Origin of the sequence: Vibrio sp. 05-20-BW147 (genome assembly GCF_013369385.1) — a bacterium.
Classification (GTDB): Bacteria; Pseudomonadota; Gammaproteobacteria; order Enterobacterales; family Vibrionaceae; genus Vibrio; species Vibrio floridensis.
On record NZ_SZTO01000002.1, the window covers coordinates 57,672 to 115,342 of the forward strand.

At 45.7% G+C, this 57,671-nt stretch carries 53 protein-coding genes (1 of these 53 only partly in view); 38 read left to right on the forward strand and 15 right to left on the reverse strand.

What is annotated here, in order from left to right; all coding sequences use genetic code 11:
* Both pta and FC652_RS01595 read right to left on the reverse strand, forming a co-directional pair.
* Positions 1-333, reverse strand: partial view of a phosphate acetyltransferase gene (gene pta, locus FC652_RS01590; RefSeq protein WP_176297234.1) — the 5' end (the start) only. 1,812 nt of this gene lie to the left of the window's left edge; the window shows 333 of its 2,145 coding nt (coding positions 1-333); the start codon lies at positions 331-333; the stop codon falls past the left edge of the window.
* A 138-nt stretch (positions 334-471) separates the two neighbouring features.
* Positions 472-1,668, reverse strand: coding sequence for an acetate kinase (locus FC652_RS01595; protein ID WP_176297235.1), 1,197 nt, complete (start codon positions 1,666-1,668; stop codon positions 472-474).
* A 343-nt stretch (positions 1,669-2,011) separates the two neighbouring features.
* Between FC652_RS01595 and yfbV the strand changes: the two genes are divergently transcribed.
* The 6 genes from yfbV to FC652_RS01625 all read left to right on the forward strand — a co-directional run bounded on the left by yfbV (position 2,012) and on the right by FC652_RS01625 (position 9,063).
* Positions 2,012-2,464: a terminus macrodomain insulation protein YfbV gene (yfbV, locus tag FC652_RS01600; protein ID WP_176297236.1), complete on the forward strand. Its 453-nt coding sequence runs from the start codon at positions 2,012-2,014 to the stop codon at positions 2,462-2,464.
* Between the two features lie 263 nt (positions 2,465-2,727).
* Positions 2,728-3,693, forward strand: coding sequence for an ABC transporter substrate-binding protein (locus tag FC652_RS01605; protein ID WP_176297237.1), 966 nt, complete (start codon positions 2,728-2,730; stop codon positions 3,691-3,693).
* Positions 3,694-3,753: 60 nt separating this feature from the next.
* Complete coding sequence (locus FC652_RS01610) at positions 3,754-4,686, forward strand: ABC transporter permease (RefSeq protein ID WP_176297238.1); 933 nt, start codon at positions 3,754-3,756, stop codon at positions 4,684-4,686.
* A complete protein-coding gene (locus FC652_RS01615; protein WP_176297239.1) occupies positions 4,683-5,477 on the forward strand; it encodes an ABC transporter ATP-binding protein in 795 nt (264 codons plus the stop codon). Before FC652_RS01610 ends, FC652_RS01615 begins: the two co-directional genes overlap by 4 nt.
* 142 nt (positions 5,478-5,619) lie before the next feature.
* Complete coding sequence (gene malZ / locus FC652_RS01620; RefSeq protein ID WP_176297240.1) at positions 5,620-7,458, forward strand: maltodextrin glucosidase; 1,839 nt, start codon at positions 5,620-5,622, stop codon at positions 7,456-7,458.
* 111 nt (positions 7,459-7,569) lie between these two features.
* Positions 7,570-9,063 carry a diguanylate cyclase gene (locus tag FC652_RS01625; RefSeq protein ID WP_176297241.1) on the forward strand — a complete coding sequence of 498 codons (1,494 nt, stop codon included), beginning with the start codon at positions 7,570-7,572 and terminating at the stop codon, positions 9,061-9,063.
* On the opposite strand, the gene dusC is transcribed toward FC652_RS01625, so the two are convergent.
* Positions 9,033-9,989: a tRNA dihydrouridine(16) synthase DusC gene (gene dusC, locus FC652_RS01630; RefSeq protein ID WP_176297242.1), complete on the reverse strand. Its 957-nt coding sequence runs from the start codon at positions 9,987-9,989 to the stop codon at positions 9,033-9,035. The genes FC652_RS01625 and dusC overlap by 31 nt on opposite strands.
* Positions 9,990-10,148: 159 nt before the next feature.
* Here dusC and FC652_RS01635 point away from each other — a divergent pair, with 159 nt between their 5' ends.
* The gene (locus FC652_RS01635) at positions 10,149-10,757 is read left to right on the forward strand and encodes an SEC-C metal-binding domain-containing protein (RefSeq protein ID WP_176297243.1); all 609 of its coding nucleotides are present in this window, start codon (positions 10,149-10,151) and stop codon (positions 10,755-10,757) included.
* Positions 10,758-10,835: 78 nt separating this feature from the next.
* Here FC652_RS01635 and dsbB read toward each other — a convergent pair whose 3' ends face one another.
* Positions 10,836-11,354 (reverse strand): disulfide bond formation protein DsbB, encoded by a 519-nt coding sequence (gene dsbB / locus FC652_RS01640; protein ID WP_072616033.1) that lies wholly within the window; start codon positions 11,352-11,354, stop codon positions 10,836-10,838.
* Positions 11,355-11,441: 87 nt separating this feature from the next.
* The gene (nhaB, locus tag FC652_RS01645) at positions 11,442-13,031 is read right to left on the reverse strand and encodes a Na(+)/H(+) antiporter NhaB (RefSeq protein ID WP_176297244.1); all 1,590 of its coding nucleotides are present in this window, start codon (positions 13,029-13,031) and stop codon (positions 11,442-11,444) included.
* Positions 13,032-13,669: 638 nt separating this feature from the next.
* Between nhaB and fadR the strand changes: the two genes are divergently transcribed.
* Positions 13,670-14,509 (forward strand): fatty acid metabolism transcriptional regulator FadR, encoded by an 840-nt coding sequence (gene fadR / locus FC652_RS01650; protein WP_176297245.1) that lies wholly within the window; start codon positions 13,670-13,672, stop codon positions 14,507-14,509.
* Positions 14,510-14,579: 70 nt separating this feature from the next.
* Here the strand turns inward: fadR and FC652_RS01655 are convergent, their stop codons facing one another.
* Positions 14,580-15,386, reverse strand: a complete 807-nt coding sequence (locus FC652_RS01655; protein WP_176297246.1) for a hypothetical protein — start codon at positions 15,384-15,386, stop codon at positions 14,580-14,582.
* 198 nt (positions 15,387-15,584) lie between these two features.
* Positions 15,585-17,657, reverse strand: a complete 2,073-nt coding sequence (metG, locus tag FC652_RS01660) for a methionine--tRNA ligase (protein WP_011149956.1) — start codon at positions 17,655-17,657, stop codon at positions 15,585-15,587.
* A 156-nt stretch (positions 17,658-17,813) separates the two neighbouring features.
* Here metG and apbC point away from each other — a divergent pair, with 156 nt between their 5' ends.
* The 3 genes from apbC (at position 17,814) to FC652_RS01675 (ending at position 21,968) form a co-directional block, all read left to right on the forward strand.
* Positions 17,814-18,893 carry an iron-sulfur cluster carrier protein ApbC gene (gene apbC / locus FC652_RS01665; RefSeq protein WP_176297247.1) on the forward strand — a complete coding sequence of 360 codons (1,080 nt, stop codon included), beginning with the start codon at positions 17,814-17,816 and terminating at the stop codon, positions 18,891-18,893.
* 182 nt (positions 18,894-19,075) lie between these two features.
* The gene (gene udk / locus FC652_RS01670) at positions 19,076-19,717 is read left to right on the forward strand and encodes a uridine kinase (protein WP_011080832.1); all 642 of its coding nucleotides are present in this window, start codon (positions 19,076-19,078) and stop codon (positions 19,715-19,717) included.
* A gap of 142 nt (positions 19,718-19,859) precedes the next feature.
* On the forward strand, positions 19,860-21,968 hold the full coding sequence (locus FC652_RS01675) for an AsmA family protein (RefSeq protein WP_176297248.1): 2,109 nt from the start codon (positions 19,860-19,862) through the stop codon (positions 21,966-21,968).
* Between the two features lie 84 nt (positions 21,969-22,052).
* Here the strand turns inward: FC652_RS01675 and FC652_RS01680 are convergent, their stop codons facing one another.
* Both FC652_RS01680 and cobO read right to left on the reverse strand, forming a co-directional pair.
* Positions 22,053-22,796, reverse strand: a complete 744-nt coding sequence (locus FC652_RS01680; RefSeq protein WP_176297249.1) for an ABC transporter substrate-binding protein — start codon at positions 22,794-22,796, stop codon at positions 22,053-22,055.
* Positions 22,797-22,960: 164 nt separating this feature from the next.
* Complete coding sequence (cobO, locus tag FC652_RS01685; protein ID WP_176297250.1) at positions 22,961-23,602, reverse strand: cob(I)yrinic acid a,c-diamide adenosyltransferase; 642 nt, start codon at positions 23,600-23,602, stop codon at positions 22,961-22,963.
* A gap of 80 nt (positions 23,603-23,682) precedes the next feature.
* Here cobO and FC652_RS01690 point away from each other — a divergent pair, with 80 nt between their 5' ends.
* Positions 23,683-24,159 (forward strand): low molecular weight protein-tyrosine-phosphatase, encoded by a 477-nt coding sequence (locus FC652_RS01690; protein WP_176297251.1) that lies wholly within the window; start codon positions 23,683-23,685, stop codon positions 24,157-24,159.
* A 39-nt stretch (positions 24,160-24,198) separates the two neighbouring features.
* On the opposite strand, the gene FC652_RS01695 is transcribed toward FC652_RS01690, so the two are convergent.
* Both FC652_RS01695 and rne read right to left on the reverse strand, forming a co-directional pair.
* Entirely contained in the window at positions 24,199-25,758 is a 1,560-nt protein-coding gene (locus tag FC652_RS01695) for a SulP family inorganic anion transporter (RefSeq protein WP_176297252.1), read from the reverse strand.
* 271 nt (positions 25,759-26,029) lie between these two features.
* On the reverse strand, positions 26,030-29,179 hold the full coding sequence (gene rne, locus FC652_RS01700) for a ribonuclease E (protein ID WP_176297253.1): 3,150 nt from the start codon (positions 29,177-29,179) through the stop codon (positions 26,030-26,032).
* 638 nt (positions 29,180-29,817) lie between these two features.
* On the opposite strand from rne, the gene rluC reads away from it, so the two are divergent.
* The gene (gene rluC, locus FC652_RS01705; RefSeq protein ID WP_176297254.1) at positions 29,818-30,765 is read left to right on the forward strand and encodes a 23S rRNA pseudouridine(955/2504/2580) synthase RluC; all 948 of its coding nucleotides are present in this window, start codon (positions 29,818-29,820) and stop codon (positions 30,763-30,765) included.
* 35 nt (positions 30,766-30,800) lie between these two features.
* Here the strand turns inward: rluC and FC652_RS01710 are convergent, their stop codons facing one another.
* The gene (locus FC652_RS01710; RefSeq protein ID WP_176297255.1) at positions 30,801-31,385 is read right to left on the reverse strand and encodes a nucleoside triphosphate pyrophosphatase; all 585 of its coding nucleotides are present in this window, start codon (positions 31,383-31,385) and stop codon (positions 30,801-30,803) included.
* 149 nt (positions 31,386-31,534) lie between these two features.
* Here FC652_RS01710 and yceD point away from each other — a divergent pair, with 149 nt between their 5' ends.
* From yceD to FC652_RS01785, 15 genes are all read left to right on the forward strand, one after another.
* Positions 31,535-32,059 carry a 23S rRNA accumulation protein YceD gene (yceD, locus tag FC652_RS01715; protein WP_039447703.1) on the forward strand — a complete coding sequence of 175 codons (525 nt, stop codon included), beginning with the start codon at positions 31,535-31,537 and terminating at the stop codon, positions 32,057-32,059.
* 36 nt (positions 32,060-32,095) lie between these two features.
* Positions 32,096-32,266: a 50S ribosomal protein L32 gene (gene rpmF, locus FC652_RS01720; RefSeq protein WP_039429829.1), complete on the forward strand. Its 171-nt coding sequence runs from the start codon at positions 32,096-32,098 to the stop codon at positions 32,264-32,266.
* A 10-nt stretch (positions 32,267-32,276) separates the two neighbouring features.
* Complete coding sequence (plsX, locus tag FC652_RS01725) at positions 32,277-33,302, forward strand: phosphate acyltransferase PlsX (protein ID WP_176297256.1); 1,026 nt, start codon at positions 32,277-32,279, stop codon at positions 33,300-33,302.
* A 5-nt stretch (positions 33,303-33,307) separates the two neighbouring features.
* Complete coding sequence (locus tag FC652_RS01730; RefSeq protein ID WP_011149967.1) at positions 33,308-34,258, forward strand: beta-ketoacyl-ACP synthase III; 951 nt, start codon at positions 33,308-33,310, stop codon at positions 34,256-34,258.
* 74 nt (positions 34,259-34,332) lie between these two features.
* Positions 34,333-35,256, forward strand: a complete 924-nt coding sequence (gene fabD / locus FC652_RS01735; protein ID WP_176297257.1) for an ACP S-malonyltransferase — start codon at positions 34,333-34,335, stop codon at positions 35,254-35,256.
* Positions 35,257-35,268: 12 nt separating this feature from the next.
* Positions 35,269-36,015: a 3-oxoacyl-ACP reductase FabG gene (fabG, locus tag FC652_RS01740; RefSeq protein WP_176297258.1), complete on the forward strand. Its 747-nt coding sequence runs from the start codon at positions 35,269-35,271 to the stop codon at positions 36,013-36,015.
* 165 nt (positions 36,016-36,180) lie between these two features.
* Positions 36,181-36,417, forward strand: a complete 237-nt coding sequence (gene acpP, locus FC652_RS01745; protein ID WP_011080818.1) for an acyl carrier protein — start codon at positions 36,181-36,183, stop codon at positions 36,415-36,417.
* Between the two features lie 91 nt (positions 36,418-36,508).
* A complete protein-coding gene (gene fabF, locus FC652_RS01750; RefSeq protein ID WP_011149969.1) occupies positions 36,509-37,750 on the forward strand; it encodes a beta-ketoacyl-ACP synthase II in 1,242 nt (413 codons plus the stop codon).
* A gap of 85 nt (positions 37,751-37,835) precedes the next feature.
* Positions 37,836-38,639, forward strand: coding sequence for an aminodeoxychorismate lyase (gene pabC, locus FC652_RS01755; RefSeq protein WP_176297259.1), 804 nt, complete (start codon positions 37,836-37,838; stop codon positions 38,637-38,639).
* Positions 38,636-39,652 carry an endolytic transglycosylase MltG gene (gene mltG / locus FC652_RS01760; RefSeq protein ID WP_176297260.1) on the forward strand — a complete coding sequence of 339 codons (1,017 nt, stop codon included), beginning with the start codon at positions 38,636-38,638 and terminating at the stop codon, positions 39,650-39,652. The genes pabC and mltG overlap by 4 nt, the downstream gene beginning before the upstream one ends.
* Positions 39,649-40,287 (forward strand): dTMP kinase, encoded by a 639-nt coding sequence (gene tmk, locus FC652_RS01765; RefSeq protein ID WP_176297261.1) that lies wholly within the window; start codon positions 39,649-39,651, stop codon positions 40,285-40,287. Before mltG ends, tmk begins: the two co-directional genes overlap by 4 nt.
* A 4-nt stretch (positions 40,288-40,291) precedes the next feature.
* On the forward strand, positions 40,292-41,248 hold the full coding sequence (locus FC652_RS01770; protein ID WP_176297262.1) for a DNA polymerase III subunit delta': 957 nt from the start codon (positions 40,292-40,294) through the stop codon (positions 41,246-41,248).
* Positions 41,239-42,006, forward strand: a complete 768-nt coding sequence (locus FC652_RS01775) for a TatD family hydrolase (protein ID WP_176297263.1) — start codon at positions 41,239-41,241, stop codon at positions 42,004-42,006. The genes FC652_RS01770 and FC652_RS01775 overlap by 10 nt, the downstream gene beginning before the upstream one ends.
* A gap of 443 nt (positions 42,007-42,449) precedes the next feature.
* Positions 42,450-43,880 carry a PTS glucose transporter subunit IIBC gene (ptsG, locus tag FC652_RS01780; protein ID WP_176297264.1) on the forward strand — a complete coding sequence of 477 codons (1,431 nt, stop codon included), beginning with the start codon at positions 42,450-42,452 and terminating at the stop codon, positions 43,878-43,880.
* Between the two features lie 225 nt (positions 43,881-44,105).
* On the forward strand, positions 44,106-44,507 hold the full coding sequence (locus tag FC652_RS01785; RefSeq protein WP_176297265.1) for a hypothetical protein: 402 nt from the start codon (positions 44,106-44,108) through the stop codon (positions 44,505-44,507).
* Positions 44,508-44,574: 67 nt separating this feature from the next.
* Here the strand turns inward: FC652_RS01785 and FC652_RS01790 are convergent, their stop codons facing one another.
* The 3 genes from FC652_RS01790 to FC652_RS01800 form a co-directional block, all read right to left on the reverse strand.
* On the reverse strand, positions 44,575-44,670 hold the full coding sequence (locus tag FC652_RS01790) for a MetS family NSS transporter small subunit (protein ID WP_017422301.1): 96 nt from the start codon (positions 44,668-44,670) through the stop codon (positions 44,575-44,577).
* A 2-nt stretch (positions 44,671-44,672) separates the two neighbouring features.
* A complete protein-coding gene (locus tag FC652_RS01795; RefSeq protein ID WP_176297266.1) occupies positions 44,673-46,133 on the reverse strand; it encodes a sodium-dependent transporter in 1,461 nt (486 codons plus the stop codon).
* A gap of 454 nt (positions 46,134-46,587) precedes the next feature.
* Positions 46,588-47,181 carry a porin family protein gene (locus tag FC652_RS01800; RefSeq protein ID WP_176297267.1) on the reverse strand — a complete coding sequence of 198 codons (594 nt, stop codon included), beginning with the start codon at positions 47,179-47,181 and terminating at the stop codon, positions 46,588-46,590.
* 125 nt (positions 47,182-47,306) lie between these two features.
* On the opposite strand from FC652_RS01800, the gene FC652_RS01805 reads away from it, so the two are divergent.
* The 10 genes from FC652_RS01805 to FC652_RS01850 all read left to right on the forward strand — a co-directional run bounded on the left by FC652_RS01805 (position 47,307) and on the right by FC652_RS01850 (position 57,644).
* On the forward strand, positions 47,307-47,399 hold the full coding sequence (locus FC652_RS01805; protein WP_176297268.1) for a YnhF family membrane protein: 93 nt from the start codon (positions 47,307-47,309) through the stop codon (positions 47,397-47,399).
* Positions 47,400-47,414: 15 nt separating this feature from the next.
* Positions 47,415-48,575: a patatin-like phospholipase family protein gene (locus FC652_RS01810; protein WP_176297269.1), complete on the forward strand. Its 1,161-nt coding sequence runs from the start codon at positions 47,415-47,417 to the stop codon at positions 48,573-48,575.
* A gap of 401 nt (positions 48,576-48,976) precedes the next feature.
* Complete coding sequence (ribA, locus tag FC652_RS01815; RefSeq protein WP_176297396.1) at positions 48,977-49,573, forward strand: GTP cyclohydrolase II; 597 nt, start codon at positions 48,977-48,979, stop codon at positions 49,571-49,573.
* 170 nt (positions 49,574-49,743) lie between these two features.
* A complete protein-coding gene (locus FC652_RS01820; protein WP_176297270.1) occupies positions 49,744-51,006 on the forward strand; it encodes an imelysin family protein in 1,263 nt (420 codons plus the stop codon).
* Positions 51,007-51,078: 72 nt separating this feature from the next.
* Positions 51,079-52,458, forward strand: coding sequence for a di-heme oxidoredictase family protein (locus FC652_RS01825; RefSeq protein WP_011080783.1), 1,380 nt, complete (start codon positions 51,079-51,081; stop codon positions 52,456-52,458).
* Positions 52,459-52,467: 9 nt separating this feature from the next.
* A complete protein-coding gene (locus FC652_RS01830; protein ID WP_176297271.1) occupies positions 52,468-53,493 on the forward strand; it encodes an imelysin family protein in 1,026 nt (341 codons plus the stop codon).
* A complete protein-coding gene (locus FC652_RS01835) occupies positions 53,474-54,568 on the forward strand; it encodes a DUF1513 domain-containing protein (RefSeq protein WP_176297272.1) in 1,095 nt (364 codons plus the stop codon). Before FC652_RS01830 ends, FC652_RS01835 begins: the two co-directional genes overlap by 20 nt.
* 83 nt (positions 54,569-54,651) lie before the next feature.
* A complete protein-coding gene (locus tag FC652_RS01840) occupies positions 54,652-56,208 on the forward strand; it encodes a murein L,D-transpeptidase (RefSeq protein ID WP_176297273.1) in 1,557 nt (518 codons plus the stop codon).
* A 163-nt stretch (positions 56,209-56,371) separates the two neighbouring features.
* Entirely contained in the window at positions 56,372-56,917 is a 546-nt protein-coding gene (locus tag FC652_RS01845; protein ID WP_176297274.1) for a DUF882 domain-containing protein, read from the forward strand.
* 70 nt (positions 56,918-56,987) lie between these two features.
* Positions 56,988-57,644, forward strand: coding sequence for an MBL fold metallo-hydrolase (locus FC652_RS01850; RefSeq protein ID WP_176297275.1), 657 nt, complete (start codon positions 56,988-56,990; stop codon positions 57,642-57,644).
* Positions 57,645-57,671 lie beyond the last annotated feature (27 nt).

Here is a 57,671-nt window from a genome sequence, read left to right on the forward strand (position 1 = left end):
AGGAACAAGACCTTCGATTAGCGTAACGTCTGCATCTTTGTTAATTTGGTTGTAACGTTCTACAACCGTTTCTAGCAGTTCGTCCATGTTGTCGTTACCGATGAGGCTTTCAGCAACAGACATTAACAATGGCTCGCCAATCTTCATACCTACGTTGGTACGAACGATGGTAGTGGTAAGATCTGGCAGATCACCGCCACTACGTGGTTGTGCGATAGGCTTGTAGAAAGAAACTTTAACACCTTTGCGCTCCATGGCGCGAAGGATACCCATGCTTACGCTAGTAAGACCAACACCAGCACTCGCAGGGATAAGCATAATAGTACGGGACATCAGAGAAAGTACCTTTAACTATTGGGGGATTTAAAGCTTTACTGCTTATGGTTTGGCGGACCAAACAATAGGAGTGAAGCCCCAGATTCTTTATCAAAAAGAAATCTGGCTAGCCCGAAGGCTAGCCAGAGAAGTCAATTAAAGACCTGCTAGGCGAGCAGTGTCTTCTGCAATAACAAGCTCTTCGTTAGTCGAGATAACCATTGCTGGGATACGGCTGTTTGCTGTTGTGATAACGCCTTCGCCGCCGAAACGTGCTTTTAGGTTTGCTTCGCTGTCCACTTCGATACCGAAGATGCCTAGGCGGTTAAGAACCATTTCACGGATTGGTGCAGAGTTTTCACCGATACCACCAGTGAAAGTGATTGCGTCTAGACGACCTTCTAGAGTGGCAGTGTAACCAGCAACGTATTTCGCTAGGCGGTGGCAGAATACGTCCATCGCACGAGTTGCTTCTTCTTTTTGACCGTAGTTGTCTTCAACGAAACGGCAGTCAGAAGTCACTTCAGTTAGACCAGCAAGACCAGACTCTTTGGTTAGCATCGTGTTGATTTTCTCAACAGAGTAGCCAAGCGCATCGTGTAGGTGGAAGATGATCGCAGGATCGATGTCACCACAACGAGTACCCATTACTAGACCTTCAAGTGGGGTTAGACCCATTGAAGTATCAACAGATTTGCCGTTTTTCACTGCACAAACAGATGCACCGTTACCTAGGTGACAGTTGATGATGTTTACTTCTTCAACTGGCTTGTTTAGTAGGTTTGCAACTTCACGCGTGATGAATAGGTGCGAAGTGCCGTGCATGCCGTAACGACGGATGCCGTGCTCTTTGTATAGGTTGTATGGAAGTGCGTATAGGTACGCTTCTTCTGGCATTGTTTGGTGGAAAGCGGTGTCAAACACAGCAACGTTTTTCAGTGCAGGGAAAGACTTTTGAGCGGCTTTGATACCAATGATGTGCGCAGGGTTGTGAAGAGGAGCAAGCGTTGCACAATCTTCAATACCTTTAAGAACTTCGTCAGTGATTAGAGCTGATTGAGTGAACTGCTCACCACCGTGTACGACGCGGTGACCGATTGCAGCTAGGTTTTCAGAAAGCTCTGGCTTAGAAGCAAGAATAGTTTCTACCATGAACGCTAGTGCTTCTTCGTGTGCTGCACCGTTACCTAGTTGAGCTTCGTGCTTACCATCAAGTTTCCACTTGATGCGAGCTTCAGGAAGGTGAAGACATTCAGCAAGACCTGAAAGATGCTCTGCACCATTCTCGGCATCAACAACAGCAAATTTAAGAGAAGAACTACCGCAGTTTAAAACTAAAACTAGCTTAGACATGTGTGACTACCTGTTATTCGTCTGATATAAGATCAGTTAAGGATGAAAAATCATTCACAAGAATAGACGATGCAACCAAAGCTGCGCACTAATCTTGGTCAAAAAACTTTCAATTTCCGTATTTTTGAGAAAGTGGTGATTCGTATCACCACTAGCGCTATCCATTGCAGAGGCTCTTCAAAGTTGCTTAATTTGTAAATAACGGCAACAATGAGATTGAGGGTTCGCGAAGGATAGCGATAATGGGCAATGATAACAAAAAAAATTTGAAAGAATATTAACTTTCATCAATTTTTTGCGTTTTCAGTTGAAGTCTTCAACTAATTTTTAGTGAGAGAGCAGTATGAACAATAAAGTCGGACTTGCCCACAGTCTGAGAGATGGGCAAAAGTACATGGATACTTGGCCGATGCGCAAAGAGCTGAGCGCCATCTTTCCTGAGCAACGCATTATCAAAGCAACGCGTTTTGGCATTAAAGTGATGCCAGCGATAGCAGCCATCAGCGTCCTGACTCAAATGGCGTTCAACAATTATCAAGCACTGCCTCAAGCGATTGTCATGGCTTTATTTGCACTGAGTTTGCCTTTGCAAGGAATGTGGTGGTTAGGCCATCGCTCCAACACTCTATTGCCGCCCGCGCTGGCCACTTGGTATCGAGAGTTGCATCAGAAAATCGTCGAAAGTGGTTTGGCACTAGAACCGCTTAAATCCCGCCCTCGTTACAAAGAGTTGGCGCATACCTTAAACCGCGCTTTCCGTCACTTAGATAAATCTGCACTCGAGCGTTGGTTCTAAGTTTCCACTGGTTCAAAAAGATCGTTAACGGGCAGCCAATCGGGTTGCCCGTTTTGTTTTTATCTGCTGAGTGACCGTCATTTATCTCTCACTTTGTTGTGTTTCTGTTAAATCCTGCTTTCCTAATCGAGAAGTTGCTGGTAATAATGTCACTCAGATGTACAAAAAGTGCACAAAAATAATTGCTTAACCTTGCTCGTCTAGAGTGGAGGTTTCGTGATACCACACAACATCCCAACCTATGCTGAATTCAAGGAGTCAAGATGAAAGCAGGAAAACTGATCGCCACGGCTGTTCTTGCCGGTGCTGCTTTAATTTCTTCCCATTCTGTGATGGCAAAAACTGCCAAAGTTGCCGTTTCACAAATCGTTGAACACCCGGCACTTGATGCCACACGACAAGGCCTTTTAGATGGACTAAAAGCAAAAGGGTATGTCGAAGGCAAAAACCTCGAGTTTGATTACAAAACAGCGCAAGGCAATCCAGCGATTGCGGTGCAAATTGCTCGTCAGTTTGTGGGGGAAAACCCGGATGTCTTAGTTGGCATCGCAACCCCGACGGCTCAAGCATTGGTCTCGGCCACGCGCTCTATTCCAGTTGTATTTACTGCCGTTACTGACCCGGTTGGCGCAAAACTGGTGAAATCCATGGAGCAACCGGGGAAAAACGTCACTGGTCTTTCCGATCTTTCACCGGTATCTCAGCACGTCGACCTTATTAAAGAACTATTGCCTAATGCCAAAGCGATTGGTGTGGTGTACAACCCAGGCGAAGCAAATGCGGTTACCTTGGTTGAGCTATTGAAAAAAAGCGCCGCTGAAAAAGGCCTAAAAGTGGTGGAATCGACAGCGCTAAAAAGTGCTGATGTGCAATCTGCGACTCAAGCGATCGCTGCAAAATCTGACGTGATTTACGCCCCAACGGATAACACCGTTGCCAGTGCGATTGAAGGGATGATTGTCGCGGCGAATCAAGCGAAAAAACCGGTATTTGGTGGTGCGACTTCTTATGTTGAGAAAGGGGCGATAGCAGGCTTAGGCTTCGATTACTATCAAGTTGGCGTGCAAACGGCGGATTACGTTGCTGCGATCTTGGAAGGTCAAGAACCAGGTAAGCTCGACGTGAAAGTGGCTACGGGATCCGATCTTGTAGTGAATCAGGGCACGGCAGAAAAACTAGGCATTACTATTCCAGCCTCTGTGCTTTCTCGAGCCACAGACGTCAAATAAAATCCTATCTAGGGCCGACGGAGATTCGGCCTTTTGTTAGAGCAGAATAAAGGAGTTGCTATGTCTGCTTTTGCGTTTTTCGGTGCGCTAGAAATTGGCTTACTTTACGGCTTAGTCGCCTTGGGGGTGTACTTAACCTTTAGGGTTCTCGACTTTCCGGATTTGAGTGTCGATGGCAGTTTCCCGATGGGTGCTGCAGTTGCGGCCACCGCCATCGTTGCGGGTGTGAATCCATGGTTAGCCACCGGGATGGCCATTCTTGCTGGTGCTATGACTGGTTGGGTGACCGCTTTTTTGGCGGTGCGTTGCGGTATTCTTCATCTTTTGGCTTCCATCCTAACCATGATTGCGGCGTTCTCGATCAACATTCGTATTATGGGGCGACCAAACTTAGCGTTATTGGGGGAAGAGACCATTTTGACCCCATTTGAAAGCTTGGGTGACCCCATGTTCATCCGTCCACTGGTGGTCGGTATTCTCGTTTTGGTCTCCTCTTGGCTGGTGGTGCGACTGCTCAACAGTGATTTTGGTTTAGGCTTACGTGCTACAGGCGTTAACGCGCGTATGGTGCGCGCACAAGGTGGTAGTACCTCTTTTTACACCTATTTTGGCCTTGCACTGTCGAATGGCTTTGTTGGTTTCGCGGGTGCGTTATTTGCGCAAACCAACAGTTTTGCCGATGTGACGTCGGGTGTTGGGACCATAGTAGTGGGTTTGGCTGCAGTGATTCTGGGGCAAACGTTGATTCCGGGACGAAAAATTTGGGTTGCCGTTGTCGCGGTCATCGTCGGCTCAGTGCTCTACCGTTTGGCGGTGGCCTTTGCGCTAAGTTCTGGCATGTTTGGTTTGCAAGCGTCGGATCTCAATTTAGTCACCGCAGTGCTGGTTGCCATCGCGTTGATTGCGCCCAAACTAAAAGGCAACATGGTGATAAAAAAGCCCGTTAACTCAGGGGCGAGTGGTGGCAAACAGAAGTCAGGAGGTGCGCTATGATTCGTTTGGAAGATATTCAGGTCACCTTTAATCGAGGCACCATTTTAGAAAATCGTGCGCTACGTGGTGTCATGCTCGAAGTACCCGAGCATCAGTTTTTGACGGTGATAGGTTCTAACGGGGCGGGTAAATCGACCTTACTTGGCGCAGTGACAGGTGAAACGCCTATGGTGGGCGGCAAAGTATTGATCGATGACGTCGATGTGACATCACAAACGGTTGACCAACGAGCCTCTCTTTGTGCACGGGTGTTCCAAGACCCGCTTGCAGGCACCTGTGGCGCGTTAACCATTGAAGAAAACATGGCGCTCGCGTACATGCGTGGAAAAAAGCGAGGTTGGCACTTATCGCTCTCAGCAAAGCGTCGCAAACTGTTCCAAGAGCGGATCAGTATTTTGGGGCTAGGGTTAGAAGATCGTTTGGGTGACAGTATTGGTCTTCTTTCTGGCGGACAACGTCAGGCAGTAAGCCTTGTGATGGCCACATTGTCAGACAGCAAACTGTTACTGCTTGATGAGCATACAGCAGCACTTGATCCCCGCATGGCGGCATTCATCATTGATCTCACCAAACGGATCGTCAGAGAGTTTAACCTGACCGTTATGATGGTGACGCACTCGATGAAAGACGCGTTGGCGTGTGGCGATCGCACGGTCATGCTGCACCAAGGTGAAATTGTGCTGGATGTCGCTGGTGAGCAGCGAGAGGGGATGCAGGTGAAAGATCTCCTCGAGATGTTCTCTAAAGTGCGTGGCGAAGAGTTGGCCGACGATAGCTTGTTGCTCAATTAGTTTTTATCTACGCCCTACGCGTCCTCCTACCGATAGTGATCTCCCCTTGAAAAATAACGTGATTTTTATTTCTCAAGGGGGGATGTTGCCCAGCGCTGTGCTTTTAGAATGGTATGAAATACCGATTAAAAGAGTACTCCCAATGACCCTACCTTTTCTTTTTCATGCGCAAACGCCGGATTATTTCCGCGTTGAGAATCAAATCGCTCACGTTACCTTGAGAACTAAGCCTGAAGGAATTCAAGCCATCTACCTGCGGCACGAGCCTGACAATGAAGAGTACTTAGTAGAAATGCAGCGAGTCTCTAAGTTAGGGGAACTCGATGGCTGGCAAGCGTCATTCCCTTTGAATAAAGACCGAGAGATCACCCAGTATGTTTTCAAAGTGATCACAGAAGGTGCCACCGTCTGGTTAGACGCTCGTGGCGTACAGAAACGGATGCCAGGCAGCGAGTACCATTTCAAATACAACCAATCTCATCAGCCGCCAGAGTGGGTGAGTGAGCAGATTTTCTACCAAATTTTCCCTGATCGCTTCTGTAATGGTAACCCAGAGATCAGCGTTAGAAGTGGCGAATATTCGGTAAAAAATGGCACACGTCCTGTGGTCGCAAAAGAGTGGGGAGTAGCCGTTGATAAACACAATGGCTATGGGGGTTGTGAGTTTTATGGCGGGGATTTGGCTGGCATTCGCAGCAAACTGGATTACCTGCAAACCTTAGGCGTGACAGCGCTCTATCTCAATCCAATTTTTTCGGCGCCAAGCAATCACAAATACGACACCACCGATTACTTAACCATTGATCCGCATTTGGGAAGCAACCAAGAGTTTGCAGAGTTGAGCGAAGCGCTTCATCAACGCGGTATGAAAATTGTGCTTGATGCTGTTTTCAATCACACCTCATGTGAGCACCCTTGGTTTGACAAAAATGGGGTAGGTGAGATGGGGGCCTATCACCACATCGAATCGCCGTATCGCCACTATTATTTTTTCGAAGACGGTAGCCAAAATTATATTGGCTGGAAGGGCGTTGACAGCTTACCAGTACTGAATTTTGAAAATGCGGAGGTACGTAATTACATTTATGCCAGCGAACACGCGGCCATTCGCCACTGGTTGAAAGCACCTTATCGAATCGATGGTTGGCGTTTTGACGTGATCCACATGCTTGGAGAAGGTGAAGGGGCGCGCAACAATGCCTACTATGTTAAGCAGTTCCGCAATGCGACTAAACAAGAAAACCCTCAAGCTTATGTATTGGGGGAGCATTTCTTTGAGGCGAGCAAGTGGCTCCAAGGCGATCAAGAAGACGGCTCGATGAATTACTACGGCTTTGCGCATCCAGTGAGAGCATTATTGGCCAAAAAAGACATTGCCTACCATCCTATTGAGATCGACTGCATCGACTTTGTTGATTGGCTAAATGAATCACGCGCTAAAGTACCTTGGCTTAACCAGCTCAGCCAGTTCAATCAACTCGACAGCCACGACACCGCACGTTTTATTACCTTGTTGGAAAATGACCAAGCGCGCATGAACATTGCTCTCGGCTTGCTGTTCACTTATGTCGGAACCCCTTGTATCTATTATGGTAGTGAAGTTGGACAGGAAGGTGAGAATGACCCAGATAACCGCCGCTGTTTCCCGTGGGAGCGTGTTGGTCATGTGGAGACATTCCAATATCACCAACGTCTAATTGAACTTCGCAAAACGTCTAAGGCGCTGCAGCAAGGATCGATCCAATTTTTGCATGTTGAGCCAACGTCGTTCAGTTTTGCTCGTCAGTATGGTGACGACACTCTGCTTGTGATGGTCAACTTAGATACGAAGGCATGTTGTATGACGCTGCCAATTTGGCAACTTGGAAAGTCGCAAGGACGTCTGATTTCCCTATTGGGTAATGAAAGTGCTTTGCAAGTAAATGGTAAAGTTGTGGTTAATATCTCTTCTGAATCCATTCAAATTTGGCAACTTGAGTGACACTTAGCGCTCAATCCATTAATATTCGTTTAATTCCTAAATAAATGACACCAGCCCTTTGACGTTCAGAGTCGTCAAAGGGCTTCGTTTATCGGCAATCATGGTTATCGAATGAGTATTAAAAGACAATTTAGCCGACGCTTTGTGGTTTTGTTTCCTGCGTTGATTTTTTTTACTGTGATGTGTATCACGGTAAAAAGCTATTACGATTCGGTAAACCGAAACATTGCTGAAGAGTATGATCGTATCAATAGAACGCTGAATCGAAGTGTAAAAATGTTAGCGGCCTTGGAGTACAGTTTTAGCAACTATACCAATGGTGGCTATTCCATCTTAAGTCATCACAACTCAAAAATAGAAAATGGACTTTGCTTCATTTGGCCAATAGATCCACTACTAAGAGCAGAAGGCATGGTTGAAGATCAACCTGATGTGGATATTAACTACATGTTGGTTGGCGATACCTCATTGTGTGAGTTAAATAGCGAGCTCAGTTTGCATGCCAGCAATAAGATGAGTTTTGCACCGTCGCTTTCTTTTCTTCATGACATAGAACCTTTTGTCGTCGGCATTCTTTATGTCGATGAGCAGGGGTATCTCATGACTTCTCCAGACAGCTATGCTAACACTTTCACTACTGAACTGTTAAATACACTCAAAGCAAGACCATTTTGGCAAAAAACCGCCAACTCTGCGGGGAAGGTAACGTTCTCCGGACCGGGTTATGAAATCAATGTAGGTGCCGTTGATAGCGAAAGCCGTTACTCACTAACGATCCCTGTTTTTGATCATGGCAAGCACAAAGGCATGTTGATGATGACGCTCGATACTACGTCATTATTGCAAAGTAACAAGCGGTTGGGTGGAAGCATTCATTTTGCGAATCTAAGCAGACCGTTGCCAAAGAACGCATTGCTTGTCAAAGACGTGGAACAGCCAAGGGTAGTGGATAATCACGCGCTATACTATGGGTTTTCGTGGCAGCAAGAACTACAAAACTTTTTTGTTTATGAACGATACAGTGTGATTGCCGCGGTATTTATTTACTTACTTTCCACGTTTACTCTGTTTTTGGTGAATACGCGCACCGAGCGTCAGTATTTTAAAGAGCTCGCCACCAAAGATCCGATGACAGGGTTGTTAAATCGGCGCGGGATGCAAGCGGTATGGCGTAATAAAATTTCTAAGAAAAAGATTGCGCTTGCAGTGTTCGACATTGACGACTTTAAATCGATCAATGATAGCCATGGCCATGATGTGGGCGATGAAGCGATCAAATTAGTGGCCAATTGCATTAAAGACAATATTCGCCAATGCGATGTTGCATCTCGATTTGGCGGTGAAGAGTTTGTCATTACCCTTTATGGCGATGAGTGCGATGGCATGGAGAAAGTACTAGCGAGAGTTCGTGAAGCCGTTAATGAACGGTCACCTCAAGTGGTGAGACACGGTTTTACCATTTCAGCAGGCGTGGTGATACGTGAAATGGGCGCAGGTGACAGCTTTGACGCTTTATTCAAAGCTGCCGATGACAGTCTTTACCAAGCGAAAAATAGTGGTAAAGACAAAATTGTTTACTGTGCCACCTCGAGCTGTTCGCGATAGCGATGCAGATGCTCAACGATGCTTTCCACTTGCGTCAAGGTGCGAATGTCGCGGAATAGGTCAGCCGCTTGTGGGTACGCTTGGCGCAAATAAGCAAACCACTGCTTGATACGATTTGGGTAATATTTCCCTTTGTCGCCACGCACTTCGTATTGGGTGTATTTGAGCAATAAATCCACCACTTCGTGCCACGGCATTGCTCGGTGATTGTGCTTAACGATATTACCTAGATTCGGCACGTTTAATGCGCCACGGCACACCATCAAAGAATCGATGCCAGTGGTTTCAATGCAGGCTTGACCGTCGGCATAGTTCCAGATTTCGCCATTTGCAATCAAAGGAATCGTGGAACGTTGGCGGATTTGGTCAATGTAATCCCATTTGATTTCACTCGCTTTATAGCCGCCAGCTTTGGTTCTTGCATGGACGGTTAATTCATCCGCTTTGCCTTGCTCTACCGCGTCCACAATTTCGAAACAATCTTCCGGGTTTTCCCAACCCAAACGAATTTTGGCGGAAACTGGAATGTGCGAGGGCACTGCATCACGACACGCTTTGACCACTTGATAGATCAGTTCCGGGTGTTGCAGCAGCGCTGCGCCCCCTTTGCTCTGATTGACCATTTTTGCCGGACAACCAAAGTTGAGATCGATACCATGCGCACCGAGCTGCGCGGCGCGGATAGCATTTTCGGCCATCCAATGGGGATCTTGGCCTAACAGCTGCACTTTGACAGGCACACCATTTTTTGTTTTTGACCCTTGTTTCAGTTCAGGGCAGAGGCGATAAAACACATGGTCTGGGAGTGGTTGGCTGACAACGCGAACAAACTCAGTGACACAAAAATCGTAATCATTGATTTCGGTAAGCATCTCTCGCATCAGGTGGTCGAGCACACCTTCCATCGGTCCCAATATCACGCGCATCTTTATTCTGGCCTCTCAAAAAATGAGGCGCGATTGTAGCGATTCACCGAGAGCTTGTCACGAGAAGAGGCAAGGAGAGAGGCTTTTCATGATTTAATCCCCCCATTTACTTTGCTTAGGTATATAATCCGGCCAAATTGAACAACAAGTGTTTCAACGATGCAATATCAATTAATTGAACTCAATGACGCTTCCAGCCAAGCTTCTGCTTGGTTTATTGAAGGCGCGGTTTTAGCGGCGAACTTAACGATTCAACCGACCGATCCTGATACTTGGTTAACCGAGTTGCTGGGGGATGTGTCTGCCGAGCTTCGCGCGGCTGTGACGGAGCAAATTCATAAGCAGCATAATCGGATTTTACGCAATGAATATTCATTGCTCGAACTCGTAAGCGATAAAAGAGATAACTTGGCCGACTTTTCTGAAGGTTTTATGTCTTTGTGGCCAAAAGTTGAAGAGCAATGGCAATCCGCCATCGTCAATGACGGCACTCAACGCATGATGCAGGCGCTCTTTACCAGCTTTATGTTGGCTATTGATGAAGAGGGTACTCAACAGCAAATGCGCGCTGCAGGAATTGAAGCGCCCCCCGCTTTGAGCGATTTCATTGGCCAAATGGATTTGATGATCAACGAAGTGGCGCTTGCCGCCGATGAACTGATGGTTGGCAACAAATCACAAAGTTTGAATCCTTTCAAAGGAGTAGGGCGAAACGACCCTTGTCCTTGTCAAAGTGGCAAAAAATTCAAACAGTGTTGTGGCCAATAATCAACAAGCGACAAAAAAACAGCCGACTCTGAATGAGTCGGCTGTTTTTTCTAACTGCAATCCGAGTCAGCGTCGGAACTATTTTGATTTGAAAAACTGAGCAATAACGATAAATGCGAGCGCCACTAGGTTGCCAGCAAAAATAATCACCAACCATTGTGGCATCGAAAGTGTCATGAACTGCCATACGATTTTGCTACAGTCGCCATAGGCTTCAAACATCCAAGGCGCCCATTGATTCAGTGGAGCCCAATCTGGGAAGGTGACGAACAGATCACAAGTAGCAAAAGGCGATGGATTAAACTGGTAATCAACGTGTTGTAATGACAACGCCAACCCTTTGTAAGCACTGGCTCCCCAAGCCGCCAAACCTAACCAACGAACAAGTGGGTTATTGGGTGCAATCAGGCCAAAGAGTGCCGCGCCACCCACGCCAAGCATCGCCACGCGCTCATAAATACACATCACACAGGGTGACAGCATCATCACATGCTGAAAGAACAGCGCCGCTCCCTCAAAAAAGACCACGAAGAATAGCAATAGCAGCCATGAGATTCTGTTTTTTGAAAACTGATTGAGTGATGCAAATAAATTCACTTCTAAAATCCTTTGTATGTTCAATAAAAAAGCTCTGAATACTCAGAGCTTTTTATCTCGGATAAGTTTCTTTAGCAAACTAAAAATTTAATGTCCGCCAGAAACTGCGTGAGTTGCCTCACCCACATGGTGAGCAATCCAACCTGCGTCGTAAAACCAAGCTGTCATAGGCTCAAGTAAGAAGACGATGCCGAACAAGCCAACCAGAGCCAGTACAATCGTGTATGGCAGAGCCATGATAACCATCTTGCCGTAAGACAGACGAATCAATGGTGCGAGTGCTGAAGTCAACAAGAATAGGAACGCCGCTTGGCCGTTTGGTGTGGCCACTGAAGGTAAGTTAGTACCTGTGTTAATCGCGACCGCAAGCAAATCAAACTGATCGCGAGTCACTAAACCTTCCACCAAGGCGCTTTTCACTTCATTGATGTAGACCGTGCCAACAAAGACGTTGTCTGACACCATCGAAAGCAAACCGTTTGCTACGTAGAACATCGCCAACTGTGTGCCTTTGTCTTCCACTGCAAGCACTGCGTCGATAACTGGCTTAAACAACTCTTGGTCGATGATTACCGCCACGATAGAGAAGAAAACCGCAAGAAGTGCCGTAAATGGCAGTGCTTCTTCAAACGCTTTACCAAGAGAGTGCTCTTCGATAACACCTGTAAATGCGGTTGCTAAAATGATCACCGACAGGCCGATCAAACCCACTGCCGCAAGATGCAGTGCTAGGCCAACAATCAACCAAACTGCAATGAGACTTTGAACCCACAGCTTTGCAACGTCTTGATTGGTTCGAGCCTTACGCTCTTCGTTATCAAACTCAACAAGAATATGGCGAACGTTGTCAGGTAACTCAGCGCCATAGCCAAACACTTTCAGTTTTTCTATCGCAAAACAGGTGAGCAAACCACAGATGAAAACAGGTAAAGTGACGGGAGACATGCGAATTAAAAACTCGCCGAATAGCCAGCTTGCTTGATCAGCGATGATCAAGTTTTGAGGTTCACCCACCATGGTGGTAACACCACCGAGCGCAGTACCGACACCGGCATGCATCAGTAATGAACGCAAGAAAGCACGGTAGTTTTCCAAATCATCGCGGGTCAGTTCAGTAAGGTGTTCATCTTGGGTATGATCGTGATCAGTACTGACGCCCTTACCCGATGCCACTTTGTGATAAATTGAATAAAAGCCGACTGCTACGCTGATGACAACCGCGATAACAGTTAGTGCATCCAAAAATGCTGACAAGAAAGCCGCTGCAAAGCAAAACGCGAGTGATAGGAGAGCTTTTGAGCGAATACCTAACAAAATCTTGGTAAAGATGAATAGCAACAATTGCTTCATGAAGTAGATACCTGCCACCATAAAGACAAGCAGTAACAGTACTTCGATATTCGCTACGAGTTCGTGTTTGACTTGATCTGCACTTGTCATGCCAATCACAACAGCCTGAATTGCGAGTAAGCCGCCAGGTTGAAGAGGATAACATTTAAGCGCCATCGCTAAAGTGAAAATAAATTCCACAACAAGCAACCAGCCAGCTATAAATGGATCAACCAAGAAAAAAACAATCGGGTTAATGATTAAAAAAGAAATGATGGCAATTTTATACCAATCAGGCGCCTTACCTAGAAAATTCTTGATAAAAGCGTTTCCGAGCGACATCGGCATGATAAATCTCTTATTAACTTATATATGAATAGACACTACAACATAGTGCTTAAGCCTATGCTTTAAAGAAGAAATATCTATCTTTATAAACAATAACTTAGAAAAACAACAATCCTTGTGAAAATGTAGTCTTGCCAAGTTACTTCCCTTGAACTTAAGCACCGCTCTTTTTTCGCCCGCAACTGTACTCTCAAGTAACATTTAGTCAACAGGAAATCCCAATCCTGTCTTCATTTGCTGACTTAATTTCGCAAAACGCGATCGAAGTAGCACAAGTATATCATGCAAACTATGCAAAAGTTCGCTTATCATCATAATTTACGTTCAAAGCATAAAAAAGTTAATTTAAGAAAGAGTATTAATCGATTAACTCAATTTTAATTTGCAATTTATGAATTTAAAAATGTGACCTATTACCCTTTATTTGTTCTAGCTTTGTGCATGGCCTTCCCACTGTAAAATGTATTTTTTGACGACTTCCAGATTCAGCAAAGACATTTTTTGCTCATTTTAACTTAGAGTGTTTGCTCTATATTGCGAATTGGTTGCATTTTGTGATAGTAAATTTTCGCAAATGAAGAAGTAGTGGTATGATGAGTGCCATTCGACCCAAAACAAATATTGGAACAACAAATATAATGGTCATTAAGGCAAAGAGCCCTGCAGGCTTTGCAGAGAAGTACATCATAGAAAGTATCTGGAATGGGCGTTTCCCTCCAGGTTCAATTTTACCTGCTGAGCGTGAACTGTCTGAACTGATTGGTGTTACGCGTACCACACTACGTGAGGTTTTACAAAGACTTGCTCGTGATGGTTGGTTGACGATTCAACATGGTAAGCCAACCAAAGTGAATCAGTTTATGGAAACCTCGGGTTTGCACATTCTTGATACGCTGATGACACTAGACGTTGATAACGCAACAAATATCGTTGAAGATTTGCTTGCAGCACGTACAAATATCAGCCCGATATTCATGCGCTATGCCTTTAAAGTGAATAAAGAGAACTCTGAGCGTACAATCAAAACCGTTATTGATTCATGCGAACAATTGGTTGCCGCTGAATCTTGGGATGCATTTTTGTCATCGTCTCCTTATGCAGACAAAATTCAACAGAATATAAAAGAAGACAATGAGAAAGATGAAGCGAAACGCCAAGAAATCTTGATTGCGAAGACCTTCAACTTTTACGACTACATGCTGTTCCAACGCTTGGCGTTTCATTCAGGCAACCAAATTTATGGTCTGATCTTTAACGGTTTGAAGAAGCTTTATGACCGAGTGGGGAGTTTTTACTTCTCCAATCCAGCATCTCGTGAGTTAGCCCTCAAATTCTATCGTCAACTGCTGCTGACGTGTGAGTCAGGACAGCGTGAACAGTTACCAGCGTTGATTCGTCAATACGGTATTGAGAGTGCGATGATTTGGAACGAGATGAAAAAGCAGCTGCCAACCAATTTCACCGAAGATGATTGCTAGCGAGCTTTAGTTAAGAGATAAAAAGCAAACCCACATGGGTTTGCTTTTTTGTATCAACAACATCGCTGTATTATGCTATCGCTAACTTTGGCAAAGGAAGATATAGGCTTTCTATCATCTCATCGAGCATATTGTCGTAGCATTGGAAAATGATCGTTGAAATCTGCGATGTGAGCTCATAAATCGCCACTTTGCTGATTTTTCTCATCTCTCCCTGTGCATGGGCTTCTAAGGTGCGTGTGAGCTCAGAGCCAAATGGAGAAGCAATAGTGAGTGGGCTAACTAAAGAGAGTTGGTTTAATCTTCTCAACACTCTTTCCGCGTTGAACTGAAAGCGTTCAATGCCTTGTGGTTGGTGTATCTCTTGAATCACAATTCTCAATTGTGTTAGGGCATCAAGGTTTTCAATCACCACTTGCCAGTGGCAATGATATTCTTCAATCAATTCATCACGTTCGCATTCCGATAGCCATGCAACCGTCGTTTCATCAATTAGGTACAAAGAGTGACGAATCAGCTTTCCATGTAGAAGTTGATTTCTTGCGATACTTTGCTCACACCAAGTACCAAACAGAGATTGAAACTGGTTCAATAAGATTCGATACAAGGCTTTATTATCATGTGGGGCAATATCGATAAGGATTTGGCACTTATTGATGATCTCTACTTGAACATGCCTCAGTTCATTGGAATGAACTTGTTTATAGAGCAAGCTCAAATGCGTAGCAGTCCGGTGCTGTCTGGCGAGCTGAACGATTTCTCGCAAGGTCGCGACAGTGAGATATTTGTTCTCTTGGTGGCGCTCACGTTTGTGTGCAAGATAGAAAAGTGACGCTAGTATCACTACCGATACCAAGGCTGAAAGGAAAGTAAACATAACAGGCTCCTTGTCTGTCTTTATCTGACGTTGTTAGGAGCAGTTTTAATGCCATATTAAATCTCTTTATAAAACAATGAGATGAAATATTCCGACTTGAGTCTATGGTTAATTTGGTGCATCAGATGCACTAATAATGTGATTTTGGGCACAAAAAAGCCCTGCGGGTGCAGGGCTTTGAAATATTGAAGCGTTGAATTACATCACGCGCATGCCTGGCTGCGCGCCTTCATGTGGTTCAAGGATCCAAAGATCTTTGCCACCAGGGCCTGCCGCTAGGATCATGCCCTCAGACATACCAAACTTCATCTTACGTGGTTTCAAGTTCGCCACAACCACTGTGTACTTGCCGACAAGATCTTCAGGATTGTACGCCGCTTTGATACCAGAGAAGACTTGACGCATTTCACCGCCGATATCCAATTGGAATTTCAACAGTTTGTCAGCTTTTGGCACCGATTCACAAGAAACGATTTTGGCAATACGAAGGTCCACTTTTGCGAAGTCATCAAACTCAATTTCTTCGGCAATGGGATCTTTGCTTAGCTCGGTCTCTTGAGCTGCATTAGAGGCTTCTGCTTTCTCTTTTGCCGCCATTTCAGCCGCCGCATCTTCTTTTGATGCTTCAATCATGGCTTCAATGTTTTTCGGATCGATACGATTGAACAGCGCTTTAAACGCAGTAATTTCGTGTGCTGTTAATGGCTGAGCAACACCTTCCCAGGTTAGCTCTTCATTCAAGAAGGCTTCAGTGCGAGCTGCAAGAGCAGGCATAACTGGCTTCAAGTAAGTCATTAGAACGCGGAACAGGTTAATACCAACAGAACAGATTTCCTGAAGTTCCTGATCTTTGCCTTCTTGTTTTGCCACAACCCAAGGCGCTTTTTCATCAACGTATTGGTTAGCTTTGTCCGCCAACGCGGTGATTTCACGGATCGCACGACCAAACTCACGCGCTTCGTAAAGTTCAGCAATACGGTCTGCTGCGGCAACAAATTCGTTGTAAAGCTCTGGCTCGACGAAGTTTTCAGCGAGCTTGCCTTCAAAGCGTTTCGCAATGAAGCCCGCATTACGCGATGCTAGGTTAACAATCTTGTTTACGACGTCAGCGTTTACGCGCTGAGTAAAGTCTTCAAGGTTAAGGTCTAGGTCATCAATGCGGCTGTTTAGCTTCGCTGCGTAGTAGTAACGCAGACACTCTGGATCAAGGTGCTCAAGGTAAGTGCTCGCTTTCACGAATGTACCTTTAGACTTCGACATCTTCGCACCATTTACGGTTACGTAGCCGTGAACAAAAACGTTGTTTGGCTTACGGAAGCCAGAGCCGTCTAGCATTGCTGGCCAGAACAGGCTGTGGAAGTAAACGATGTCTTTACCGATGAAGTGGTAAAGTTCTGTTTTACTGTCTTTATTCCAGTATTCATCAAAATCAAGATCATCACGCTTATCACAGAGGTTTTTGAATGAACCCATGTAGCCGATTGGCGCATCTAGCCAAACGTAGAAAAACTTGTCTTTTTCGCCTGGAATTTCAAAACCGAAGTAAGGTGCATCACGTGAGATATCCCACTGCTGCAGACCAGACTCAAACCATTCTTGCATTTTATTTGCGGTTTCAGTTTGCAGAGAGCCAGAGCGAGTCCACTCTTTTAGCATGCTTTCAAACTGAGGCAGGTCGAAGAAGAAGTGCTCTGAATCTTTCATCACTGGCGTTGCGCCTGAGACGGCAGATTTTGGATTGATCAATTCTGTTGGGCTGTAGGTTTCGCCACAAGCATCGCAGTTGTCGCCGTATTGATCTTCAGACTTACACTTCGGACACGTTCCCTTCACGAAACGATCGGGTAGGAACATCTCTTTTTCAGGGTCGAACAACTGAGAAATAGTACGGCTTGAAATAAAGCCATTTTTTTTCAGTTGCAGATAAATGTGAGACGCCAGTTCACGGTTCTCATCGGAATGCGTGCTGTGATAGTTATCGAAACTAATATCAAAGCCAGCGAAATCTTTTTGGTGCTCGATGCTTACCGCAGCAATCATCTCTTCTGGAGACATACCCATCTGTTGCGCTTTAAGCATAATTGGCGTGCCGTGAGCGTCGTCAGCACAGATGAAGTTTACAATGTTGCCGCGTAGGCGTTGGTAACGAACCCAAATGTCCGCTTGGATATGCTCAAGCATATGGCCAAGGTGGATCGAACCGTTAGCGTACGGAAGGGCACAAGTTACCAGCAATTTCCTTTGGGGAAAGTTTCTTGGATCGTTTGCCATACTTAATATTCGCTTATCTCGATAGGTATAAAAATTGATTGGTAATACTAACTCAGGAAACCTTTAAGTCCAAGGTGCTGACAAGGATAATCACCTGGTTTTTTTGGGGTTCAGTCAGACAAGACTCGGTGATAGGATGTCGAAAAAGGAGGAGTTATGCATCAGTTCACTTCTAAACAAGATTTTTGTCATTGGTTGAATCAGTTTGAGCACGAAACGTTAGCTTCGCAATGGAGCGAAGTGCATGGTGTTGTGATGGTTCAAGCGGATGGCACTTTCGCCATTCAGCTCCCATTTGCTGCCCAGCAACTTCAAGACGAGCTCAGCGAGTGGATCGTTCAGCAACAGCAGCGTGGTGCGGTTCCACCGTTTGCTTTCACGGTAGGTCAGCAAGTGAAGGCGTTAGAAACTCAAGTTTCTCAGTCTGTCCGTGGGGTTAAGAATATTATTGCCGTCACGTCCGCTAAAGGCGGTGTGGGTAAATCAACCACAGCGGTGAATTTGGCACTAGCGATCGCTTCTCAAGGCGCAAAGGTGGGATTGCTAGACGCGGATATCTATGGACCTTCTTTGCCTATCATGCTGGGGAGTGTCGATCAAAGACCGGATGTTCGTGACGGCAAATGGATGCAGCCGATCCTCGCGCACGGCATCTACACCAACTCTATTGGTTACTTGGTGGATAAGAATGAAGCCGCCATTTGGCGTGGACCTATGGCATCAAAAGCGCTCTCTCAATTACTGAATGAAACTGAGTGGCCAGATTTGGATTATTTAGTGATTGATATGCCTCCCGGCACTGGGGATATTCAGTTAACTCTTTCACAGCAAATTCCCGTTACGACCAGTGTTATCGTCACCACACCGCAGGACCTGGCGTTAGCCGATGCGAAGAAGGGCGCCGCGATGTTTGAAAAGATTGGCGTTCCCGTGGCAGGGATTGTAGAAAACATGAGTTACCATATTTGCAGTCAATGCGGTGCCAAAGAGCACATTTTTGGCCAAGGTGGCGCGATGCAAATGGCTCAACAATTTGGCTTATCTTTGTTGGCGCAAGTGCCATTGCATATCAGTGTTCGTGAAGATCTCGACTCGGGTGTGCCAACGGTGGTCGCAAGGCCAGACAGCGAGCACGGCAGAATATACCGTCAGCTTGCTTTGCAGATATGCAGTTCGATGTATTGGAATGGTAAGGCAAAGCCTGAAACGATCCTGTTTTCCCGTATAGACGGATGATTTTATTACGAGTTAAAGAATAAATAATGACCAGGTAAACGTTTGCCTGGTTTATTATTCTTCGTAGTACACACAATGCACCACGAAACTGGGAAAAGCGACTAGTATCTAATGAGTGAACTCCTTATAATCAGGCGGTTTATCTTATTCCCACTGCAAAAAATCATCATCGGGTGCAACTAATGTCTGAAAAAAGTCAATGCGTCATCGTCGGTATTGCTGGCGCTTCTGCTTCTGGTAAAAGCCTCATCGCCAGTACGATTTATAACGAACTACGTGCAAAGGTGGGAGACCATCAAATCGGTGTGATTACGGAAGATTGCTACTATAACGACCAAAGCCATCTGAGTATGGAAGAGCGCGTTAAAACGAACTATGACCACCCGAATGCACTTGATCACGATCTTCTTTGTGAACACTTAGAAAAGTTAATGAAAGGCGAGTCGGTTGAAGTACCTGAATACAGCTACACGGAACACACTCGTACTGAAAACACCACTACGATGACACCAAAGAAGGTGATCATTCTAGAAGGCATCCTGCTTCTAACGGATCCTCGTCTGCGTGATCTGATGCATGCGACTGTGTTTATGGACACGCCACTTGATATCTGTCTACTTCGCCGTGTGAAACGCGATGTGGAAGAGCGTGGTCGTACGATGGAATCGGTACTCAAACAGTATCAAAAAACCGTTCGCCCAATGTTTATGCAGTTTATTGAGCCGTCTAAACAGTACGCAGATATCATCGTTCCACGTGGTGGTAAAAACCGCATCGCGATTGACGTACTGAAAGCGCACATTGCAAAACTATTGAAAGCTTAAGTCATTGTCTTGTCAGCGAGCTTTATTTTTATTTAAGAAAGTGGCACTTTAAGTGCCACTTTCTTTTTTTGGAGCAAGAACTGCGTAAAATAGGTGTTATCTTTGTTCTTGTCTCAACTCTTGCATGCAAAGGAATACGCATATGAAAAAACTGTTCCTTATTCTGGCTGCGCCTATCGCGGTTGTCGTGATGGCTGCGATAGCGCTAGTGACCTTAGTGAATCCCAATCAATTTAAACCGCTGATCACCGAACAAGTGGCCAAGCAAACGGGTTTAGAATTGGTGATTGAAGGCGACATTGAATGGCAATTTTTTCCTTCGATTGGTTTTTCTCTAGGCAAAACGGAATTAAAGAATCCTCAGGGCTTTTCTCAAGAAAACTTGTTTAAAGTTGAGAGCGTTGGGATCGATATCTCGGTGATGCCTCTACTTGATAAAGTCTTGCAAATTGGTGATGTTCGCCTTGATGGTGCGGAATTCCATCTAGAGACGCGTAAAGATGGGCAAAAGAATATTGATGCGCTAACTCAGCAGCAGAAAGCGCAACAAGAAACGGCTCAGCAAGAGGTGAGCTCGGAGCCCACTACGGATGCTCCACAGCAAGCTGGCGCAGCGGCAGAGTGGCGTATTGAGTTGGCTGGGATCTCGGTGAGCAATGCCAAACTCGTTAACCAAGATCGACAAGCAGGTACTTCACTTGAACTCTATGATGTGAATTTCTCACTTTCAGAGTTCGCCTTTGAGCAATGGACCAAAGCGGAATTTTCAGCCAAAGGAAAAAACAACCAGCAACAGTTCAGTGCAAACGGCAAGCTTGAATTTCAGTTGGCGCAAGATTTGTCTTCTTATGCTCTGCGTAATATCGAGCTAAACAGCCAGTTTAGCGATCCTGCCACGAAGATGGATACCATCAAGTTGGTACTGGACACCTTCGAGTTTGATAAAGACAACGCACTGACATTTGAAATCAAAGGCCAAGCATCGGGGATGGAGCTTTCGGCCAATGGCTCGGCGCAGTTGCATGTGGACGCAGCCATCAGCACAGTGATGGTGAAGGCATTCCAGTTGGAGTCACAATTAAATGGGAAATCACTGCCTCAATCGCCAATGAAGGTGACAATGAGCTCTGAGGTGACCTTTGATGTGCCAAGCAGCCATCTATCGCTTGTGCTGAATAAACTAACCGCCAACGCCATTGCATTAGACGGTAAAGCCGATGTGACGTTAGCTGAGATTCCGAAAGTGCGCTTTTCACTGCACAGCCCAGAGATTGATCTCGATGAATTTCTCGGCCTAACGCAGCCATCGCAAGAAACCGCAAGCACAAACAGCAGCAATGACAAAAACGCGCATCCAGAGGCAAATAACGAAGTCGAGCCTGACCTAAGTGCATTAAAAACGTTGGATGTGATTGGCCAAGTGAGTATTGATAAGTTCAAAGCCAACAATGCCAAGCTGCAAAATGTCATCACCAAGTTCACGGTGAACCGTGGTATCGCGACCTTAGATCGTTTTGATGCCAATCTGTATCAAGGTTCTATCAACGCCAGCGCGAAACTGGATGCACGTCGATCACCCGCTACCTATAGTGTAAAAAAACGCATCAAAGGTGTTCAGGTGCAACCGCTGTTGGTGGACGTGGCACAAAACGACAAGTTGGAAGGTACTGGCAATATCGATGTTGATGTTAACGGATCAAGCTTAACGCCAAGCGGTATTCAGAAAAACCTTGTCGGTACAGTTGAAATCAATTTTGCTGATGGTGCCGTCAATGGCATTAACGTCGCGCAGATGATTCGTGAAAACTACGCCAAGATTAAAGGTGAAAAGTTAGACGCCACCGAAGGGGTGCAAAAAACCGACTTCAGTTCAATGACGGCAACGTTGATGTTGAACAAAGGCAAGGTGACAACCAATAACATGCACATGCAATCTCCGCTACTGCGTATTCGTGGGAAAGGAGAAGCAAACTACATCAATCAAACGGTTGATTTTACGGTCAGTACTTCGATTGTGGGATCGCTAGAAGGCCAAGGCGGTAAGGACATCGATGAACTGAGAGACGTAACAATTCCTATCAACATTTCAGGCAGTTGGGCGGATCCAAAATTCAAGTTGGTGTTTGATGATGTGTTTAAGCAAAAAGCCCAAAAAGAGATTGATCGCGGAGTCGAGAAGCTGACCGATAAGATCAAGGATGAGAAAACCAAAGAGGCGGTCGATGGTTTATTGAAAGGGCTATTTAAGTAGGAAACGCCTAGTAAGAAAGCCAGTGCACGATCTGAGTCACTGGCTTTTCAATAGAGTACCGGTAGAGTTTGCTCAGACTTTCAATTATTTAGGTTTGGAGCTAGTGTAGCGTTTTCTGATTTCTTGATACTCCTGAGAAGCTTGAAGCTCTTCCAAGGCTTGTTGCCATTGAGCGAGAACTTTAGGGTTAGTGCCTTTTGAAAAGGCGATGTACAAATCGATATCAAACAAGCTAATATTTGAACGAACAACACTACTGGTCTCCCCCCCTTGCGCTTCCAACAGGCTTGGCATCGCAAACTCTCCAGCAACCATTGCAGTTACTCTGTTGTGAAGTAAAAGCCTTGCATTTTCGGTCGGTTGTGTCGTTACCCAGAGGTTAGTAAATCCTAAGTCAATTAATGTTTGATGCTCAGGATAGTTTGCTGTTACAGCGATACTCTCCCACTGCTTTGCGCTGGTAATGTCTTCTTGTGACGAATCAAAACTGTCATTGTGATAGAGATAGACGCCATCTGACAATATTGGTCCAACCCACTCGAACTTGTCGTTACGAGCTGGTGTGCGTGCAACACAAAAGAGTGCTCTGTTAGGCATAAGTTCAAGCTGTTTGATTGCACGAGACCAAGGGAGAACTTGAATCTCGCTCTCCAGATCAAGTTTTTTTGCTAACTGCTGAACAATCTCTACGCCAATGCCAGTTAGTTTTCCGTCTGCATCGTAAAAACCAAAAGGGGCGAAATCTTCGGTCATGATGGTAATTTTGGCATTGATGGAAAAGGTCAAAAAGCAACACACGAGCAGCAGCGTGGTTTGAATCTTTGACATACTCATACCTCAAATTCTTAAAATGTGTTTCTTGTTTAGCATAGTTGAGAAACAGTGAGGTTTGTTATTTTGTGAGCGAGATGACGCGAATCCCACTAAAGCAATTGACGAAGGTAGGGCCCATGCCACTACCCATTGATACTCGACGCTAAACTGGCGTTGTTTTACCAATCCACCCCTTTAAGTGCTTTAATGCCAGATTCAAAAGCGTGTTTCACGTTCTTCACTTCTGACACTGTGTCTGCCATTTCAATTAAGGTGCGATGAGCGCCGCGGCCTGTGATGATGACCGATTGCATTTTTGGGCGAGCGTTGAGCGCTTCGACCACTTCCTCTAGCTCGATATAGCCGTAACTGATCATGTAGGTTAGCTCATCAAAGAGTACAACATCGATCGAATCGTCTTGCAGCATACGCTGACACTCTTTCCATACCGTTTGAGCGGCTTGAGTATCGCTCTCTTTGTTTTGTGTTTCCCACGTGAAACCTGTCGCCATCACTTGAAATTCAACACCGAGCTTTTCCAGTAAGTTACGCTCACCATTGTCCCAAGTTCCTTTAATGTACTGAGCGACGGCACATTTTTTCCCGTGCCCAACTGCGCGAGCGACGGTGCCAAAACCGGAGGTTGATTTACCTTTTCCGTTGCCAGTGATGACGAGAAGTAGTCCCTTTTCTTCCTGAGCTTGAGCGATTTTAGCATCGACTTGCTCTTTCACCTTTTGTTGGCGCTCTTTGTGTCGCTGAGCCTTAACTTGCTCTGTGGATAGGCTTTCGCTTGATGCGCTTTCGTTAGACATAGACATCCCTTTTCAGCTTTTTGATTTTGCGGCTATGATAGACCAAGTAGGAACTGAGAAAAACCACTGATATAACAGGGGATACAATGAAGAAGATTTTGGTTGTCTGTATGGGAAATATTTGCCGCTCTCCAACAGGAGAGGCCGTGCTTCGAGCGAAAGCGGAGCAACGAGGCATTGAGATTGAGGTTGATTCCGCAGGCACGATCGGATTTCACGCTGGGAATACACCAGATCATCGTTCGATGCAGGCTGGTCAGCGCAGAGGTTATTCCTTCAATCGCATTCGTTCACGACAGGTGGAGGCTAAAGATTTCGAGTATTTCGATTGGATCTTAGCAGCGGACAAAGAAAACTTGGCCGACTTACGCAAAGTTTGCCCAAAGAAATATCAATACAAACTTTCGCTGTTTCTCAGTCACGCGAACCTAGAATACAACGAAATACCAGATCCTTATTATGGTGGAGAGGAAGGGTTTGATTTGGTTCTGGATCTAGTGGAAGTGGCGAGTGATGCGCTGTTGGATAAGATCATTCCTGCGGCAGGAGACGTGAGCGATTAAATGTAAAAAGGGGATGATATGAATCATCCCCTTTATGTTTTAGCCTGCGAGAACGTCAGTGGCGACTTTATAGCTTGGATCTTCTTTGACGTTAATCTCGACCAAACTTCCCGCCTTATCAAGCAACTTACGACAATCTGGGCTCAAATGACGTAGGTGCAGCGTTTTGCCAACGGCAGAGTATCGTTCTGCCAGTGTTTCGATCGCTTCGATTGCCGAGTGATCAGTAACTCGAGAATCGGCAAAATCGACGATGACATCGCTTGGGTCTTGCTGCGCGTTGAATAGTTCAAGGAAATTAGCCGTTGAACCAAAGAAAATAGGACCGTGGATCTTGTACTCTTTGGAACCTTCCTCGTTAATACGGGTATCTGCGTAAATGTGCTTGGCGTGGTTCCAAGCAAACATCAACGCTGAAGCGATCACGCCGACAGCAACTGCCACCGCAAGGTCTGTCATCACAGTCACAACGGTCACGAGAACAATCACAAAGAAATCTTGTTTTGGAACGCGACGTGCGAGTTTAAACGTCGCCCATTCAAACGTACCGATCACCACCATAAACATAACACCAACCAGAGCTGCTAGTGGAATCATCTCAATTAGCGCGGATGCAAACAAAATAAACATCAATAACGCGACAGCTGCAACGATACCTGAAAGACGTCCACGCCCTCCTGAATTGACGTTAATCATCGATTGACCGATCATCGCGCAGCCACCCATTGCTCCGAAGACAGAACAGGTCATGTTTGCCATACCTTGACCGATACACTCACGGTTTGACTGACCTCGTGTGTTGGTCATTTCGTCCAACACGGTGAGCGTCAAGAGTGATTCAATCAAACCAATAGCCGCAAGAATCACCGCGTATGGGAAGATGATTTGTAAGGTTTCCAGATCAAAAGGAACGATAGGCAAAGCAAAGGTCGGCAGGCTACCCGCGAGAGTTGCGCCTTCGTCCCCTGACATGGTGCGTAGGAAATCCACCACTGTGCGAGTTTCAAGATCAAGACCAACCACTAATGCTGTTACCGTTACAATGGCAACAAGAGATGAAGGAACGGCTGTAGTTAGCTTTGGCAAGAAGTAGATGATGGCCATAGTAAGTGCTACGAGGCCCAACATCAGCAACATCTGATCTTGAGGTAACCAAGTAAGCGCACCTGTTGCATTCGCCATTTTAAACTGGCCGAGTTGCGCGAGAAAAATCACGATAGCGAGACCATTGACAAAGCCGATCATAACAGGGTGTGGCACGATACGAATGAACTTACCGAGTTTGAAAAGGCCGGCTGCAATTTGCAGAATACCCGCGAGCATAATGGCGGCAAACAAGTATTGCACGCCGTGCGAAGAAACAAGCGAAACCATGACAACCGCCATTGCGCCTGTAGCGCCCGAAATCATACCAGGGCGACCACCAAAAACGGAGGTGATGAAGCCGACAATGAACGCGGCATATAGGCCCACCATGGGATCGACACCCGCAACGAAAGCAAAAGCTACCGCTTCAGGGACTAGAGCTAACGCGACGGTTAAACCGGATAACACATCATTTTTAACTGAGTGTTTTGAAAACTGAGGAAATTCGAACATGTGTTTTGGTCAATATCGTTAAATGAATTTACCCGACACAAGTCCGCAAAACAGTAAAACTGAAATCCATCCTAGAGTTGAATAAACACACTATAGTAGCGCTAACTCAGGAAAAAAGAGCTTGTTTGCACCCGTGCCGAAAGGCTGAGTCGCAAGATGCTACAGAAAAGTGTGATTAAGTTCAATAATGATTAGGGCGATGAATGGATATTTATAAGTAATAAAAAGGGCTATCCGAAGATAGCCCTTGTCTATTTAGCTGATTAAGACATTACACCATTTCTGGTTTCGTCATAGCTGCTGAGGCTTGACTCGTCGCTACTTGACTACCCGCGCCACGCTGTTGATAGCGCTCTGCTCTAAATGGTGCCGCAACAACTTGGATCTCAATAAGCTCTTGAGGGCCAGGTGCCTTGGTCATTGGAGCTGACGCTCGTGCTTTCACCGCTTGTACTACTGTTACAACTGGCGTTTCATCAACTTGTACCGTTGCCGTCTCTTCAAGAATGCTCGCTTCTTGAGTGACAGGAGTTGGTTCTTCAACCGTTTCAACAGCTGGTGCTAACTCCTCACGTTGAGGATTGTTTGTAACAAAGTCAACTTGCACAGCAACAGCAACAGCAACATCAACATTCTCTGATGCGACGACAGGAGCTGACTCTACAATCTCAGCTACTACAACGCTTTGATCTTCGATACTCATCTCAACGACTGCCGGTTTAGCGGCACGGTTGTTTCTCGATCTAGAACGTTTTGGCTTCGCTTCCGCTGGTGTTTGTGCTACGTCAACATCACGACGAATGATGACTTTGCCCATGGCCATTTCAGGGCAGGCAAACCCACCTTGAATTGCTGGCACAATGGCTGGAGACGCAACTACTGCTTCTTTAACAACGTCCTTAACCACTTCTTCTTTCTTAGCAATTGGTTTTGGAATGTAACGAGGCATCACTTTGCCCATGGCCATCTCAGGTGAAGCTACACCACCTTTGCGTAAGCGGAATGGGTTAGGACGACGATCACGTCCGCGTCGACGACGCTGGCCACTGGCACGTAGATGGCGAGGAGATCGACGATTACGACGAGGCTTCTCTTCGCTGTCATTGCCTTCTGCGTCGTCCACATTTTCAATGGTCGTTTTTTCTGCTTTTACAGCCGCTGGAGCCTGTGTGATTTCAGCCTGAACCGCCAAAACGGTATCTAGTTCAGTTTCTTCGCTTTGTTCAATCTGATCTTTAACGCGCAAAGGTTTGTTCAGTTTACGACGCTGACGACGCTCTTTCACTTTTTCAGCTTTGGCGTTTGAGTTCGCTTTTTGCGTTTCTTGGTTTGACCCGCCAAGCGCATCTGCTGCCAGTTGTAACCCTTTCTCTGCTACCTTAGCGTTCGCTTTGCTCTCAATAACAGCTGTTTCGGCTTTATTATTCGGCGTTTGCTTTGGTTTGCGCTTTTGTTGATGACGTGGCTTCACTGAATCATCTAGTGCCTCAACCACATTCTCATCACGATTTCTTTGACGACGTTTACCATCACGATCACGCGGTTCACGAGGCTCACGTGTTTCACGAGTGTCACGGTTATTGCGGCGGCGATCGTTACGCTCTCGTCTTGGACGGCGATTGTTTTTGTCAGCCTCAGCTTTCGATTCTTGTTTTTCAGTGTCTACTTTCTCTTCGGTAGAGCCGAATAAGAAGTTACCCAATGCTTTGATAAAGCGACCGAATAAGCTCGGTTGTTCTTCAGTTTTTGCTGTCTCTTTTACAACTGTTGTGACCGTTGCTGCTTTGGGTGCTGGAGCAGGCACAGATTGAGCTGGAGAAGCGAAGCCTTTCAATACAGGCTCTTCAATTCTCTTTGGTTTGTAGTCGGATTCACCGCTTTCTTTACCTTCAGCTTCACGAAGTGCTTCAAGTTTTTTCGGCAATAAATATGAGAGCAAATCGACTTCTTCACCTTCACGCACACGAATCACTTCAAAATGCGGTGTTTCCATGTCTGAATTTGGAACAACGGTGATCTTCACTTCTTGAATACGTTCAATGTGGTTCACAGAGCGACGTTTTTCGTTAAGAAGGTAAGAGGCGATAGGTACTGGCACAACAGCCAATACTTGCGCTGTGTTGTCTTTAAGTGCTTCTTCTTCGATAAGACGAAGAACAGAAAGTGCGAGAGATTCATTATCGCGAACCACACCTGTGCCACTACAACGAGGACAGATATGATGGCTTGCTTCTGCAAGAGACGGACTCAAGCGTTGACGAGACATCTCTAATAGACCAAAGCGCGAAATACGACCGATTTGAACGCGAGCGCGGTCGAGACGAACAGCTTCACGCAGGCGGTTTTCTACTTCACGCTGATGGCGTACTGGTGTCATATCGATGAAGTCGATCACCACAAGGCCACCAAGGTCACGAAGACGCAACTGGCGAGCGATTTCGTCTGCCGCTTCAAGGTTGGTGTTCAACGCCGTTTCTTCGATATCACCGCCTTTCGTTGCACGAGCAGAGTTGATATCGATAGATGTCAGCGCTTCTGTTGGATCGATAACAATAGAGCCACCGGAAGGCAAACGCACTTCACGTTGGAATGCCGATTCAATCTGGCTTTCGATCTGGTAGTGGCTAAACAGTGGCACTTCACCGTCGTATTTCTTAACGCGATTAACGAAATCTGGGCGAACCAACTGAATGTGTTCTTTGGCACGTTCATAGATGGTGTTGCTATCAATAAGGATTTCACCAATGTCACGGCGTAGATAGTCGCGGATCGCGCGAACGATGACGTTACTTTCTTGATGAATCAAGAACGGTGCTGGATTGGATTCAGAAGCATCTTTGATGGCGGCCCAGTGCTTAAGCAGAACGTTTAAATCCCACTCTAGCTCTTCAGCGCTCTTACCAACACCTGCAGTACGTACGATCAGACCCATACCTTGTGGCAGTTCTAGTGTACTCAGTGCAGACTTCAGCTCAGTGCGTTCATCCCCTTCGATGCGACGAGAAATACCGCCAGCACGTGGGTTGTTTGGCATCAGAACTAAGTAACTGCCCGCTAGGGAAATAAAGGTGGTTAGTGCAGCACCTTTGCTACCGCGTTCTTCTTTTTCGATTTGGACGATGACTTCTTGACCTTCAGTCAGCACCTCTTTGATGCTTGGACGACCTTGGTAAGAGTAACCATCAGGGAAGTATTCTTTGGCAATTTCTTTTAGAGGAAGGAAACCGTGACGTTCAGCACCGTAATCTACAAATGCAGCTTCCAGGCTAGGTTCAACACGGGTAATACGTCCTTTATAGATATTTGCTTTTTTTGATTCATGTCCTGGACTTTCGATATCCAAATCGTAAAGTCGCTGGCCATCAACCAACGCGACACGCAACTCTTCTTTTTGAGTTGCGTTAATCAACATTCTTTTCATTGATAATTTCTCGTTGTCTTTATCTTTATTTGTATTTAATTATCTGTCATCGATTATCGCTATCTCATGGTGCCAGATCCCGTGGTTTACGCGTTGCAGCCTCACGGCTGGAAGGGGATGCTCTAGGGGCACGTCAGTCATCACAAACAAATAAATGCCTGTGACCCGTATTAATATCGGTAATTACTCAACATGAGTGTGCGACGAGTAGTGTGACAGTTATGTCAGTTTTGATATGTCTTACGCCAATTGCTGCATTCAAACACCGACAAACTACTCAATTGCTTGTGGATAATTGGTCGGTTTTGCCTAAAATTCAACCAGACCTACCTTTGCAGCTGTGAACTATAGCAGTGCGCGTTGATATCAGCAACGAGCATTGCGGCAAACGTTGAAAATTTTTCGTGTTTCATTCAATTTTGAGTCAGTTAACTGATTGTTTAATAAACAACGTTAGGTTTATTAGTAACCTGTGAGTAACTTTTAGCGAGTATCTGAATGACGCCGATAAAATTCCTTAGTTTTCCTACCCATCAAAAACAGATAAAATGCCCAGTTCTGTAAGTTTTGGTCACTTGGCTTTGTCGTGACAGCAACATTGAAGTGAACACTAGCGAGTTTATGTTTAGAATAGCGCCATGAATGAAATTAGAACCCAAGTCCAAATTGTCGAAATTGACGACGATATGGCTGGTCAGCGTATTGATAACTTTTTACGCAACCAATTAAAAGATGTTCCCAAAAGCATGATTTACCGAATCGTGCGCAAGGGGGAAGTGCGCGTAAACAAAAAACGTGTAAAGGCGGAATATAAGCTGGCTGCTGGCGATTCAGTGCGTATCCCACCTGTTACGATCGAACAAAAAGAGCAAGAAGCCGCTCCGAGCACCAAACTCAACAAAGTGGCTGAACTGCAAGATTTGATCATTTATGAAGACGATCATCTGTTGGTGTTAAATAAGCCTTCAGGTACCGCTGTTCATGGTGGAAGTGGTCTCAAGTTTGGTGCCATCGAAGCGCTACGTGCACTGCGACCAGAAGCGCGCTTTCTTGAGCTAGTGCATCGCATCGACCGTGATACCTCTGGTATTCTTTTGGTGGCAAAAAAACGGTCAGCTCTGCGTCATTTGCAAGCGCAGTTTCGTGAGAAAACAGTACAGAAATACTATTTTGCACTGGTGATGGGAGAGTGGAAAAACAGCTGTAAAGTGGTTAACGCCCCATTGTTGAAAAACGAAGTGAACAGCATTGTGCGCGTCAATCCAAACGGTAAGCCATCGGAAACGCGTTTCAAGGTGATTGAACAGTTTCCACAGGCAACCCTAGTACAAGCCAGCCCAATTACGGGGCGCACACACCAAATCCGAGTGCACACACAATACAGTGGTCATCCAATTGCCTGGGATGACAGATACGGTGATCGACGTTTCGATGCTTATACCGCTCAGCATGGACTGAACCGTTTGTTCCTTCATGCCGCCAATATTCGTTTTACACATCCGGCGACAGAGCAAATAATGGAAATCAACGCACCGATGGGAGAGCAGTTGGAAAAGGTCGTTCAATCATTGCGAACCAGTCGATAAGGAAAAAGGGATGAGCGAATCATCCCTTTTTTGTATCAACCCAAAACGTGCATGCCTTGTTGAGCCAGTAAGTCAATGAGGTCGATTAAGGGTAGGCCAACTAAGGTATTGGGATCTTTGCCTTCCAACTTCTCAAACAATGCAATCCCTAATCCTTCACTTTTGAAACTGCCTGCACAGAAGAATGGCTGCTCTTTATCGACATAACACTCAATTTGCGCTTGGGTCAGTGGCCGAAAATGCACTTTGAACTCATCAATACAAGAGCGTGTTTCTCCGGTTTCGCTGTTGTAAACCGCCAACCCAGTATAAAACACAATGGATTGGCCACTTTGAGCGGTCAGTTGTGCGATGGCATTTTGTCGATTATGAGGTTTACCAACAATGTTACCGTCAATAACGCACACTTGATCGCTGCCTATCACCAAGCTTGGTTGATTGATTTGACAGGATTGCGCTTTGCTTTCGGCAAGTCTCAAGACCAACTGCTGTGGGGACTCGCCTTCAAGCGGGGTTTCATCGCAGTGTGGTGAGAGAGTTGAAAAAGGAATTGCCAGTTTTTCCAGCAGTTGCTGACGAAATGGTGAGGTAGATGCTAAAACTAGTTGGTAATTTTTCATTTTGGCTTACAATTTGATGGAGCATTTCTGATAGCATAACGGATTGCTGTAGGAGCGTGCTAATGCTCTGTATAACAAGCGCAAAAAAGTACAACTTTTTTGCCTTTTCCTTTGACTAAATTCTTTTTGGAAGATAATATTCGCGCCCTATGCAAAAGGTAAAAATACCGCGAACGGTGGATCCAGCTAAAGCCGCGCAGAAAAGATTGGATTACGATGGCATCATCCAAGCCAGTCTGTTTAAGCGCCTAGCTGAAATGACCGAAGGCGTAAAACGCGACGCAGAAGTCTATTTGTCATTTGAGATAGATGAACAGCGACTCGTTGTTATCTCTGGTAAAGCTAACATCGAAGTCGAATTAGAATGTCAGCGTTGTAATGAGACCTTCACACATCTGAGTGAAGTGCAGTTTACTTATACTCCTTATTACAGTGAGAAAAGTGAGCAAGATGCCCCTGAATGTTACGATTTGGTAGATCTTAACGAATATGGCGAAGTCGATCTCATACAACTAGTTGAAGATGAGTTCATCCTTGAATTACCTCAAATCGCAATGCACGACGAAGCGGATTGTAGCGTTGATTCAAATAACATGGTGTTTGGTGAGATTCCTGAAGAAATTGAGGAAACAAAACCAAATCCGTTCGACGTTTTAAAAAGCCTAAAGCGATAAGCTTTACGCTGAACCCATAACATAGGAGTAGGGTCAATGGCCGTACAACAAAACCGTAAAACACGTTCAAGACGTGGTATGCGTCGTTCACACGATGCGCTAACTACAGCTGCTCTATCTGTAGACGCGACTTCTGGTGAAACTCATCTACGCCACAACGTAACTGCTGAAGGTTACTACCGTGGTAAAAAGGTTATCAACAAGTAAGGTTGATCCTTTGCAAAGTATTACCGTTGCACTTGATGCAATGGGCGGGGACTTCGGTCCACGCGTCACAGTGCCTGCCGCCGTGCAGGCACTGTCTCATTTCCCAGAGCTAAAAGTGATTCTTACAGGTGATCAACAACAGATCACGTCTCAACTTTCCTTCGTGGGCTATAAGCCTAGCGATCGCTTGCGTATTGAACACTGCGAACGCAATATATCTAACTCAGAAAAACCCTCTTTAGCCTTGCGTAACAGCCAAGGCAGTTCAATGCGTCATGCGATTGAGTTGGTTGCCGATGCAAAAGCCGATGCTTGTATCAGCGGTGGCAATACCGGCGCACTCATGGCCCTTTCTCGTTTTATTCTTAAACTGCTGCCGGGCATTGACCGACCTGCTTTGATTTCGGCTTTACCCACCGTTACAGGGGGGAAAAGCTGGATGTTGGACCTCGGTGCTAACGTTTCTTGCGATGCCGATACGCTTTTCCAGTTTGCGGTTATGGGGTCAGCTTTAGCGCAAGAGCATTTAAGTCGCCCCCCGCGTGTTGCGGTATTGAACGTCGGTGAGGAAGAAACGAAAGGCAATGATTTGGTGAAACGTTGCGCTGAACTGCTATCGCAAACACAAGCGGTTCACTTTGTCGGTTACATTGAAGGGAACCAAATTTTAAAGAACGTAGCAGACGTAATTGTGTGCGATGGATTTGTCGGCAATGTCTGTTTGAAAGCCAGCGAAGGGACAGCGCAGCTGTTTATCGAAAAAATAAAAACCAGCATGATGGCTTCGTCGATAAAGGGTTGGATAGCCAGAATATTGTTTTCTGGACTATTTAATGAACTAAAAACACTGAACCCCGACCAGTATAACGGCGCAAGTTTGCTAGGATTGCGCGGCATTGTGATAAAAAGTCATGGAAGTGCTGATGTGTCTGCCTTAGTTAATGCCATTGGCGAGGCGGTACACGAGGTCAAACGACAAGTACCAAGCCGTATAAGCGATCGTTTGGAAGCGGTTTTACTCGAGAGGCATTATTAGTCTTCATGTATAGCAAAATTTTAGGTACTGGCAGCTACCTGCCATCTCAGATCCGCACCAATGCCGATCTAGAGAAAATGGTAGAGACAAGTGATGAGTGGATTGTTGCCCGAACTGGTATTAAAGAGCGTCGTATTGCTGCTGAAAATGAAACGGTAGCTGATATGGGCTTTTATGCGGCTCAAAACGCGATAGAGATGGCAGGTATCGACAAAAACGATATTGATCTGATCATCGTCGCGACGACAAGTGGAAGCCATACTTTTCCTTCATCTGCATGTCAGGTGCAGGCAAAGCTTGGCATCAAAGGTTGTCCTGCATTCGATTTAGCCGCGGCGTGCTCTGGCTTTGTCTACGCACTCTCTATTGCTGATCAACATATTAAAACGGGTATGTGTAAAAACGTACTGGTTATCGGTTCTGATACTTTATCGAAAACGTGCGATCCAACGGACCGCTCGACCATTATCTTATTCGGTGATGGTGCAGGTGCTGTGGTTGTTGGCGCAAGCGAAGAGCCGGGTATTCTGTCTACTCACATCTACGCGGATGGTGAGTTTGGCGATCTTCTTAGCTTAGAAGTACCTGAACGTGGCAAAGATGCCGACAAATGGTTACACATGGCGGGTAACGAAGTATTCAAAGTTGCGGTGACTCAGTTATCGAAACTGGTGAAAGATACTCTAGAAGCGAACGGCATGCATAAATCTGAGTTGGATTGGCTAGTTCCACATCAGGCGAACTACCGGATCATCTCAGCAACAGCGAAAAAACTGTCTATGTCGCTCGATCAAGTAGTGATTACCCTTGACCGTCATGGCAATACCTCTGCGGCAACCGTACCGACGGCATTAGATGAGGCCGTGCGTGATGGGCGTATTCAGCGTGGTCAGACGCTACTACTCGAAGCCTTTGGTGGTGGTTTTACCTGGGGTTCGGCATTAGTTCGCTTTTAATTAAGAATTCTAATTTTGCTGTTGCTCGTGAGTAGTAACAGCATTTTATTTAGCTTCGGTTAAGGAAAATAACTATGAGCAAGTTTGCTATCGTATTTCCAGGTCAAGGTTCTCAAGCAGTTGGTATGCTGGCAGAACTTGGCGAACAGTATGAAATCGTTAAACAAACATTTGCACAAGCGTCAGAAGCGCTTGGCTACGATTTATGGGCACTGGTACAAAACGGTCCTGCGGAAGATTTGAATCAGACGTTCCGTACCCAACCTGCATTGCTGGCTTCGTCGGTAGCGCTCTGGCGTGTGTGGCAAGAGTTAGGTCTTGCTCAGCCAGAAAACCTGGCAGGCCATAGCTTGGGTGAATACTCAGCATTAGTGTGTGCAGGCGTGATTGATTTTCAAGAAGCGATCAAACTTGTCGAGCTTCGTGGTCAACTTATGCAAGAAGCGGTACCAGCAGGGACTGGCGCGATGTACGCAATCATCGGTCTAGATGATGAAGCGATTGCCAAAGCTTGTGAAGAAGCTGCGCAAGGCGACGTGGTCTCTCCAGTGAACTTTAACTCGCCTGGCCAAGTGGTGATTGCAGGTAGCAAAGACGCAGTAGAGCGTGCGGGCGCACTGTGTAAGGAAGCGGGCGCTAAACGTGCTCTTCCTCTTCCAGTTTCTGTGCCTTCACACTGTGCACTAATGAAACCAGCAGCGGAGAAACTCGCGGTTGCACTGGAATCTATCGAATTCAAAGCCCCACAGCTACCAGTGATCAATAACGTGGATGTGGTTGCAGAAACCGATCCAGCGAAAATCAAAGATGCCTTAGTTCGTCAACTGTACAGCCCAGTTCGTTGGACTGAAAGTGTGGAACTAATGAGTGCACAGGGTGTCGAAAAATTGCTTGAAATGGGCCCTGGTAAAGTATTGACAGGTTTGACAAAACGTATTGTCAAATCACTAGACGCAGCGGCAGTAAACGATGTTGCATCGCTTGACGCTGTAAAGTAATAGGGAATAAAAATGACTGACTTATTAAACCTAAGCGGTAAAGTTGCGTTAGTAACGGGCGCGAGCCGTGGTATCGGTCGTGCAATCGCAGAAACTCTGGTTGCACGCGGCGCGACAGTAATTGGTACCGCGACTTCAGAAAACGGGGCAACGGCAATTTCAGAATACCTAGGCGAAAATGGCAAAGGCTTTGCTCTGAATGTGACGGATGCTGAATCGGTTGAAAGCGTACTAAAAGCAATTAATGATGAGTTTGGCGCTGTCGATATCTTGATTAATAACGCAGGTATCACACGCGATAATCTGCTTATGCGTATGAAAGACGACGAGTGGAACGACATTATGGACACTAACCTAACGTCTATTTTCCGTCTTTCTAAAGCAGTGATGCGTGGCATGATGAAAAAACGTGATGGCCGCATCATTAACGTTGGTTCGGTTGTTGGCACAATGGGTAACGCAGGCCAAGCCAACTACGCGGCGGCGAAAGCGGGTGTTATTGGTTTCACAAAATCATTGGCTCGTGAAGTTGCATCTCGTGGTGTAACGGTCAATACTGTAGCGCCAGGTTTCATTGAGACGGATATGACTCGTGCTCTAAATGATGAGCAACGTGCCACCACTTTGGCGAATGTTCCAGCAGGTCGTCTTGGTGATCCTCGTGAAATTGCGGAAGCTGTGGTATTTTTGGCGTCGCCAGCTGCTGCTTACATCACTGGCGAAACACTGCACGTCAACGGCGGAATGTATATGGTCTAAATTATGTTCACTGTCTGTGCATGATTTAGGTCAAATATGTAATGAAAATCGGTTAAAATCGCGTAAATTGTGGTTTGACCAGAAAAGTTGGTCTTGCAACTTTTAATAGTTTGAATAAACTACGGAAAACATCGCATAAAGCGAACTCTGTAAAGGAAAAGAAAAATGAGCAACCTCGAAGAACGCGTAAAGAAAATCATTGTTGAACAACTAGGTGTGGATGAGTCTGAAGTTAAAAACGAAGCTTCTTTCGTAGACGACCTAGGCGCTGATTCTCTAGACACCGTTGAACTAGTAATGGCACTAGAAGAAGAATTCGACACTGAGATCCCTGACGAAGAAGCGGAAAAGATTACAACTGTTCAAGCTGCGATCGATTACGTAACTGCGAACGCTCAGTAATCATCTCCCCCAGGCGGTCACCTAGACCGCCTGTGTTTTTTCTAACTTCTTCTATCCTCTCATAGAAATTCAATCCCCGGAGAATTATATCGTGTCCAAGCGTCGTGTAGTTGTCACTGGCATGGGTATGTTGTCACCGGTTGGCAACACCGTAGCAGAATCCTGGAAATCCCTGCTTGAAGGCAAAAGTGGTATCGTCAATATCGAACATTTCGATGCAACTAACTTCTCTACCCGTTTCGCCGGTTTGGTAAAAGACTTCAACTGCGAAGAATACATGTCTAAAAAAGATGCGCGTAAAATGGATCTCTTTATCCAGTACGGCATTGCAGCAGGTATTCAGGCTTTAGACGATTCAGGTCTTGAAATTACGGATGAAAACGCACACCGCGTTGGTGTTGCGATCGGCTCTGGTATCGGCGGTCTAGATCTTATTGAAGCAGGCCACACCGCTTTAGTTGAAAAAGGCCCACGTAAAGTTAGCCCATTCTTCGTTCCTTCAACCATTGTAAACATGGTTGCAGGTAATCTATCTATCATGCGTGGTATGCGCGGTCCAAACATCGCGATTTCTACGGCATGTACTACTGGCTTGCATAACATCGGCCATGCAGCGCGAATGATCGCTTACGGCGATGCTGACGCTATGGTTGCTGGTGGTGCAGAGAAAGCATCCACACCGCTTGGTATGGCTGGCTTTGGTGCGGCGAAAGCTCTTTCTACTCGTAACGATGAACCACAAAAAGCGTCTCGTCCTTGGGATAAAGATCGCGATGGTTTCGTATTAGGCGATGGTGCTGGCATCATGGTACTTGAAGAGTACGAACATGCAAAAGCACGTGGCGCAAAAATTTACGCTGAGCTGGTTGGCTTTGGTATGTCGGGTGATGCTTATCACATGACTTCACCAAGCGAAGACGGCTCTGGTGGCGCTCTAGCGATGGAAGCGGCAATGCGTGACGCAGGTATTGTTGGTACACAAGTGGGTTATGTGAACGCTCACGGTACATCAACACCAGCAGGCGATGTGGCTGAAATTAAAGGCGTAAAACGTGCTCTTGGTGAAGAGGGCGCAAAACAAGTTAAAGTATCTTCAACAAAATCTATGACCGGCCACCTACTTGGTGCTGCAGGCTCTGTTGAAGCGATCATTACCGTGTTGTCGTTGGTTGATCAGATCGTTCCACCAACCATTAACCTGGATAATCCAGAAGAAGGTTTGGATATCGATCTTGTTCCACATACTGCGAAGAAAGTGGATATGGAATACGCGATCTGTAACTCATTCGGCTTCGGTGGAACAAACGGCTCACTCGTATTTAAGAAAATCTAACACTCATTTAGGTTTCTGAAACTTGTATTTAAACGGCTTGATGCTTAGCATTAAGCCGTTTTGTTTTTATTGGGATATAGATAGCATGTATTGGGTCAATGGCGTTGTAGCAACGGAAGTTTCTCTCTCAGACCGATCATTCCAGTATGGTGATGGCTGCTTTACCACCATGAAAACATTGAATGGCCAAATCGAGCATTGGCCATTACATATTGAACGTATGGAAGCGTGCTTACAGGTTCTTTCTATTCCTCTCCCTGATTGGGCATTGGTTGAACAGTGGCTACACCAGGCTGCGTTACCGGATGCACGAGGTGGGTTGAAATTGCACATTAGCCGCGGAGAAGGCGGTCGCGGTTACAGTCCCAGTGGTGTTGCTACGCCAAATGTTACCATCTCGAGTTTTTCCTATCCTGTTCATTATTCCCAATGGCAACAACATGGTGTAGAGCTCGGTGTGTGTCAAACACCACTCGGTATCAATCCTATTCTTGCAGGACACAAGCATAATAATCGTCTTGAGCAAGTTCTTTGCAAAGGGGAGCTCGATGCGTTGGGGTACCAAGATGGGGTGACGTTTAATGTGCAAAACCATGTGATTGAAACTACAATAGCCAATCTTTTTTGGGTTAAGAATGGTGTACTTTTTACTCCCGATCTCACTTTAAGTGGGGTATCTGGTGTGATGCGTCGCTTGGTGATGGGCGAAGCACAACGTCGTGCGATAGCGTGTCAGGAAATCAAAGCAGACTTGTCCTCTTTATTGGCGGCTGAGGAAGTATTCATGACCAACTCTTTACTGGGTGTTGCTCCGATCAATCAGATTCTCGAAACCCGTTACCCAATTGGTGCCACAACACGATATTTTCAAGGAATTTTTAACTCGTGATAAAAAAAATAATAGGGCTGCTCTTTGTTGCCGCGTTGATGATAGGCGTTGCTACTTTTTGGGCATATTCACAAACCAAAACCTACGTTAACCAACCGCTCAAACTCGAGGGCAGTGAGATCATCACCATTCCTTCAGGAAGTGGTTTTGGCCGCACATTGGCCATACTGACAGAGAAAGGCTGGATTGAGGAACCCACACCTCTGGCGCGCTTAATTCCAAAACTCTACCCAGAAATTAATCGAATTAAAGCAGGTACTTACCAAATCCAATCAGAGATGTCGCTTTATCAAGCGTTGGAAGTGTTCAATCTTGGCAAAGAACATCAATTTACCATCACATTTGTCGAGGGAAGTCGTTTCCAAGAATGGATGGTGCAGATGGCACAAGACCCTTATTTGGTTCATGAATTGGCAGGTTTGAGCGAAGCAGAAATGGCCAAGCGACTGGAGATTCCCTATGAAAAGCTTGAAGGCCTTTTTCTTGCGGAAACCTATCACTATACCTACGGCACCTCTGATGTTGAGTTACTCAAACGTGCACATGAGAAGTTAAATCGAGTGCTGGATAAACATTGGCAGCAGCGTCAAGATAAGTTGCCGCTAAAAAACAGTTATGAAGCGCTAATTTTAGCTTCCATTATTGAGAAAGAAACCGCGATTGATGAAGAAAGAGAGCGAGTTGCGTCTGTATTTGTGAACCGCTTAAATAAGCGAATGCGCTTGCAAACGGACCCTACGGTGATCTATGGCATGGGAGAGGCCTACGATGGCAACATTCGCAAGAAAGATCTGCGCACGCCAACGCCATACAATACTTACGTGATTAACGGATTGCCACCGACGCCGATTGCGATGGCGGGAGAAGCCTCTATCGCTGCCGCATTAAATCCAGAGGACAGCAGCTATCTTTACTTTGTCGCTAGCGGTAAAGGTGGGCATGTGTTCTCAAAAACATTAGCTGAACATAATAGAGCAGTAAGAGCATATCTGCGGGAATTGAAGAAAAGATGAAGCAAGCAAAATTTATCGTCATTGAAGGTTTAGAAGGCGCTGGGAAAAGCACGGCAATTCAAACGGTTTTGGACACATTACGCCAAGCAGGGATTAATGAGATTGCACAAACGCGCGAACCGGGTGGCACACCTTTGGCGGAAAAGATGCGAGCTCTGGTGAAGGAAGAGCATCCTGGCGAGCATTTGCACGACATGACGGAGCTGCTACTGCTCTACGCTGCACGAGTTCAGTTAGTTGAGAATGTCATTAAGCCTGCGCTACACGAAGGAAAGTGGGTGGTGGGTGATCGTCATGATCTCTCTTCCCAAGCGTACCAAGGCGGTGGTCGTCAAATTGATGCAACACTAATGAAAAATCTGCGTGACACTGTATTAGGAGAGTTTAAGCCAGCCTTTACTCTGTATATGGATATCGATCCTAAAGTGGGCTTGGAGCGAGCGAGAGGGCGTGGAGAGCTCGATCGCATCGAAAAAATGGACATCAGCTTTTTCGAAAGAACACGTCAGCGTTATTTGGAGTTAGCGAAGAGCGATGCGTCTATCGTTACGATTAACGCAGAGCAAAGCATTGAGCAGGTCGCGAACGACATTCGATCTGCGCTCAACCTTTGGCTAGAACAGTTACAGGATTAAGGTTTTGACACACTATCCTTGGTTAGCATCGACATGGCAAGGGCTGCAGTCCGCCATGTCGGCACAGCGGTTACCTGGTGCCATCTTGTTGCAATCTGACGTTGAGCTCGGTGTTGACGAGCTTATCGAAAAGTTTTCGGCGGCTTTGCTGTGTAAGACTTACCCTGATGAGGGGTGTGGCTTTTGCCATAGTTGCGAGCTGTTAAAGTCGCAAAACCATCCTGATCTTCATTTCATTAGGGCTGAGAAAGAAGGCAAGGCAATTACGGTTGAGCAGATACGCCAATGTAACCGTCAGGCACAAGAATCCTCTCAAATGGGCGGATATCGTTTGTTTGTTATCGAACCTGCGGAGGCGATGAACGAATCGGCTTCCAATGCGTTGTTAAAAACATTGGAAGAGCCGTCTGGTAGCTGCCTATTTATGTTGATTTGCCACGATAAGAAAAGGTTGTTGCCCACTATCATCAGCCGTTGTCAACAGTGGAACATAACGCCTCCTGCGGTCTCGGAGTCAATGCAATGGTTGCAGCAACAAGGGGTCAGCGTGAATGAGTCCTTTCTGAAATTGGCTCATTACTCGCCCGTGACGGCAATGCACATGGCAAAAGAATCAGAGTTTCAACACTATGAAAAACTCGAAAGACAGTTTGTGGATTTCTTAATTCAGGCGGATTCCGACTACGTGTCACTGTGTCAGACAATTCAAGCCGCGACGTTACGTAATCTCTCGTGGTTGTGGTTACTGCTTTCTGATGCGCAGAAGGTTCATTTTGGCTTGCAAAATGAAGAAACATTGCAAGGTAGTCAAGCGCTAGGGCAACTGCCTTTGAGCGGATTACAAACCTCAATGGTAAAACTCAATCAATTAAATCAACAGTTACATCAGTTTTCGGGTTTAAACGAAGAACTGATGATCATCAACTGGTTAATCGAAACTAGAGAGGCATTATGTTTGTAGATTCTCATTGTCACCTAGACAAATTGAATTACGATGATCTGCACATAGATGTTGCTGACGTGATCAACAAAGCCAAGCAGGTAAATGTGGAGCAATTGCTGTCTGTCGGTGTGACATTGGATTCTTTTCCAAAAATGCTTGAGCTCATTGAGCCTTTTGACAACGTACACGCCTCTTGTGGAGTGCACCCATTAGACGTGGAAAGTCCCTTTTGCTTCGACAAAATGAAAGCCTATGCCTCGCATTCTAAAGTTGTGGCTATTGGTGAAACGGGTCTTGATTATCACTATAAGCCAGAGACGCAAGCCTTGCAGCGTGAACGTTTTGAACAGCAAGTTGCACTCGCGGTTGAGCTGAATAAGCCACTGATTATCCATACGAGGCAAGCGAGAGAAGATACCTTAGCCATTCTTCGCAATGGGGGGGCAGACAAATGCGGTGGCGTGATTCACTGTTTTACCGAAGATCTTGCTTTTGCTGAAGCGGCAATGGCACTCGGTTTTTACATCTCTATCTCGGGGATTGTCACGTTCAGACAAGCAACGGAGCTTAAAGAGGTTGTAAAACACATTCCTTTGGAACGGTTGTTGATTGAAACGGACTCCCCGTACTTGGCACCTGTACCTCATAGGGGCAAAGAGAATCAACCTGCCTATGTTATCGAAGTTGCTGCATATATCGCACAGCTTAAAAACATTTCCTTGGCAAGCGTTGGTGAAAAAACCACCCAAAACTTTAAAAATCTTTTTTTGCGATAGAAAAAGAAATATTGATTAAAAAGAGAGCAAATGCTCTCTTTTTTTATTTTTAACCCCATAAAGTAAATTAATTTTTCTTGTTAACTAAATCTGTTGATTGAAATTGTCGAAATTTAATCAAATGTAATTTTGTTACTAAAAATAACATTGCAATCAATTTTATTTACCCATCGAAATTAATAGTGTTATTAAAATAACCCATATAAAACAATGATATATGATCTGATGTGAGCCTATTGATAGGCTTATTTGTGTGTGATCCGTGACTTGTTTTGAAACTAATTTTCGTAACTCTGTAGAAAGTTTGAGGGGCATCAAGATATATTTAGAGGCAGAAAATATAATGCAACATGTGGTTACATTTTCATTGGGTGCTAACATTTAGGCTACGGGGGTGTGCCGTTAGAACCCAAAATACTTATAAATTAATCAGGAGCATAAACATGTTTAAAAACCTTTTTGCTAACCTGCAAAAAGTGGGTAAGGCGCTGATGCTACCAGTATCAGTTTTACCAGTTGCAGGTATTCTACTAGGTGTGGGCGCTGCCGACCTTAGCTTCATTCCAGATATCGTATCAAATCTGATGGAGCAGGCGGGTGGTTCTGTATTTGGTCAAATGGCACTACTGTTTGCTGTAGGTGTGGCACTTGGCTTTACCAACAATGACGGCGTAGCAGGTCTGGCTGCGATCGTTGGTTACGGCATCATGACAGCAACACTTGCAGTTATGGCTGGCGTAATGGGCGTTGATAAAATCGACACAGGTGTTCTTGGCGGTATCCTAGTCGGTGGTGTTGCTGCTTGGGCATTCAACCGTTTCTTCAAGATTCAACTACCAGAGTACCTAGGCTTCTTTGCAGGTAAACGTGCTGTGCCAATCATCACGGGTTTCACCGCTATCGCTCTTGGTATTCTACTATCCATCGTATGGCCTCCAATCGGTGGTGCTATTGCTTCTTTCTCTGATTGGGCTGCTCATCAGAACCCACAAGTTGCGTTCGGTATCTACGGTATTGTTGAACGTTCTCTTATCCCATTCGGTCTGCACCACGTGTGGAACGTACCATTCTTCTTTGAAGCGGGTAGCTGTGTGAACGCTGCAGGCGAAGCTCAAAATGGTGTTCTAACGTGTTACCTAGTTGCAGATGAAGCTTCTCGTGCTGCGGGCAATGGCTTCGGTCAGCTAGCCGGTGGTTACATGTTCAAGATGTTTGGTCTACCAGCAGCAGCGATCGCTATCGCACACTGTGCTAAGCCAGAGAACCGCGCGAAAGTAATGGGTATCATGGCGTCAGCAGCTTTGACTTCATTCCTAACCGGTATTACTGAGCCAATTGAATTCTCATTCCTATTCGTTGCTCCTGTTCTATACGGTATCCACGCTCTACTAGCGGGTTCTGCATACGTTGTTGCTAACACTCTAGGTTTTGTACACGGCACTTCATTCTCTCACGGTCTGATCGACTTCCTAGTTCTATCTGGTAACGCACAGAAGATGGTTCTAATGATTGGTGTTGGTCTAATCTACGCAGCTATCTACTACGTAGTATTCCGCTTCGTTATTCAAGCGATGGATCTTAAGACTCCAGGTCGTGAAGATGAAACGGAAGAAGCAACAGCGACTTCTGGTTCAGACCTTGCTGGTGAGCTGGTTGCTGCATTCGGCGGTAAAGCAAACATCACAGGTCTAGATGCATGTATCACTCGTCTACGTGTGGCTGTTGCTGATACAGCAGCGGTAGACCAAGATAAATTGAAAAAGCTAGGTGCAGCCGGTGTTGTTGTCGTTGCTGGTGGTGTTCAAGCTATCTTCGGTACTAAATCTGACAACCTAAAAACTGAAATGGATGAGTGGATCCGTAACCACGGTTAATCCCTAACACTCATTGATTGACAAAAGGAGGCTCAGGCCTCCTTTTTGCCATCCGGCTCAAATCTTCACCACCTCATTTGCAACGAATTATCGTAGGGCTAACCGTTGGCTGACATGGCGATATGGCTATGCGGACAAAATTGCATCACTGATATTACAGAGCAACGCAAAACCTGAGCTGTGGCGATGTTTACAGCTTTTGTTTTTTATTAATAGGACGTTTAGATGAAAAAGTGGTTAGTGGCTTCTCTTTGTTTATTTCCTTTCGCTACTCTAGCTGCAGAACAAAAGACCGACCTTGCGGTCGGTATGGCAGTGGACCAGCAGTTAAGTGTCGTGATTGAATTGAATCAGCAATACCGAGGGGTGATTGGTAATGATGGTTTAGCATTTGATTACCTCGCCAAAAAAGGCACGTTTAATCAAGATATCCCTGTGACTTGGTATGTTGGCATAGGTGGTTGGGCTGAGTGGAATGATGACTTTGGCTTTCGCGTACCGTTGGGACTCAATTGGGATCTCACTCACGGGTGGGACCTGTATGGTCAAATACAACCAGAGCTCAGTTTATACAAAGGTGCAGAACTGCAGCTTGGCGGTGCGGTAGGCATTAAATATCAGTTTTAGAAGACAAGAAAACCGGCTTAAGCCGGTTTTCTTTTATGTGCCGTAGTCTCGAGGAACAAGAGACAAGTTATTGTTTGTCCATCGCACGTTTAATACAAATGGCAGCACCACCCCAGGTAATTCCTAGGCCAATCAGCATCATAATAATTGCGCTCGTTGCCATAATTATGCTTCCTTACGATTTGTTGCGTTGATAACAAAGCCCATAACAAACAGTGCTGCGATAATTGCCCAGCCAAGCGTTAAGTCATAACCACCGTAGCCTTCGGTAAACAGTGTCATCAGCTTGGTAGCAAGAATCACAGCAAGAACGGCTGGGGTAATAAATTTCAAGCAAACATCGAACCAAGTGCCAATCGTGAAATCAGAAATCTTGTTCACGTATTCGCGAACATCGGCCACTTTGTTAAGCAGCCATGCCATAAGTACGATTTCAACCAAACCTCCGACCATGATACCGACGTTGTTTGCAAAGTGATCAACGAGATCGAGCAGTAACAAACCACCATTGGTTGCAAATGCCATAGAGACAACCAGTCCACTACCGATAACAATCGTAGCCGCTTTTTTACGGCTCCAGTTTAGTTTGTCAATCAGTGCAGAAGTCACCGCTTCCATAATTGAAATATGCGAGCTTAGACCTGCTACCACCAACGCTAAGAAGAACAATGGTCCAAGGATGTATGGAATAGGTAGCAAGTTAATGGCCGCTGGGATCGTAACAAATGCAAGGCCCACACCAGCAGACACCACTTCTGTGATCGGTTTTCCCTGCTCTTGTGCCATATAGCCCAGTACCGAGAAAATCATAATGCCTGCAAGAATCGAGAAACCGCAGTTGATTAATACGGTCATGAAAGCGTTGTTCGTGATGTCCGATTTTTCAGGTAGATAGCTTGAATACGCCAGCATGATGGCAAAACCGATACTGAGGGTAAAGAAGATCTGCCCATATGCAGCGGCCCATACTTTAACATCCCAAATCTTGCTAAAGTCTGGTTCGAACATGTAGTTCACACCATCCAATGCGCCAGGTAAGAAGATCATACGGCCAATCAACAGCAGTACCATGATGAATAGAATCGGCATCATGATTTTTGATGCACGCTCAATACCGGATTTTACGCCGCCGATGATAGCGGCATAGGTGATCCCCCATGCAATCAGCATCGCCAAAGCAATTTTCCATTGGATGTCGCCTAGATTGGTTGGTGAGTTATCGCCCAGCGCCAGATATTCACTGAAGAAAAAGGCGTTGGTATCACTTCCCCAACTTTGTGTAAATGACATCCCAAAGTAGGAGATTGCCCAGCCAATAACGGCGACGTAGTACACCGCAATAACGGCCGCTACGCCAACTTGGAACCAACCCAACCATTCAAACTTAGGGTGGATTTTACCTAAGGTTGCTGGTGCTGAGCCGCGATATTTTTGTCCCATACTGAACTCTAGGATCATAAAGGGAATGCCCGCGGTGACCATAGCAAAAAGGTAAGGAATAAAAAATGCACCGCCACCGTTCTCGTAAGCCATATATGGGAAACGCCAAATATTGCCTAAACCGATCGCTGAACCGACGGCCGCTAAAATGAATCCCGCGCGGGATCCCCATTGTTCTCGCTTCATAATAAACTCCTTTACGACTCCCTGAGGAATGAAGCTTTTCTCTTTGAGTGACGAATATGTATGAAAAACGGTCTCTCATACTGTATTTGAGCAATTAACCTAATGTTAATGTCATTGTTAGTTTTTATGTCGAATCAAGAGAGAAAGTTTAGAATTAAAACCCAATTTGTTTGATGTGTGTTTGCGCTGGTTGAAATATTCAACTGTCGCGTGTGATGGAGAGTAGCGATTTATTTTGCGTTAAGCAATAGAATGTAATTGTTAAATATGGATTTGTTTTTTGTTTTTATTTGGATTCTAGCGGTATATGCAAAGTTAAGTGATGGTGTTTTGTTGAGTTTTTAGTGGAATGTTTTGGTCTGTAGGATATCGCTGGGGGATGTTACTTTTTAAAGTTTTTAGGGCGTATAACTGATTTTTATCCGCCCACTAGAATATTTTTGTTGTATTAATGTTAAAACTTGAAGGTTAATCCTAAATTAGATTGAAATTGGTTTACCCAATCGGTTTCAAACTGAATGACACAGTTTTGACCAGTTGTTGGTACCACACAGGCAGCACTTGAATTGTTATCAACCACCGTGCCAAGCCAGCGGACTTGCGCTGAAACAGACAAGTTACTTGTTATTGGGTACTCAATACCACCGAAAATGCTGGCTGAAAATCCGACTTTATCATTTGCCCAATCGACATCAGCGTAAGAAGCACCAAGGCCTAATCCTAGGTAACTATTCAATCCTGAGTCTGTCGGGTAGTAAACACTACTTTGAAGGTGTAAATAGTGGAAACCGTACTCATGTTTGATGACATCCACTTCTGAGTTTTGATATGAGTAGAACAAGCCAACTCTGCCTTTATCAAGTGGGGTTTCTAAAGCGATAGCATAGGTGGCCGATGGGTTGAGGTCGAAGCTTTTTTGATTTTCATCTTCAACGGCCCCACCGATTGTATAGCCGAGAAATGGCGTAACCATAATTTGATTTGCTATTGCCGGAGACGAAACATGAAGTAGTAGGATACAACTCAGGAGAGAAAATCGTTTTAACATAATAAAGTCCTTTTTCGCCAACTGTTTATTTGTGATGTTCACGTCAATTTTGCATGACAAGTTTAGACAATTGCCATACATCCCCCATACTGATGTTACTACTTTGTTGCAAATGGAAGTTTCTTATGGAACAAGAATTAAAATCAGCCTTAATCATCACAGCAACTGTCTTTGCTGTTCTACTCTCTTTTGGTTTAATTGCGATCACTGCCGCTTAAATTTAGGTAACGCCGATGGCAATAAACAGTGGTATTGTCACGAACAGTTACACCAATCTTGACAAAGATCGGTATGCGAAATATCAACAAGGGAAAACATCTTTGGTTGCCCAAGGCGGTGGCCAAAGAGGAATTTTTACTGCCGGCGTATTGGACGCTTTCATCCTCTCTGACTTCGATCCCTTTAATGAGTTCTATGGTACGTCTGCTGGCGCATTGAATTTGTGTGCTTACTTGTGTCGTCAGCATGGACTAGGAAAAGCATTCATACTCGATCTCACCACGGATTCTGAGTTTTTTAACTTATTTGGTTACATTCGGCAGAAGCAATATCTGGGTTTGGAATGGGCGTTGGATAAAATTCGCTCTTATCCTTATAAGTTGGATCTTGATCTTGGTGAATCCATATTGGGTGAACGACACGCGTATGCTTCGGTGACGGAAACATCGACATTAACTGACCGTTATTTACCGATGTTTGGTCCGTTATGGCATGACACCATGTTGGCAACGTGTGCTATTCCGAAGCTATACGCACACCCTGTAATGATAAATGGCACCGAGTATGTGGACGGTGGCGTATCGGCGTCCGTGCCGGTGCAGGAGCCATGGCGACGCAATGCGCGCTCTATTGTGGTTATCCGAACTGAACCGTTTAGTGCAACTGACAATACGACGCCGATTAATCTAACAGAGATGAAACCGAGAGAGGCGGATTGGTTTCGTAATTCATTCGGTAATGTACAGTTAAAATGGCAGGATAGGGTGAGCCGTTGGCGCGAAGATTGGAGCTTGTTCTTTCAACAGCAAATTGCCGATTCCCAGGCGATACCTGATCACAAATTTCGTTTGTTAAATGGTGGGCGTTGGTTATTTGGTGCCGATAACATCTACCGCCTTAGTCATCTGATTGGCGACAATTTTGATTCAGGGCTGGCCGATATGTTGATGGTACATTACCAAACGTACTCTTTAACCCGTGATTTTCTTGCTAAGCCACCTGACGACACCTTTATCATTCAAATTACACCGGATGCCCCTCTTCGCTCGAGCTCACTACTCAGCAGTAAGGATGACCTGCTTTTTGATTATGAATGCGGACTCAAAGCAGGGTATCGCTTTATTGAAGACTATGACTTGGTAAAACGGAATAGGATGTTGGAACGCATTTCTTAGTGTTCAACACGAACCCATTTATTCTCACTCTTACTTGGCAAGTGGTTCAAAAAGGGACAGCCTCAACTTGCTTTGCTTTGCTTTGCTTTGCTTTTTTTAGAGGTGATCTTCAGCGGTAGATAGGGGGCTATATGTTCATCATTTTACCTGTTTTCTTCCATTTTCATCCCATTGTTCTTCACGCAACACTGTTAGCTCGCCTTAGAACTGAGCGTCAAACAGTATGATTCTTTCTAGCCAAGCGTTGCGCTTGGGAAATATTGTTATAATATAACAAAACTCATTTGTGATCCGAACGTTGAAAAACAGAGTATCAACCCCCATAGTTGAATTGCAGATGAGACAACATCATGTTTAACAGAACCGTTAGATTAGAAGTAACCAATCAAGTGAGTAGAGATATGGCGGAAGTCCGAGCCAGGGTCGATTTTAAAGTCGGTGCAAAAAGTAATATTGATGCGGAAATTCTTTCATTTCGTGGTTTGAAGACCGACAAAGAGCACGTGGCTGTCATTTTTAAATCGGCCGATAAAACGCAGGCAGTTCCGATGGTTCGCATGCACTCAGAATGCCTAACTGGCGATGTGTTCCACTCATCTCGTTGTGACTGTGGTGAACAGTTGGAAGAAACCATCAATCGTATGGGTGAGTCTGGCGGCATCATTCTTTATCTTCGCCAAGAAGGTCGCGGGATCGGCCTTTACAACAAAATCGATGCTTACCGTTTGCAAAGCGAAGGGATGAATACTTACGAGGCCAATAACCATCTTGGCTTTGATGACGATCTTCGTGACTTTACGGAAGCGGCACAAATGCTTGAAGCGTTGGGTGTGAAACAAATTCGATTAGTGACCAATAATCCGAAAAAAATACGTGAGTTAAAAGAATATGGCATTGATATTGTTGAAGTCGTCAATACTTCTGCACATATCAAAGACGGAAATGAGAGCTATTTGAAAGCGAAAGTTTCCCACGGAAAGCACCACTTGAAAGTTTAACTCGGTTCTTGCTTAGCAATAATTGATAGAAAGCTCCACAGTTGTGGAGCTTTTTTTGTTTGTCACTTGCAAAAAAAATGTAACTTTGTATTATCTGGCGACTAATAGTGCAAATAAGAATAATTAGCACTACGAATAACAAACAAAAATGCTCAACAAGGATGCTTCAGATGAATGCAAAAACTCTATTAGTCCAATCTTTAGCAGTGACAACACTGTTTGCCAGTGGTCACCTGCTTGCCGCGAATGTTACCAATCAGCAAGTTGTCGAGCATTATGCTGACGTTGCCCACGCTGTTTTTGCGGATTCATTGACAACCGCACAACAACTTGAAAAGAAAGTAGAACAGTTTTTGTCTGCGCCTTCAGCGGCAAAGTTAGAAGAGGTTAAGCAGGCGTGGCTAGCTGCTCGAGTGCCTTATCAACAATCTGAAGTGTTCCGTTTCGGTAATGCCGTTGTGGATGATTGGGAAGGGCAGTTGAATGCTTGGCCATTAGACGAAGGTTTGATCGATTATGTTTCAACCGACTACCAATATGAGCTGGGTAACGAAGGGGCGAAAGCCAATATCGTTGCGAACACAACGCTGAAAATTGGCGCGTCGCAACTGGATGTTTCCGTTATTACACCTGAGTTGATCGCAGAGCTCAACGAAGTCGGTGGCTCTGAAGCTAACGTGGCTTCTGGCTATCACGCCATTGAGTTTTTACTTTGGGGTCAAGATCTTAACGGTACAAATGCTGGTGCTGGTCAACGTGCTTACACGGATTTTGTTGTGGGTTCGCAATGCACCAATGGTCACTGTGATCGCCGTGGCGCCTATCTAAAAGCGGCGGCTCAGCTCCTCGTCACGGATCTTGAGTGGATGGAAAAACAATGGTCTGCGCAAGAGAAAGGTAACTACCGTCAAGAATTGCTTGCTCAGTCGGCAGAAAATGGTTTGCGTAAAATGCTGTTTGGTATGGGCTCGCTTTCGCTTGGTGAATTGGCCGGTGAGCGTATGAAAGTGGCACTAGAAGCGAACTCGACAGAGGATGAGCACGATTGTTTCTCGGACAACACTCATAACTCACACTACTACAACGAGCAAGGTATCTATAACGTTTACACCGGTATCTACAAACGTGTTGATGGCTCACTGCTCACAGGACCAAGCCTACATGATTTGGTGGCACAACAAGATAAAAACGCGGCCAAAGAGATCCAAGCACAGTTTGATACCACTCGTGCGCAAGTAGGCAAGTTAGTTACATCTGCGGAAAAGCAAAATCAACATTTTGACCAACTGATTGCAGCGGGCAATGCGCAAGGCAATGCGCTAGTGAACGAAACCATCATGTCATTGGTGGCGCAAACCTCAGCGATCGAACGTGCGGCTAAGATTGTTGGCATCGACAGTCTAAATCCAGACACCGCGGATCACGAATTCTAATAATTATTATCATATTTAGAGGGCTCATTAGAGCCCTTTTGCTGTTTATGCAGTTTAGTAGGAAGCAATTCAATGAAGCCGTACTTGCTCAGCACTCTCATCGTGCTCTCTTCAACCGCGTTTGCCAACGACCTTAAATCTGGTGGTGACACCAGCGTTAAAAAAGAGGGTCCAAATGCTTTTTCATTACCTGCAGCCAATCTTCCAATGAGCAAAAGATTGGATTTTAGTGTAGGCAACAGTTTTTTCCGCAACCCTTGGGTGTCTGCGCCGGCCTCAACGGATGCACGTGATGGCCTTGGTCCACTGTTTAACACGAATGGTTGTCAAAACTGCCATATTAAAGATGGTCGGGGCCATCCTCCTGAAAAAGGGGACAGTCATGCCGTATCAATGCTGGTGCGCTTGAGCATTCCAGCACTCACGGCGGAGCAGAAAAAAGCGGTGATCACCAGTGGTGTCATTCCTGAACCGACTTACGGTGGTCAGTTACAAGATTTTGCTCTTCAAGACCAAAAACCGGAAGGGCAAATCAGCATCCGTTACAGCGATGTACCTGTTACATTCAGCGATGGGACGACGGTGGTGTTGCGTAAGCCGACGGTAGAGATCCGCGATCTGGCTTATGGAGAGATGCATCCACAAACCTTGCTTTCTGCTCGTGTCGCACCTCCGATGATCGGTCTTGGTCTGCTTGAATCGATAGCCGAAGAAACCCTGTTGCAGTGGGCTGATGAAGACGATCGCAATCAAGACGGCATCTCAGGAAAACTCAATAAAGTGTGGGATGTGCAAACTCAATCCCTCGCAATTGGTCGTTTTGGTTGGAAAGCGGGTCAACCGACCTTAATGCAACAAAACGCGGCGGCGTTTAACGGTGATCTTGGCTTAACCAGCCATCTCTTCCCGCAAGAAAACTGCACCGATAGACAAGATCTCTGTCGCAAGTTGCCCAATGGTGGCTCGCCCGAGGTGAGTGACAACATTTTGGATTTTGTTGAGTTCTATTCTCAGCATTTAGCGGTGCCGATTCGTCGCAACGTGAATGATCCGCAGGTCAAGCTCGGCGAGACGCTGTTCGTTCAATCAGGCTGTGAGAGTTGTCATAAGCAGACGGTGAAAACCGCCAAACGTGAGGCATTGCCTGCATTGTCAGAACAAACCATTCATCCCTATACTGATTTATTGTTGCACGACATGGGGCCAGGTTTGGCAGACAATCGACCAGAATACCTAGCCAATGGTCAAGAGTGGCGAACACCGCCGTTGTGGGGCATTGGTTATACGCAAGAAGTGAATGACCACACTTATTTTTTACACGATGGAAGAGCACGAAATCTGATGGAAGCGGTACTTTGGCATGGCGGTGAAGCGGAAGCTGCCAAGCAAAACGTGTTGAAGATGTCAGCAAAAGAGCGCGATGCGTTGATCGCTTTCCTCAATTCGCTATAGGGAGTGGCAATGAAGATCATACACATTTCACTTGCAATGAGCGCGGCGCTGCTCGTTGTCGGCTGCCAATCAACCACAGACTCGCACAAGGTTTCACAACATCGTAGCGAAGCGGTTTACCACCTCGAACGAGCGGCGGCAGCCACTTTGGCTCAAGAAACTACAGAACTTGTTAGCGCGTTTGTGCATTACTGCCAGTTGCCAGAGGCGGGCATGGAGACCGTCAAGAAACAGTGGCACCGCAGTATGTTGAGCTGGATGGCGTTGCAAGGTCAAGAGCGCGGACCTGCAGCGGCGCTTGAGCAAAGCTGGAACGTACAATTTTGGCCAGATAAAAAGAACACCACAGGACGTAAGATGTCCGCATTGATTCAGCAGAACACAACGTGGAAAGCAGATGACATTGCGGCACAAAGCGTGACAGTTCAAGGTCTTGGTGCGATTGAATGGCTACTTTATGATGAAAGTTCAGATCTCAGTCGAAATGCTCAAACTTGCCAAACTGGGGTCGCGATTAGCCGTCATCTCAATCAAAACACGCAACGTATTTCAGATGCATGGTCAAGTAACCCTTGGGCATCGCTCAATGAGAAAGAGTGGCACTCAGAGTACATTTCACTGCTGTCAAACCAATTGGAATATGCGATGAAAAAGCTGAGCCGTCCGTTAGCCAATATTGGTCAACCTCGCCCTTATTTTTCTGAATCATGGCGCTCTCAAACCTCGCTTTCCAATCTAAAAGCGAACGTGGAAGCATTAAAAGCGCTTTATTTAGCCAATGGAGAGGGGCTAGACGCTACATTGAGGGGAATGGATAAAGCAGAGTTGGCAGATCGAGTGGTGAATCAGTTTGATGTCACTTTAGCAACTTGGCCTGAGCAAACGAGCTTGTTTGCAACATTGCAAGACAAAGAAGGCTATCGAATGGCGTTGACTCAGTTACGCAAACTGGAGCAGTTGAAGTACCTCATCCACGATGAAGTGGCGGTCGAGTTGGGCGTCGTTATAGGATTCAATGCAACCGATGGTGACTAACGAACAACGACGAGCTTTATTAAAAGCTGCACTGTTTGGCGTGAGCGCACCGCTCATGCCTTTTGGCTGTGCATCAACCAATCAAGATGCGAGACAAGCTGAACCCGCATTGGTGGGATGCGCGATTCGTGGGCGTAACCAATATACAGCGGTAGTGGCTGATCAATATGGCCGACCACTACAGCAGTTGCCGCTTCCTGATCGTGGCCATGGTGTCGCCACCAATGCGCATGGACATGCGACGGTATTTGCACGTCGTCCGGGTAGTTTCTTCATGGTGTTTGATTATCACTCGGGAGAAACCATCCATCTGCAAAGTGCTCATCCCGAAAGGCATTTCTATGGCCACGGTGTCTACTCTCATGCCGGGGATTACCTCTTTGCCACCGAGGGAGAGCGCAGTACAAGCCGAGGTATCATCGGTGTGTACGATGTCCGCAACCGTTATAAAAAAGTCGCGGAGCTCAGCGGATTTGGCATTGGCCCTCATGAGGTGATCATGATGCCTGATGGTGTATTGGCAATTGGTGTTGGCGGCATTCATACCCTTGGTCGCGCGCCATTAAATTTGGACACCATGCGGCCATCGTTAAGTTACCTCTCACAACAAGGGAAACTGTTGGAGCAAGTTGCTTTATCGGATCCTAAGCTTAGCATTCGGCATCTCGCTCACGATGGTGCGGAAACGGTGTTATGTGGTCAGCAGTATCGAGGTGAGCCGGATGAGTATCCATCGCTGTTGGCGATGCACACTCGTGGAGGAGAGATGATTCCATTGCGTGCTGAACCAGAGCAGTGGGCTCGTTTTAATCATTACATCGCCAGCATTGCGGCAACATCCGATTGGATTTTGGCCACCTCACCGCCGGGCAACTGTTATGGTATCTGGTCTAAAGCCACTGGAGAATTGGTGGAGTTAGCCGCACTGCCTGATGCCTCAGGCGTGGTGGTTTACCAAGATCAGTTTCGCGTGAGCTCTGGAGCTGGAAAAGTGATCACCACATCGGTCCAGATGGGTAGCTCTGAGATTCAATCGAATATTCAATGGGATAATCACTGGTCAAAAGTAATTTAAATCGCGTTGTTTGAATTCCTTCCCCTGTTTTTTTTGAACTTTGCCATACTTAAGCAGTACGGAGAATTTCGCAGGGGGCTGGGATGATGGTAAAACGAGTGATGATGCTGTTGTTTTTTCTTATCTCCAGTTCCGTATGGGCAAGCTCTGGACTGGATCAGAAGCATTGGCTGAATAGTCACTCTGCCGTGTTCGCTTATGTACAGTTTCCTCTGCAGGTGGAACGTCTCTATGAGGAAAACCACCATCGTTTAATTTGGTCAGATGAAGAAGCGACAGCACAGCTTGAATTCCAGTTGGAGTTGATCAAATCGGCGTCAATTAGCCCTTACTTTGAGTATCAGATAGACAAGTTAAGACGATACAAAACGGAACAGATGTGGTTTGAATATGACATCGTTGCTACCGACCTGTTGCTTTCCTATTTAAGTTACTTAGAAAAACTTCCGACACATGGGCAAGATTGGTTGTTTACCCAGCCATTAAATCAAAGTCTGCCAGCGCCTTCGCTGGCAATCACCAACCGATTATCTGCGGATATTCAAGCGGGCTATTTGGCTACGTTTGTGCAGTCGCTACGCTCGCCTCTTCAGCGCCATCAGCATTTTGCTAACCGCTATAGTCGTCTACTTAAGGCGAGAGATTATGCCATTCCTCTCTACCATCAAACTGGGTTACTTAAGCCTGGTGAAAAACTTAATGACCGGGAAGCATTGATTCGTCGCCTTGATATTGTCGGTTTAGAGACACGAACTCTGAGAAAAGATGGCCTCTACTATGATGCTGAGTTAGTCAGCATTATCCAGCAGTTCCAAAAAATGCATGGGCTACGTCAAGATGGTGTCATTGGGCCAATCACCATCAAATGGCTCAACATGACCCCCGCTCAGCGGCTGCATTCTATGGCGCTCAACTCAGAGCGCTCTCGATTGTGGCCGGAAGAACGTGACCTTCTGGTCTTGGTTAATGTACCTGGCTATGAGATGAAGTTTTGGTACAAAGGAGAGGAGATCTTCGAATCCAAGGTGGTGGTTGGCAGAAAGAGCCGAAAAACGCCGATTATGGTAGGAAAAATGGATGGTGTGGTACTTAACCCTATCTGGAATGTACCTAAAACCATCATGGTTAAAGATATTTTGCCGAAAGTGAAATATGACCAAAGTTTTCTCTCCCAGCAAAACATTGAAATTGTCGAAGGGTGGGATTCACAAACGGTCGTCAACCCACAGTCCATTGATTGGACCAAGGTATCGCTAAACAAGTTTCCCTATAAGATGCGTCAATTGTCAGGAAATCAGAATGCTCTGGGTTTGTATAAGTTCAATATACCCAATAAACGGGCGATATTCCTGCATGACACACCGTCAAAAAGCTTGTTTCAAGAGGATAGCCGAGCATTCAGCTCTGGATGTGTTCGGGTAGAAAACGCTGATCAGTTTGCCTTAGAGCTGCTTAAAACTCAGGGGCTGGAGCAAGAACTGAGTAATGTCTCATCAAGACAAGAAGCAAACACCATGATCCCTTTGAAACACCGTGTACCTGTGCACATCATCTATCAGACGGTGTGGTTTGAAGGTGAGGAGATCAATTACCGGGATGATATCTATCAATACGATTTGGTCGATAATCACAAAGGGTGAAAATTGAACAAAATTTTACATAAGAAAAAAAGAGAGTTTACTCAATAACTAATGATTACTTTTATAGAATGTGTCCACTTTAGGCGCATTTTATGCATTTGACGAGGGAAATGTCATTCGATAAGGTTCGCTGCTGATGTCATTTTAAGTGGTACCTTATTACATGTCTGAGCAATACTCTCGACGACAGTTTCTTCGCATCACCAGTGGTGGTTTGTTGTTGGCAACCGCAATGCCGAAGCTTGCTGTTGCTTCGATGCCTGATCAACCTCGTTCGTTGGCTTTGAATAATTTGCACACCGGAGAGTGGTTGGAAACCTGTTATTTTGACGGAAATGCTTATCTCGATGAAGAGTTAGCACGGATTGACCATTTATGTCGTGACTTCCGCTTAAATGAAGTGCATCCCATGGATCGTCGCTTGTTTGATCGCCTAACTCAGATCCAAAAACTGGTTGGAACGGAGAACGAAGTGCAGATCATTTCTGGCTACCGCTCGCCCCAAACCAATGAAGCCTTGAGAGCTAAGTCGTCTGGCGTAGCCAAGAAAAGCTATCACATGCTTGGACAAGCCATCGACTTTCGCCTTGATGGTGTGAAACTGGCAACCATTCGCGATGCTGCACTAAGTCTCAATGCTGGTGGTGTGGGTTATTACCCAGGTAGCAACTTTATCCATATCGATACAGGCCCAGTTCGCTCTTGGTAGTGGCTTATTCTTGTTTTTCGGTGCTTCCGGTGTCATAGTTTCGCCCAGTTCGAAATTGACCGAGGTTGCTATGGCACTTAAATATCAGATTGTTCCCGTTACTCCATTTGCACAAAACTGTTCGATTGTTTGGTGTGATGACACCATGAAAGGCATCGTCATCGATCCTGGTGGTGATGAAAAGCAACTTGCCGTGATCATCAAAGAATTGGGTGTGGAAGTGATCAATTTGGTATTAACCCATGGTCATTTGGATCACGTTGGCGGAACCGAGCGTCTGGCTGAAATGCTTGATGGTATCGAGATTGTTGGTCCTCATAAGGCAGACAACTTTTGGCTACAAGGTCTGGAAGGACAAAGTCAAATGTTTGGATTTCCGTTGACAGAGGCGTTTGAACCAAATCAATGGCTCAATGATGGTGACGAAGTGCGTTTTGGCAATCAAGTGCTGCAAGTGCTTCATACACCTGGGCATACTCCTGGTCACGTGGTGTTGTACAGTGAAGAAGCGCGTCGTGCGTTTGTCGGAGATGTGTTGTTTAATGGCAGCATTGGTCGTACTGACTTTCCGCAAGGCGATTTCAATACGCTGATCGCGTCAATCAAGAATAAGTTGTGGCCATTAGGTAACGACGTCACCTTTATTCCGGGCCATGGCCCAGAGTCAACTTTTGGCCACGAGCGTCGAACTAATCCGTTTGTGGCTGATGAAATGCCGCTCTATTAAGGGTAACAGAGCTTAATGAGCGTGAAA

Excerpts from the sequence above, each read along its gene's own strand:
- FC652_RS01595 (WP_176297235.1), bottom strand. The coding sequence starts at position 1,668 with ATGTCTAAGCTAGTTTTAGTTTTAAACTGCGGTAGTTCTTCTCTTAAA.
- yfbV (WP_176297236.1), top strand. The coding sequence starts at position 2,012 with ATGAACAATAAAGTCGGACTTGCCCACAGTCTGAGAGATGGGCAAAAG.
- FC652_RS01605 (WP_176297237.1), top strand. The coding sequence starts at position 2,728 with ATGAAAGCAGGAAAACTGATCGCCACGGCTGTTCTTGCCGGTGCTGCT.
- FC652_RS01610 (WP_176297238.1), top strand. The coding sequence starts at position 3,754 with ATGTCTGCTTTTGCGTTTTTCGGTGCGCTAGAAATTGGCTTACTTTAC.
- FC652_RS01615 (WP_176297239.1), top strand. The coding sequence starts at position 4,683 with ATGATTCGTTTGGAAGATATTCAGGTCACCTTTAATCGAGGCACCATT.
- malZ (WP_176297240.1), top strand. The coding sequence starts at position 5,620 with ATGACCCTACCTTTTCTTTTTCATGCGCAAACGCCGGATTATTTCCGC.
- FC652_RS01625 (WP_176297241.1), top strand. The coding sequence starts at position 7,570 with ATGAGTATTAAAAGACAATTTAGCCGACGCTTTGTGGTTTTGTTTCCT.
- dusC (WP_176297242.1), bottom strand. The coding sequence starts at position 9,989 with ATGCGCGTGATATTGGGACCGATGGAAGGTGTGCTCGACCACCTGATG.
- FC652_RS01635 (WP_176297243.1), top strand. The coding sequence starts at position 10,149 with ATGCAATATCAATTAATTGAACTCAATGACGCTTCCAGCCAAGCTTCT.
- nhaB (WP_176297244.1), bottom strand. The coding sequence starts at position 13,031 with ATGCCGATGTCGCTCGGAAACGCTTTTATCAAGAATTTTCTAGGTAAG.
- fadR (WP_176297245.1), top strand. The coding sequence starts at position 13,670 with ATGGTCATTAAGGCAAAGAGCCCTGCAGGCTTTGCAGAGAAGTACATC.
- FC652_RS01655 (WP_176297246.1), bottom strand. The coding sequence starts at position 15,386 with ATGTTTACTTTCCTTTCAGCCTTGGTATCGGTAGTGATACTAGCGTCA.
- metG (WP_011149956.1), bottom strand. The coding sequence starts at position 17,657 with ATGGCAAACGATCCAAGAAACTTTCCCCAAAGGAAATTGCTGGTAACT.
- apbC (WP_176297247.1), top strand. The coding sequence starts at position 17,814 with ATGCATCAGTTCACTTCTAAACAAGATTTTTGTCATTGGTTGAATCAG.
- udk (WP_011080832.1), top strand. The coding sequence starts at position 19,076 with ATGTCTGAAAAAAGTCAATGCGTCATCGTCGGTATTGCTGGCGCTTCT.
- FC652_RS01675 (WP_176297248.1), top strand. The coding sequence starts at position 19,860 with ATGAAAAAACTGTTCCTTATTCTGGCTGCGCCTATCGCGGTTGTCGTG.
- FC652_RS01680 (WP_176297249.1), bottom strand. The coding sequence starts at position 22,796 with ATGTCAAAGATTCAAACCACGCTGCTGCTCGTGTGTTGCTTTTTGACC.
- cobO (WP_176297250.1), bottom strand. The coding sequence starts at position 23,602 with ATGTCTATGTCTAACGAAAGCGCATCAAGCGAAAGCCTATCCACAGAG.
- FC652_RS01690 (WP_176297251.1), top strand. The coding sequence starts at position 23,683 with ATGAAGAAGATTTTGGTTGTCTGTATGGGAAATATTTGCCGCTCTCCA.
- FC652_RS01695 (WP_176297252.1), bottom strand. The coding sequence starts at position 25,758 with ATGTTCGAATTTCCTCAGTTTTCAAAACACTCAGTTAAAAATGATGTG.
- rne (WP_176297253.1), bottom strand. The coding sequence starts at position 29,179 with ATGAAAAGAATGTTGATTAACGCAACTCAAAAAGAAGAGTTGCGTGTC.
- rluC (WP_176297254.1), top strand. The coding sequence starts at position 29,818 with ATGAATGAAATTAGAACCCAAGTCCAAATTGTCGAAATTGACGACGAT.
- FC652_RS01710 (WP_176297255.1), bottom strand. The coding sequence starts at position 31,385 with ATGAAAAATTACCAACTAGTTTTAGCATCTACCTCACCATTTCGTCAG.
- yceD (WP_039447703.1), top strand. The coding sequence starts at position 31,535 with ATGCAAAAGGTAAAAATACCGCGAACGGTGGATCCAGCTAAAGCCGCG.
- rpmF (WP_039429829.1), top strand. The coding sequence starts at position 32,096 with ATGGCCGTACAACAAAACCGTAAAACACGTTCAAGACGTGGTATGCGT.
- FC652_RS01730 (WP_011149967.1), top strand. The coding sequence starts at position 33,308 with ATGTATAGCAAAATTTTAGGTACTGGCAGCTACCTGCCATCTCAGATC.
- fabD (WP_176297257.1), top strand. The coding sequence starts at position 34,333 with ATGAGCAAGTTTGCTATCGTATTTCCAGGTCAAGGTTCTCAAGCAGTT.
- fabG (WP_176297258.1), top strand. The coding sequence starts at position 35,269 with ATGACTGACTTATTAAACCTAAGCGGTAAAGTTGCGTTAGTAACGGGC.
- acpP (WP_011080818.1), top strand. The coding sequence starts at position 36,181 with ATGAGCAACCTCGAAGAACGCGTAAAGAAAATCATTGTTGAACAACTA.
- pabC (WP_176297259.1), top strand. The coding sequence starts at position 37,836 with ATGTATTGGGTCAATGGCGTTGTAGCAACGGAAGTTTCTCTCTCAGAC.
- tmk (WP_176297261.1), top strand. The coding sequence starts at position 39,649 with ATGAAGCAAGCAAAATTTATCGTCATTGAAGGTTTAGAAGGCGCTGGG.
- FC652_RS01775 (WP_176297263.1), top strand. The coding sequence starts at position 41,239 with ATGTTTGTAGATTCTCATTGTCACCTAGACAAATTGAATTACGATGAT.
- ptsG (WP_176297264.1), top strand. The coding sequence starts at position 42,450 with ATGTTTAAAAACCTTTTTGCTAACCTGCAAAAAGTGGGTAAGGCGCTG.
- FC652_RS01785 (WP_176297265.1), top strand. The coding sequence starts at position 44,106 with ATGAAAAAGTGGTTAGTGGCTTCTCTTTGTTTATTTCCTTTCGCTACT.
- FC652_RS01790 (WP_017422301.1), bottom strand. The coding sequence starts at position 44,670 with ATGGCAACGAGCGCAATTATTATGATGCTGATTGGCCTAGGAATTACC.
- FC652_RS01795 (WP_176297266.1), bottom strand. The coding sequence starts at position 46,133 with ATGAAGCGAGAACAATGGGGATCCCGCGCGGGATTCATTTTAGCGGCC.
- FC652_RS01800 (WP_176297267.1), bottom strand. The coding sequence starts at position 47,181 with ATGTTAAAACGATTTTCTCTCCTGAGTTGTATCCTACTACTTCATGTT.
- FC652_RS01805 (WP_176297268.1), top strand. The coding sequence starts at position 47,307 with ATGGAACAAGAATTAAAATCAGCCTTAATCATCACAGCAACTGTCTTT.
- FC652_RS01810 (WP_176297269.1), top strand. The coding sequence starts at position 47,415 with ATGGCAATAAACAGTGGTATTGTCACGAACAGTTACACCAATCTTGAC.
- ribA (WP_176297396.1), top strand. The coding sequence starts at position 48,977 with ATGGCGGAAGTCCGAGCCAGGGTCGATTTTAAAGTCGGTGCAAAAAGT.
- FC652_RS01820 (WP_176297270.1), top strand. The coding sequence starts at position 49,744 with ATGAATGCAAAAACTCTATTAGTCCAATCTTTAGCAGTGACAACACTG.
- FC652_RS01825 (WP_011080783.1), top strand. The coding sequence starts at position 51,079 with ATGAAGCCGTACTTGCTCAGCACTCTCATCGTGCTCTCTTCAACCGCG.
- FC652_RS01830 (WP_176297271.1), top strand. The coding sequence starts at position 52,468 with ATGAAGATCATACACATTTCACTTGCAATGAGCGCGGCGCTGCTCGTT.
- FC652_RS01835 (WP_176297272.1), top strand. The coding sequence starts at position 53,474 with ATGCAACCGATGGTGACTAACGAACAACGACGAGCTTTATTAAAAGCT.
- FC652_RS01840 (WP_176297273.1), top strand. The coding sequence starts at position 54,652 with ATGATGGTAAAACGAGTGATGATGCTGTTGTTTTTTCTTATCTCCAGT.
- FC652_RS01845 (WP_176297274.1), top strand. The coding sequence starts at position 56,372 with ATGTCTGAGCAATACTCTCGACGACAGTTTCTTCGCATCACCAGTGGT.
- FC652_RS01850 (WP_176297275.1), top strand. The coding sequence starts at position 56,988 with ATGGCACTTAAATATCAGATTGTTCCCGTTACTCCATTTGCACAAAAC.